Below are 57,671 nucleotides of genomic sequence, written 5' to 3' on the forward strand. Positions count from 1 at the left end.
CGGATGAGTAAGTTTATTTCCTAAAAAAGATGTTTAAAAGGAACTAATTGCTGTCTTCGTAAATCGCAATCTGCCGAGTCCATACCCGCATTTTCTAATATAAGCGTACTTGTTTATTTTTATATTCAATAATGTCTATAATGGATCATTGTGTCACACTATGGGGCATTCTACTATGGACAGTAAAATTGAAAAGCAACCATTCACACTCACAATGCTAGGGACACTCACTGACTTTACTCCTGAGTTAAAACAAATTGCGAAACCCACTCCTTATACCAAGGGAGCTACAGTAAAAGATTACCCTAAAGGAGAAACACTAAGTGTTGTCTCTTTTTTAATTAAAACAAATTCACCTGCTAAAACGACGAAGGTAGACGCAAAAAACCCTTATCCCTTGCAAGCAGATGAAATTACTGTAATTAATGGACCTAAAACAGATGGCTCCAATGTAGGAGAAAAAATTTCCCTGGGGCTGGCAGCAATATTGAAAGCAATAGCCCGAGGACAAACACTAATCAACATCATTGCGCATAGTAGAGGCGCGGTTGAATCGATTTTAATAGCTCATGAATTACAAGCAATACAAACAATGACTTCAGGATGCGCTACCTTTGAAGAAGTATTGAAACAGTTGGCTGAGCAGCAAACCAAACGATACAAGGGTACACCAACAAATAACACGCCAGATATTATAGAGCCTTTAAAATCCCAAATTAATCTCATACCCAAAGAAGAGCAAGAGCAATGGTTTAATAAGTTAAAAACAAATCTTCCACAGACATCACTAAACTTTTTTGGTATAGATCCTGTCCCTGGAGATTGTTTCCCAATTACTTGGTATGACGAACGTTTTTTTATATTACCGGAAATTATAAAAAATGCTGAATTAATTTATTATGCAAACGAGCGTTCTGATTGGGGATTTACCCCAATTTATCCTGAAGTAGTCTCTAAAGAAAAACAAAATCTTGTTTGTTATTCTATGCCAGGGCATCACGGGACAGGCTCAAATGGAAATGATGGTTCCCAACAAGGAATAATTGTCTGCCCTGATGGTTATAAAACCACCCATGTCCAAAAATTAATGATATATAAGATACTTAATTTCTTAAATAAGCACCAAGTAGCGTTTAATGATGGCACCCAGATCTTTCATCAGTATACCGCTTTAGGCAGAAAATATTCGGGAGCCGATGCTGAAGCGAAATCAATTAAGATAGCCGCACTTGATTTTCCAACTATTTTACGGACACTTTATGCTGCAATTGCCAAAAACCAAATTGGGTATGATGCATATAATTCAACCCATTATTCCTACATGGGTCTCACTAAGCAACGCAGAATTTTACATAAAGGACGTATTTACGGCCTCTTCAACGAGGTCTTTACCACCTACTCTGGCTATGTTAATGAAGAACATGCCTTATTAATGCAAACACATTTTTTTAAAATTTTTGGCCTTGATACCAAAAGAAAAAACCTTGCTGAGATGATTAATACCGCAAGCTCAGTCCTGGAAGAAAACATTAAAAAAATTACCAATAAAGAAGCATCCATTCTGGATTCTGAAGTGAATCGTAAAAATGTATTGGAAACATTTGGTATCGTGATTCGTCAGGTAAGTCAGCAATATTTAACTGAGAATTGGTCCTCAATTGAAAAAGAACAAGAAAAAGAAACGCTATATCAAGCAATTATTGATATTTTAACTAAATTTAAAGAGCTGTCTGAATCAGATAATTTAACGATTAAACAGTTTGTTGCCGAACTCCTTGAATTAAGTTTCACGAGTATAAATCATACATTAGTTGTTCGCGCCCATGCTTTGAAAAAAGACTTTAATTACTTTCAAGAATCTATAGATATTCGTTTAATCCACTTTTTTAGTGCCTTATTGATGCAATTAAATCACATCGAAAATAGCCCCTCCGTTCTCGATGAAATTATGAGTTCTGAAGAATATAAAAAATTACCCGACCATCCCTCAGCATGCAAAATAGCCCATATTTATAAAAAATTGTCTGGAAAAGGCCTAGAGAAATACACCATTGAGCAACTTACCCAAAGCTATGAAGAACAATTTGCTGATCCTATTGAAGATTTTGCAAAGCTTTATCAGCAAATTCAAACCTTTATCTATGACCTGGCTGCATTACGCAGTATAGTCCCTAGCAAAAAAATTGAAGTAGACGAACTGTGCTTGCTAAAACAAGCTAATGGATTAGTCACAACGGCTGCAGAGCGATTTTATAAAAACAGACCATCGCACGAACTTCCTCCTATTGCGGGAACAGATTTATTCATGAAGCTGGCAGAACAACATGCTATTGAACATTTTGGTGTAACTGATCGCAGTAAAGAAAAAAATAAGGAGCCAGAAAAAGCTAATGTGGGGACAGGCGGTTACCTTTCAGGAGCGTTCTCTTTCTTCTGGAACCCGATGTCAAGAATGATATATGGCACGTCAGTTACCACTCCTCCTAATGGAGAACTTACCCAGAAAGAAAGCGTCACGCCAACTCCTACATAGTTATTAATTCCAATTCCGTAAGATGATTTAAAAACACCGCAGATATAGGTAGGTTACAACCTGCCTATGGCTTGCTAAAGAACTAAATGCCGTTATTTTGTCCTTTAATTACACTTATAGATTATTTATGTATCAATAAATAAAATTTTAATGCTGTTAATATTAAATTAATACTAAAGTGTTACTATAGACCTGTAGCGATATTAAACTCCTAGATTATAAATCACTCACTCTATCGCTACATCCTTCTAAGGTTTGCACACATAGAACAAGCCAGCGCTCCGGTTCGAAGAATACCTTCATAGCTCCATTCCAGGAAATGGGCCGTCAGTAGAAAGTCCACCACAACACAAAGGGTATTATTTATTGACAGAATTGTTTATATCTGTACAATATAAAAACATCAGCAACCTTAAGCATAGGATAAAATGCTATTTTCTACTCAATTGCTCACTATGGAGACTGCAAGCCAGATCAAATATGCTCAAGAATAAAAATAACCCAATTCAATTTTCAGTAGTCAGAGAAGACCCGGAAATCGAGAAAAAAGTAATCCTTTCCTCGGGTGCAAAGGAAATTCTTCTCATTGCCTCGGGAGGCTGTACTGCGCTTTCCCTACAGGCTTACTTTCCTCATCTTCGGTTCACTTTAGTAGATCCGAATCGAGCACAGATTAAATTAATACAAGAGAAAATAAGGGCCTTAGAGGAATCTTCCATCACAAAAAAGAAAGGGGCTTTTAATGTAGAAAATGATTCTCCATTTGGTCTCAACGAGAGAGGAAATTTCGAGTCACTTTTCCGTTCGTTTAGAAACTTCATTACTGAGTTTATTTTGCCTTCGGAAGAGCTGAAGGAACTTCTGACCCAGCCTTTAGGCAAATCTCATACCTCTCATATCAGAACTGTGTTGTTTGAACACAAATATTGGAAGGTTGCCTTTGATTTGTTTTTCCACCACAATTTTCTTGAAGCCATGTTTGGGCCAGAAGCTGTACAGCACGCTCCTAGAGACTCCTACCCTGAATATTTCAGGAAGGTGATCGAGCAAGGACTGGAAAAGGAAGACATGTCCAGAAATTATTTTATTCATCATCTATTTTTAGGACATTATATCGACCAGGAATCCTGCCTTCCTTATTATCTCTGTGCGCCAACTCCGAAGTATCATTTTGAGTTCTTCAATAATACTATCGACAAAGTCGAAAGTTTTCACTCATTCGATCTTGTGAATCTTTCCAATATTTTTGATTGGATGGATGAAGACAAGATTGAGAATCTGGCCAATCGACTCAATCTTGAGATGAAGCCAGGAGCACGGTTGTTAACACGTCAACTCAATAATCAAAAAGATTTTATGAAGTACTTTTCCAGTCATTTTGAGCTTTTGTGTGATGAAAGTGCAGAGTTACTGACAAGCGATAGAAGTCTATTCTATTCACAAATCAATTATGCCTTGAAGGTAGAATAAGTATGGATCAGTTAATCGAGCAAATTCTCCAAGAAACAAATTACTTAAGTAATTCCTATTTTGTCCATCTACAAGACGGGACTTTTGATAAAAATGATTTCGTAGAAACACAGATTCAATTTTACTCTGCTGTTGATTTTTTCGCCCGCCCCATGGCTGCATTGGTATCCAAGATTCCTTGTCCTGAGCAAAGACTCGGGATTTTGCGAAACGTGTGGGAAGAACACGGAGAAGGTGACCGCGATCGGTTTCATAAATTTACCTTTCTGGTCTTTCTCCAGAGATTGAATGGATGTACTTTTGAAGACGTGAAAGCTCGCGTTTTATGGCCAGAACTTCGAATTTTTAACACGGCTTTGGAAGGCGTATGTAATTCCGATCATTACTTGCTCGGAGTCGGGGCGATGGGAATAATTGAAAGGATGTTTTCCGATATTTCATTTTTTATCGGACGAAGCGTGGTAGCGCGCGGCTGGATCACTCCTGGCCAGCTTATCCATTACGACCTTCATGAGAAATTGGACATCAAGCATGCGGAGGATTTCTTTACGATTCTACGAACTGCTTGGCATGCAGAACCTGAATCGCGAAACTCTATTGAGCAAGGGCTTCGCTTGGGAGCAACCCTTTTTAATGGATTGTATGAGGGACTATTTCGCGCACGAAGCAGACGTTGGATCAACGGCAGTCTAGCAAATCCTAGTATTACAGAAGCTAAATTGACTGAAAAGAAACAAGTATCTGTAGCAACAGCGGTATCTGTTTCATGAAATTAGTGCGTTTGACTCTTGAAAATATGAATCTTTATCTCACCCAGATTCTTGATTTGGAACGAGAAGTCACCTATCCCTATGGAGATAAGTTTTTTAAAATTGATCATGGTAAAGATTATTTTGCCTTTTTTGAACGATTGGGAAAACTCTATTACTACGTATTCGTCGACAAACATCGCGTTGCTGGAGTAGTTGCCGCAGTTTTGAGAACTGTTCCATCTCGCATCGGCCTGAAAAAAATTTGGTACTATTGTGACCTGAAAATTCATCCAGACTATCGAGGCCAGCACTTACCTATCAAAATGGCTTACAAAATATATTTACGGAATTTGCTAACCAGTTGGAATGGTTTTGGCATTTCCATGAATCCTACGACAGGAAGCAGTCAAAATCGAGTGAAACGTCTCACAAGATGGCTCAAATGGATTCCCGTCAGAGATACCCAGCTTAGTCTATTTTCGTTAGACTATGCCTCGATGCAAAAAGCCCAGCCCATTTTGGAACGGTATCGAGGAGATGTTCGGTTTCTGTCGCTGGAAGGAATTAAAGATCTCGTTTTGACCCATGATCAAAGTAGAATCCCGGTTTTGCATGCACAATTTGGAGAAATGGGGAAAGGATCTGAGAAAAAGTACGAGCCGCAGGAGGGTCATATCCACATGTTTTGTGCGACATCCGAAGATCCCCTGATTGAGGAGCTTTCAGGGATGCAGCTTTTTCCTTCTTCTACGATCACATTACTCAATTGCGGTACACAACCACAAAATTGGGATTGGATATTAACCAGCGATCTCTAGAGTCAATTTGATGAGCGGAAAACAAACCTATGGGACAAGCACATTTTAACGGGTTGGTATATACATTAGCTAATGAAGATTCGGTTGTCGAATCGGAGCTTCTTCCTGACCATACAGAGAGAGTCATAGCGATTGCGGGGAGCGGAAGCAGAATCATTCCTCTTTTAACCAAATCACCGCAAGAGCTCATTTGTGTGGATCTCTCTTTAGAGCAACTTTATTTGACGGAATTAAGAATTGAAAGTGTAAGACACTTGAATCACAATGAATTTATTCAATTTCTTGGCTATCCAACTGCAAGCAGCTCTACTCAAAGTCGAGAAGATCTTTTTAAGAAGATAATCACATTACGTCCAGAAACCCAGGAGTATTTTTTAAACGTGTTTGGAAACAGCAATTGGAGCCCGCTTCTTTACTCTGGAAAATGGGAACAAACCGTCCGCAAATTCAGTATGGTTATTCGCAAATTCGTAGGAAAAAAGGGATTAAAAATTTTTGACTGCAAGACCCTGGAGGAGCAAAAAACTTACTACACTCATAAATTTCCCAAAAAAGCATGGCACTTTTTTTTGCGAATTTATGCTGCATTGATGGCAATCACCTGGAAAATAAAACCAGGTATATTTCCCCAGGTAGATCCCAAAATCAGTTTCTATCATACCTACAAGAAGTGTTTCGATCAGATGTTTTTGAATACTTTGGCAAGAGAAAATTACATGCTCCAATTGATCTTCTTTGGAGAGATTATTTTCTCAGAAGCATTGCCAGTAGAATGTGACCCAATCGTATTTTATCAGGCAAAAAAAGCACTACTCCAAACTAAAGTCAGTTACATCCAGGAAGATATCATTTCAACTCTGGAAAAGAGTGAAAATAAGAGCGGATTTATTTCACTTTCAAATGCACCTTCTTATTTTCCGAAGGAAATGGCCCAGAGCTATCTTAGTCGAATTGCCTCACAACTTTCTGAGTCTGCGACACTTGTAGTCCGGAATTTCCTGAATGACCCAACTATTGCTTGTCTCGACGGCTTTACAGATGTTTCAGAGCACTATTCTGATATCCTTGCCAAGGAAATTACAAAAACCTACGAGATACAAATTTTTCGATACTCAGCCAGTGAGTAAAAAGGATACTTTAATATAAAAGAACAAAACATCCCTAGACCATATTGATAGCAAACTGAGAAAAATTTAAATGGGATTAAGTGGAGATTTCCGTGATTCTTTGTTTACCAAAAAAACTTTAAAACAAATCCCTTCCCGCAGTCCATGATGATAAAGCATAGGATTTCTTATGAAACAAGCGGCAAAAATTAGCAAAAAAATGTTTTGCTATTGCCATGGATTGGGGTAAATACAGTTTGGTCTCTGCATGAATCGCATGAATATCTTCATGTTTTAGATAGCGGCGTAGATGCTCTAAATAATCTGGATGCTCAAGCCAGCGTTGAATCAAATTGGCATCGACTTCCAAATGAAATTGGAGTCCTACACTATTATGATGACTAAAAGCTTGCACGCACTGACTGTTTTCTAAAAGAACCTCAATACCTGGGGCTGTCTGATTTGCAAATTGATGCCATTGAAAAACATGTATGGGAAGATCAAACAATCCAAATAAATCATGTTCACCACATTTACCTACTCGTGTCCATCCAAGTTCCGGTTTTTCTAAAGCATAACAGCTGCCACCCAAGGCTATATTCAGTAGTTGGGAGCCTAAACAAATGCCTAATATTGGGACTTCTTTGGCAATTGCCACCTGCAATAATTCTATTTCGTGAATTAGATGTGGGTACAAATCAAGCTCATTAGGATGCATGGCACCACCGAGGACAACAATGCCATGATAACGATTCATATCCACTCGCTGATGGGGATCTCTGGCAAAATTAACATAGCGAATACGCAACTTCATCCTTCTTAAAGTATGAATAATGATACCCAATGGCTCATAAGGAGAATGTTGTAAAACCAGAATTCGTGCCATTATTATTTTATTTGAATGTGTTATTTTTAAGTATAGCCTGATGACTTCGGTAATTTAAATCCAGGGACAGCTCTTTTTTCCTTCATAGCACATGTCTACAGACTCGGTGTTCATAACAAAAAAGCCTGGTTGCAAGAAACTGTCTCTTGATCACCTTTCTGCCTACACCTCGTGACTTGTTCCTGAGAGATCCACGCGAAATTTGAATGTCACTTTATGTTTTTAAATGAACTATACTCGACGTTCTACGTACTGCGCTTTATGCATGAGAACTCCCCAGATAGGAGCAAAGAAAGAAGGAATGAGTAGACGTGCATAAAAATTAATGATCAAATTGTTTTGCCGACAATTTTGATTAAGGAAAATTTATGCACGTGAAGTAATTTTTACATAATTTATTGTTTCGTACCATCCATGGAAAACGATTAAGTCCTCTTTGTTTATTCGTAGAAGCATTAATTAGAGAGAAGAAACTCTCGTTAACCCGGCTGGGACGAGCGTTAAAGAATAAAACGCAAGAAAAACACAATATTAAGCGATGCGATCGTTTTTTAGGTAATAAATTATTACATCAAGAACGACAGAGCATCTACAAAGAGGTAGCGCATCGCTTAATTGGTACTATAGAACGCCCGCTCATTTTGGTTGATTGGAGTCATGTCCCGAATACGACCCATTATTTGCTTAGAGCCTCATTAGTTGCTAAAGGCCGAGCCTTATCGATTTACGAAGAGGTATTTACGAAACAATATGAAAATAGCAATAAAGCCCATCGCCAGTTTTTGCACCATTTAAAAACCTTATTACCTGAAACCTGCCGTCCGATATTAATTACTGATGCGGGTTTTTATAATTCATGGTTTCGTCTTGTACTCAATCAAGGCTGGGATTATATTGGACGAATTCGGGGCATAAAGCCTGTACGATCCCCACAAAATTCAAAGAAAGACTGTAGTGGGGGTCTGTGTTGTGGCATTTAGCTCAGAGAGTAGAGGTAATAAATTTTGAAACTGTTTTACTTTGAGAGAGATTCCTTTTTTGAGAGCTTCGCGCCCTAAATAGACCAGGGATAAAATGTTGGTGAATTTTGAAGAGTGAGCCTGAAAGGAAGATGCATATCCTTTACGCTTGGTAAAAATGCCAGCAAGCCAACAAGCAAAAGTAGAGATAGCAGCAATAAGCAGTAATATGCTCATTCTTTGAGGAGAACGAGAAAGACTTTCTTTCAATCCAAACCCATAACGAGTACATTTTGTATCACGAAAATTTTCTTCTATTTGCATGCGTTGCCGATAAATATTCACAGCGTATTCAGCGGTGTTTGTTGAGGTCAATGAAGTGACCAATAACCAAGGCTCACGATGAGCTCTAGCATATCGTTTACTCATTGCATCACGCCTACCTTTCTTGTATTCACTCTATGACGACCTTTAGAGAGGCCTTTATAGAGTATAAAGTGAGCAGGGATTTGTTCTTTCTCTGTAAGAAGGCCCTGCCCCAAGTAGTTAGGTTTGGCTGTGGCTTGTTCATAATAGATATGACTTAATTGCCAAGTTGCTGTAGCCTCTAAATATATCGCATTCTTATGGCGTAATCGGCCTAAAAAATCCCAATCAAGCGCTCGAACATAGGAAAACCAAGGCGCTCTAAATCCCGCATCGGTAACAATAATAGGTTGTACAGAGCTCGGTAAAATAGCTTTTAGATTATTTAAAAATTCTTTATGAGTTTGATGGTTATTTTGTTTTTTCTGTGGATGACATTCTTCGTAAATCACAATCGAGCGTCCTTGCATCGACAAGGAGGCTCTCAATAAATAGAGTTTAGTCTGCGAACATATACAGCTCCAATCAACATGAATCCAGGGGCGTCTTTGTGCTGCTAGTAGATAATGACTCATTGTCCTATAAAATTCAATCGCTTCTTTTTGTAATCGCGTATTCCCTAATAAGCGGTCTATCCTTTTTATATTGCTGCGAGTCTTAACTTTAGTATGAGGCAAATGACGGCCAAGCGATGTCAGCGTTAATTTATTTACCTTAATTAACGTCGATGAAGCCATGATTAAATTGTGTAAGCGTGATTTATGAATAAAAGGTAATTCTTTTGCTAATGTTTTGTGTAATAATTGCATCAGGTGCATGACGTCGATCTTTTATTGTTGTGGAACTCTATTGGATCATAATCCGTCATGCACTTTCAATACCATTATTCCTATATTTCAATGCCTTAAACCAAATTTTTTTGTCTATCTCTCAGGCATAAAGCGCGGTAGGTAGGGGATTAAATTTCGCGTGGATCTCTCAGGACTTGTTCGCGGGGTCCAGTGTTTTAGGGTAGAGCTCATGGATCCCGCGGACAAGCCGCTGGACGTCGGAATAGGGCATGGCCTGGTTTTTCAGCAATGTGAAGAAGATTCAGTTGCTTGCAACCAGGAATTTTATTCATTATACAACGCAGTTGCCGACAACCACATGACGGTCGTCCGGGCTATTGATATATTGTTGGATCGCTTCAATACGTAATACTTTAATTCTTCTATTGATTTCGTGACCGATGTATTTCGAAGCGAGTTCTTTAGTGTCAATGGATTTGGCGGCTTGAAAGGCATTACGTACTTGTTCTACATAAGACGGTTCTTGTGTACACAGCTCAAAAATATGTAAGCAATTGTCAAAACGTTCTTTATTATGGAACGCGCCAATGTTTGTCAATAAATCCAATAACCCTACTGCATCCAGTTCAGGAACACGTCGAAATTGCGCCATATGTTTACTTGTTAATAACGCTAAATCACGGTATTGATTTGGTATGTTGTATCGTTTGCACAACACGCTTATTTCATCTGGAGGCTGGTTGTGCATCAAAACAGCGAAGCGAACGTATGCTGAATATTTATGATCAGCTGCTCGTTGCAACGCTTTGATGCTGGAGTCTGATATGTCCATATCAGGAAATAAAATATGCTTTGCACCACATTGTTTAAGCACATCGAAGAAATTTTCCAGATATGCTCCCATAAGCGCACGCTCCAGTTCCTTCCAGATTTGCTCAGAGCTCAGTTCACTCACTGTTCCTTCAGCAACCATCTGTTTCATCAGCACCATCGTTTCTGGAGCTACTTTAAAGCCTAAGCAAGCGGCAAAACGTGCTGTACGTAATAATCGAAGAGGATCTTCAACAAATGTTGGTGATACATGCCGTAATATACGACGCTCCAAATCAGCTTTTCCATTATAAGGATCGATCAATTCACCCAGTTTTCCTTCTTCAAGTGGTAAAGCCATGGCATTTATCGTCAAATCTCGCCTGCTTAAATCGTCCATTAAAGTAATCGTAGGAGAGATGTCAAACTCAAAACCAGCATGTCCACTTCCTGTTCGAGTTTCGCATCGGGCAAGGGCATACTCTTCATTAGTGTCAGGATGTAAAAATACAGGAATAGCTTTTGCTTCTCGGCTGCTAGCTACTGGTTTATAGCCCAGCTTTAGCATATCATCCCAGGTTGCACCTACAACAACCCAATCATTATCTTTGGGGCGAAAGCCGCGTAATTTGTCACGGACTGCGCCTCCTACTAAATAAATTTTCATAAGATTTAAAGTATAAAATTTGTAATAAACTGTGTATTTTATACACAACAAGAAAAAACATCAATAATTGTGATTATCTTTTCGTCTATTATTTGGCTGCTGTCATTTTGTGAATTGCTCTCATACTTGAAATCTTAGTCAAATGGAGCGAGGATAATAAAAAATATTACTTATATTAAAAAAAAATGAATTTATTTAGCGCTGCGGTTCAAGTTATTCCGGCTGGAGAAAATGTTGTACAGACAACTCCGCGGCCTTTTACATCAGTATTTTTATATGCACAAATCTTAAGCATTCTAATTGGCGTTATCTTTCTTTTCATAGCGTTTTATATCCTTCGTCCAAAAGAAAAAGAGCAAAGACGCATCCAAGATCAATTTTTATTTTATTTGATCTTGGGGATTTTTTTCATTAGTTGCCCTTTTTTAATTGAATATTTTGGATAATTGATACAGAACCTATTGGCCAGTTTTTAATTCAATATCAAAAATCAACAGACTTTCATTTAACTGCCTTACTTCATCAGGCAAATTGGAGCTGCAAGTCTGAAAATACTCTATTTTTCAACTAAAATTTAAATAATCATTAAAAAATAGGCATCGACACATGTTTTTAAATGAAAAACTAAATACACCCTCTTTGGCTTTTTTTAAATGAAAGAAAAAAACGTTTTAAAAAAAACAGTTTTATATAATCTGGCTGTTGCCTTTTTTTATGTTTCAAGTGGCCTTTTAGGACTCATGCTTGCTGTACCTCCAGGTTATGCCACCACAATTTGGGCACCATCAGGAATTGCACTTGGCTCAGTTCTTGTATGGGGGTTACGAACTTTACCAGGCATCTTCATTGCTTCGTTCCTCCTTAATTCTTATGTAACATTCAATAATGTAGGCAATATATTTGAGTTTTTAAATTTATTCACCGGATTAATAACAGGCACTGGAGCACTACTTCAGGCATTATTTGGCTGGTGGCTTGTCAAACATTTTATTAGCTTAAGTAATCCATTGCATCTCCCTAAAGATATTCTTGTTTTCGCACTGCTTACCGGTCCAGTTTCTTCTGTTATTGCTGCAACCATTAGTAATCTGGGGTTATGCTTGTTAGGAATAATATCCCCTGAAAACTTTTCATTAAGCTGGGTTACCTGGTGGATAGGAGACAGTATTGGAGTACTAATTTTTACTCCGGTTTTTCTGATTTCATTTGCCAAGCCTAGAAAATTATGGCAACGCAGAAGAATACCCATTCTACTTCCTTTATGTTTGACGTTCATTATAGTTGTGATTGCCCATATATTTTATAGTCATGCAGAATCAAAACGAGTGCAATCAAAATTCACTGAATTAACCCATTATAAATTGAGTCAACTCACTGAGAAGCTGAAATTAGTAAATGAAACCGCTCATACAATTTCTCTTTTTCTTGCTACAACTCCCATTATAAATAAAGAAAAATTTCAACATCAAGGCGCTTTATTATTACGGGAATATCCAATGATTCAATCCATACAGTGGGTACCTAAAGTAATCAACCGCGATGATTTTGAAAAAAAATATCACTCTGAAATTTTGGATAGCTCTGGGAATCCTTCTAAGAAGAAATCAGTGTATTACCCTATTCTTTTTACAGTATCAAAAAATAATAATATTTTTCCTAATGGTTATGATCTATTCACAAATCCAGATCTTGTTAATCGTCTTAATACGCCAAATAATACTCCGAACGATTCCCCTGTAATATTAGGCAATGGAGGTAAAATCGATAAGATGTTCATTATTTCTGAGGTATATCGTGGAAATGAACTTGCAGGATTTACTATTTTACAAATTAATTTTACTAAGCTTTTTAATCAAATTTTTGATAATTTTTTAAATTACTCAAACTTCACGATCCAAGTAAATTCACCTGACTTAAATATCAAGTCTACTTTTGAAATTTATAATAAAAAAATACAGCAGGATCAAACTGAGTTATTTAGTCTTTCTTATAGACTATATTTTTCCGACTCAGTATGGAATATCACTGCTACTTTATCTCCGTATTTTATCCATAGTGAATATTCTTGGTATGTATGGTCTGCCTTAACAGCGACTCTATTTTTTTGTGTACTGATGAATATTATTTTATTTATTCTCTATGGACAGCGTTATTTAATACAATATTTTGCCAATGCAAAAACCATGCAACTAAGAACAGAAAAAGCAAAAAACCTCCTCTTATTAAATGCAGCTGGCGAAGGCATACTACGAATAGATTTAAATTATAAAATCACTTTTATTAATCCAGCTGCTGAAAAATTATTGGGGTATTCAAGTAATGAATTAAAAAATGAATTCATAACTAAAATTCTTAATGAACAAATAACAGCCCCTTCTTCTGACTCAATTGAGCATTCATCGATTTATCAAGCCATCCAGGAGAAAGCAATAATCAAGGCAAAAGAAGCGGTATTCTGGAAAAAAGATCATAGTTATTTTGGAGTGGAATATACCTGCATCCCTATTATAATAAATCATAAGCTTACAGGAGCTGCTATTATTTTTAGTGATATTACTGAACGACTTGAAAATGAGAAGAAGCTGATAAAAATGGCTCATTACGACCCTTTAACCAAATTACCTAATCGATTAAGCTTTTTCGACTATCTGGAGCACACCTTAGCCCGATCGTTAAGAAATAATTCTCAATTAGCTGTATGCTTTATTGACGTTGATAATTTTAAAATTATTAACGATACCTTTGGGCATGTTTGTGGCGATAAACTATTAATGGCTTTGCCTGGAATTATAACTCCCCACCTGCGAGAAATGGATTATTTTGCAAGAATCGGTGGAGATGAATTTGGATTGATTATTGAAGAAATACATCACATTGATGAGTTGATTAAAGTATTCGAGCGAATTTTAGCAGATTTTCATAATCCGATTAAAATAGATGACCACTTCATCAAAACATCCATCAGCATTGGAGTTGCAATGTATCCCCAAGATGGTTCAGATACTCAAACACTTTTTATGAACGCTGATACTGCCATGTATCATGCTAAAACAAAGGGCAAATCCACCTTCTCTTTTTTTAAATGATGAACTTTTGACTGAGCATCGAATTAAAGAAAAATAATCTATACTTAAAGATGAAACTCAACTAGCATAAATATGGATAATATGAAACAAACAGGGATGGTGCTACAAGGAGGTGGGGCGCTAGGAGCTTATGAGTTCGGCGCCTTAAAACGTCTTTATGAAAATCCTCAATTTTCACTCGATATTGTTTCAGGGGTTTCTATAGGTGCTATAAATGCTATAACCCTTGTCGGCTCTAAAGATGAGCCCATTGCAACTCTTGAAGCAATGTGGGAAGAGTTTACGATTTTTTCATCTCCTTTATTAAATGATAAATTGAGTTCTTATTTGGCTTTATTTGGCAATCCATCCTTTTTTTATCCACGAATTGACTACTGGAATTTAATGGATTGGACTAGTTTTTATTTCACTAAACCTTTGCACCAGTTATTAGACAAGTATATTGACTTTAAAAAAGTAAATGATAGTGCTACGCGTTTAATTCTTACTGCAACAGATGTTGCAACGGGCAAGGTAAAAACGTTTACAAACCAAGGTAATGATCGAACGGAAATTACCCCCTTGCATGTTTTGGCAAGCGGCAGTTTACCTCCTGGTTTCCCTATGACCATGATAAAAAAAACATATTATTGGGATGGAGGGTTATTTGAAAATACACCGCTCTCCCCTGTTTTAGAATGTCTTGATCCTGATCCTGAGGTAAAAAAGCAAATTATTGTCATCAATCTTTTCCCCAGCCAAGGCAAAATACCTGCTAATATGGCTGACGTTTTTGACCGCATTTTTGAAATTCAGTTTTCCAATAAGATCCGATTTAATAAAGAATTAACGGAAAAAATTAATGAATACATCGAAGTCATCAATGAAATTGACAAAATTATCCCTACTAATAGCCCTATTAAACAGCTACCGGGATATCAACGTCTAATCAATTACAAATACATAGAAAATATCCTTTACATTGAAAATAAAGATCCGGAAAATGTAAGTGCACCCTTTGATTTTTCTTCTAACACAATCAGAAAGAGAATCGCTGCGGGTTATCGAGACGCAAAGAAAATTTTAATAACCCTTAATTCTTGAACGAGTTACTTTAATTCAGCCCTTAATCCAGTTGCTTATAGAAAATACAGCTATGAAACCTGTATAATAATCAATCTATAACTATTTAAGGTTGTTTTTGCACCATAGCACAAGTTCTGGAGCATCAAGCCCCCTTTTAGGAAAATTAAATTTTTTCACCTTCGTGAGGTTTATGTAATGAAAATTTCCAAATTGAGCAGTTTAAGCGTTTTTATGCTCGGGTTGACTGGTTTGTTAACTATGAGTGAGTATGCTTTCTCCAAGAATCAATGTCAGGGTGGTGGGATGTCGGTTAGCTTTGACCTATCAAAAACCAACAACACCCATATTGAAAATAGAACCACATACATTGTAGTGCTCGGTATTGATCCAGCCACCAAAAAACATGCTTATGTAAAGTTTAATGATGGAAATCGTGTTGGTACGCTTGTTGATATTACTGATATCAATATGAATGGAAAAAACTATGGTATTTCCTTGTCCGAATTAATCCCCAATTCAGGAGGAATGGCGCAAGCCTGCATACCTCATCTTACTTCAGGGAGAATTTATATTTCTTTTGGAAATACCCTGGATATGCCTACAGACAAGGACACCCTAACCCCAAAACAACCTGATGTAAACAACCCTCAAACAACTACAAATGGAACACTTTTTGATAAGGTCGAGTTTAATTACAGTACTAGTGGTGAAACTGTGATTAACCCAACTGGCGTTGATTTTATTGCCATCCCTTATACCATTCAACAAGCAGGCCATGAATATGGACATTTTGGCGGACTCGATGCGGTTATTAAAAATATGAAAACAATCATTTGCCGTGCTGCAGGTAAAACAACAGACTCCCCTGAGTGTACTCAACGGTGGAACCATTCAGAATGGTCCAGTCTAGTTGTTTACAATTCAGCAAACTCTTTAATGCGAGTCGATGCTCCTGGCAGATTTGGCAATCGATTTAGTGGATATTTTACCAACTATATCAATGAACTGAGTAGGTACTATTCTTCTTCAGTAAATCGTTCCATTAAAATTGATTTAAACGAATTAAATAAAGGTATTTGGTCAGGAGCTTTTGAGCCCAACAGTCAAACATTAGTTTTTTCACGTGATGGCGAGCCCGGCTCTGAAACCTTATCTTATAATCTGGGTCCACCACAAGCCAGTAATTCAATTTTAATGGGAGCACAAACACCATTTAATAATAAAAACGCGGTGGATGCGACTATTGCACGCGATCTGACTTCTGCTATTGTTTCAGGTATGTTAATGCGTAAAGAATCAGCCTTTATTGGTAAAGATTTTTTTGATTCGCAAGGAAATCCGGTTTTCAGAAACAAACAACAAATGCAAGGGCTGTTAAAATACTACTTCAACAACGTTGATCATTCCGTTGACTACGTTGTAAATCAATGTGGCGCTACTAAAGATGCCCCCTGTGTGAATGTTTATTCCGAGGCTATGCATGCGTTGAGTTTTGATAAAAATATAGATCATCCACAAAATAGCTATTTAAATTCCTACGCTTTTTCCTATGATGATTTTCTAGGTATGGATGGTACAAATACACAGACCGATACAAAACCTGCAACAATAGTGATCGGCGATATGAAGAATCGAAAGATTCCACACATAGATCCCTGACAGTTGGAATAAATCTCATTCATTAATTGTAATTTAATCGAGAGCAACTCAAAGGAAGTAACTTATGTTTCCCAGAGGAAACGATGACCTTTGGGTAGTAACAAAAAAATAATGAGGCAAAAATGCAATACCCACTCCTTGTAATACAGCCATGTAGAACCATAGCTTTCACGAGAGCAGTCAAATCTGACGCCTAAAAACTAGCATTCTGAAGTATCACAGATATAATTAGTAACAATCACCACATAAGCAAAATCACTACTCATTACTTTAATTAAGGGAGATATTTGAATGGCAGATGAGGACAACAAACAAAAATTCACCACAACAGATTCAGGGATACCAGTAGCAAGTGATGAGCATTCTCTAACCATTGGACCAAACGGTCCTATACTTTTACATGATCATTACTTGATCGAACAAATGGCAAACTTCAATCGTGAAAAAATTCCAGAGCGTCAACCACATGCAAAAGGTGGCGGAGCATTCGGGCATTTCGAAGTAACCGAAGATGTAAGCAAATACACCAAAGCTGCTGTTTTCCAGCCAGGAACAAAAACGAATGTAGTTCTCCGCTTCTCAACTGTTGCAGGCGAGCGAGGAAGTCCTGATACCTGGCGCGATCCCCGTGGATTCGCTGTGAAATTTTACACCAGTGAAGGTAACTTCGATATGGTGGGTAACAACACCCCTGTTTTCTTTGTTCGTGATCCAATGAAATTCCAGCATTTTATACGCTCCCAAAAGCGTCGTGCCAATAACAACCTGCGTGACCATGACATGCAGTGGGATTTTTGGACTCTTTCTCCGGAATCTGCCCATCAAGTGACATGGCTGATGGGTGACCGCGGGATCCCCAAAAGCTGGCGCCATATGAATGGCTATTCAAGCCATACTTACATGTGGGTGAATACCCAAGGTGAAAAGTTCTGGGTAAAGTATCACTTCAAGACCGATCAGGGAATTGAGTTTCTAACGCAGCAAGAGGCTGATCGCTTGGCAGGGACAGACGGCGACTACCATACTCGCGATCTGTATGAAGCTATAGAGCGAAGCGAGTTTCCAAGTTGGACACTTCACATGCAGATTATGCCGTTCAAAGAAGCTGAGACTTATCGTTTTAACCCATTTGATCTCACAAAGGTATGGCCACACGCAGACTATCCTCTTGTCAAGGTTGGTAAGTTGACCCTGAACCGAAATCCAACGGATTACCACACTGAAATCGAGCAAGCTGCATTTGAACCTAATAATATGGTGCCAGGAACAGGGATCAGCCCGGATAAAATGCTTCTTGCAAGAGTATTCTCCTATGCTGATGCGCACCGAGCACGATTGGGCGTGAATTACAAGCAAATACCCGTTAATAAACCCCAATGCCCTATTCATTCCTACAGCAAAGATGGTGCAATGCGTGTTGAGAACGTCTCAGATCCTGTTTATGCCCCAAACTCAAAAGGAGGTCCAAAGGCAGATAGCTCAAAAAACCCAGAGGTAGCAACATGGGAAGCACATGGGGAATTCGTACGTGCAGCATATACTCTCCGCAAAGATGACGATGACTTCGGACAAGCAAATACCCTCGTACGCAAAGTATTGGATGATGAAGCACGTAACAGGTTAGTTAACAACGTCGTTGGCCACCTGAAAGATGGAGTCTCCGAACCTGTATTAAAAAGAGCATTTGAATACTGGAAAAACATCGATCAACAGATTGGCGAACGCATTGAAAAAGGTGTAAGGAAAGCTGGCAATTAAAAAATAACCAAGATCGGGTACTGCCTCAAGCAGTACCCGATCCATTTGAAGAGCGGGGGTTAAGCAGCTTATTCCTAAACTAGCTTCAAAAAACAATCAGTGTTACATTAAAAAACAAAGTCTTTACCTATTGGGCTATGCAAAAAATTCCTGGCATCCTCGCGTTTTTGAACCCCTATTTGCGGCAAAATAAACGCTATCTTTGGATTTTTTTTATTACAGTCATTGTTGCTGGATTTGAAAGCAGCTTTCAAGCCTATTTGATGAAGTGGGTAATCGATGTTGTCAGCTATACGCCCAAAGAATCGCTTTTACCTCATATCGTTCTCCCAGCATGTCTTTATGTCAGTATGGATCTTTACCATAATCTCACCATGCGCGCCTATTTATATGCCGCGATGAAAATGTACCCTACTGTTAAAGCAAAAATCATTAATGATCTTTTTCATTACATCAGCAAACACAGCATCCATTTTTTCCAAAGTAATTTGGCTGGAGATATTGCCAGTAAAATACAAGATGTTAGTAATGGTACAGAGCCGTTAGTCCGTAATTTTTTTGAAGGATTTATAGCAAGGCTGGCAACACCAGTTATCGTAACCTTTTTCTTAGCAACTATATCCTGGAGATTTTCCTTAATATTTATTATATGGACTGTCTTATTTGTTTCTATAACATTGAGGCTCTCTCAATCCGTGGGAAAATCCGCCGAACTCTTCGCCCGCAATAAAAATCAGATGAGCGGAAGATTGATTGATGTAATTAGCAATATCATTACTGCAAAAATCTTTGGTCAAACCCAGTTTGAAAAAGAACACTTGGGGCTAAGCCTAAATTCCTTAAAAGTTTCGGAACAACACGTTCAATGGGATTTACTCAAACTTCACTTTTTCCAAGGGTTGATGACATTCATTTTACTGGCAAGTTTTATGAGCCTTTTGATTTATGGACGTATTCATGCAGATGTAACGCCAGGAGATTTTGCTTTTGTGCTTACTTTACTCATCACGAGCCTAAATCATATTTATGTACTAGGACAAACCATAGGCAACAGCATTCAAGGTATTGGCGAATTTCGTCAAGCCATGAATGTACTGATGTTACCCCATGATGTGGTCGACCTTCCTGACGCGAAGCCCTTGGCACTCACAAGAGGGGTAATCGAGCTGCGCCACATAAATTTTGGATACGATCCTGAAATGCTTTTATTTAAAGATTTTAATTTATGCATTGAATCAGAAGAAAAAGTGGGTATTGTTGGAAGCTCAGGAGCTGGGAAGTCAACCTTAATTCATTTACTCCTGCGTCTTTTCGAACCTTTTCGAGGTGAAATAACTATCGATGGACAAAACATAAAAACGATCACCATCAACAGTTTACGACGCGCCATCACACTGGTCCCTCAACAAGTTGATTTATTTCACCGCTCCATCTTGGATAATATCCGCTACGGTTATCTGGAAGCATCTGAAGAAGAGATATATCGTGCAGCTAAGTTAGCTGAATGCGATGCATTTATCCAAAAGCTACCCGAAGGATATCACACTCTGGTGGGTGAACGAGGAATGAAACTCTCTGGCGGACAAAAACAGCGCATCGCTATTGCACGGGCTTATTTAAAACCAGCCAAAATTCTGATCATGGATGAGGCTACATCATCTCTCGACTCGATTACCGAAAGCTATATTCAACATGCTTTGACACACATCATGCAAGGTAAAACAACCATTATTGTAGCTCATCGACTTGCCACATTAAAACAAATGGATAGAATCCTGGTATTAGAGAAAGGACAACTTGTAGAACAAGGCCAATTTCAAGAGTTAATCCAAAGGGATGGACCATTTCATTACATGTGGAAACAACAGGCATTTATATGATTGTAACCACAGCCCTATAATCAATTGCTCGAAGAGTATAAAGAAAGTACCTTAATATTTTTTTGTTTGTCAAATCAATGAACTAGTTTATACTCATTTGCTTAAAGTCCCCTGGCGTAAGTCCAACATAAATAATTATATTTAACTAAATTGGTTTTAAAAATGAGACATTTTTTACTTAAGTTCGGGTTGTTTGGTTCAGGAATAGGCGGTGTTGTAGGATTAGGTTTGGGGGCCTCTTACGGTGGAGCATTAGGTGCAGCAGCAGGCGCTACTGCTGGACTTGTTCTTGGTCCTCCCGCTTTATTGATTACATCTCTGGCGATTGGTTTAGCATGTTTAACTGTCGCCGCTGCTGTAGCAGTGCCTTGCTTTCTTGGGTATTTATTAATGAGAGAAGTGCTTTTAGCATGTGCTGTTGGAACTCGAGATACCCTGGTTTGCTGTCTTGGTTAAACGAATCTGGACGGCATGAAGTGATTAAGCTTTTTTTTCTTGATAATCTCCTAAAATGACACAGACCAACCCTATAATTAACATGGCAAGAGAGATCAAAACACTGGGGGTTGGTTTTTCTCCAAGAAATAATAACGAACAAATAACCCCAATAATTGGTACACCCGTTAAAGATAAAGAGGTGGTAACAGCAGGAAAACGTTTGCTTATTTCAACAGCTCCCCAAAAAGCTAAACCCGTAGCAATCGTGCCAATATAAAGATTCAATAATATCGAGAATGTGGTCCAATGGATCATAGGATGTGGCTCAAAAATAAGAGCGCTGATTGCAAGGGTTATTGTTCCCACTAACAAATGCCACGGCATAAGTTGCAATATAGACGATTGTGAGGGAACAAAACGCACATGAAGAATAGCAATCGCCCATAATAGCGCTGATAAGAATAATGCAGCACTGCCTATTAACGCATTGTGATTTGACCAATTAAAATCAAATGGATTAAAAAGTACTATGATTCCTAAAATACCAATAGCTAAACCAAAAGCTTTAATTAAATTCAAACGCTCATTGAAAAAAATAATCGCTATAGGAGCCACCCAAAGAGGAGTGGAATAAACTAAAATAACTGCATGCCCTACCCCATTGTAGAAAAGGCCGAAATTAACTAATACGGTAAAAAGGCCAACTTGTAATACACCAACAGAAAACAAATGAGGAATATCCCCACGTTTTGGAAAAGTATATTTTTTCTGAATAATCACTAATAAAAAAAGAAATAAGCTGCCTATAAGCATTCGTGTGAAACCAAACCATTGGGGAGGAATAAAGTTCATTGCTAATTTCATTAAGGGCCAATTCATTCCCCAAACTAATAAAACAAAAGCTAATAATAAAATATTCATCATAATGCTCTATGCTAAGGTTTGAAAAAATTAACGTCCTTTAATAAAAATGAAAAGCCCTTTCTTTGGAGTTAATACGCTAAAAATATTGGTTTTGTGATTTCTTCATAGAGAGTGAAATGAGTATAACTCACTTACAATCTAATTAGATGAGAAAAGTGTACTCCTGCAGGGATAAAATTTATAAAATCTTTTCAAATAAATTATTTTACTCAACGATTTCTATGCGTCTTTTTTGATATAATTGACCTCATATGTTGCACATGGGGATTTTATGCCTTCGAATAAAGAAAGCTCAGCAGTTAATCAACGAAATGCGTAAAGCGCACCAGATACCGGAAAGCTCAATTAATGAACCAAAAGATTTACTGATGTAAGAAACCGAGTATCGCAAACCATTTTAGACTATTTAGACGAGTCTCAGAGGAGCGCAATTTGCAGCAATCATTTCAATAATGAGAACCCTGTTTTAAATTTTCCACGACCACTTCATCCCCTTTAAGGTATAAAGTTAAAACTATACCTTTAAAGGTATAAAATTGAAATTATCCATTTCAGGGTATATAATTAAAAATATCCCAAATAAGGTATATCCATTTATTCAGGAACGTTTATGCTAATTCACTCTCCTCTGGAACTGGCGTTGTTGATAAAAAATCAACGAAAAAAACTGAAGCTAAGCCAGGAAGAAGTTGCGGCTTTAGTAGGTCTAAAACAAAAAACGATCTCCGCCATGGAGAATAATCCGGAAAATATGAGATTAAGCACTTTATTTCGGATATTATCCGCGCTTGATTTGGATTTAAAAATAGCAGCAAAAAATGACTCCAATACAACAACCAATCAATGGAACAATGAATGGTAAGGAAAAATCAAATTCTTTATGTCTTAATGAATGGCATTTTGGTAGGGATACTTGAGAAAACATCTCAAGGGGGATTGAAGTTTACTTATCACCAAGACTGGTTAAATCAAGCGGGAGCCCGCCCCATTTCATTATCATTACCACTCGTTGAACAAACCTACGCTGGCGATGTAGTGTATAATTTTTTTGATAACTTGCTCCCTGATAATCAACAAATCCGCGCACGAATACAAGCACGATTTCAAATAGCAACTAGTCAACCTTTTGATCTACTGGCGGGTATTGGCAGGGATTGCGTGGGAGCCATTCAGCTCATCACTGCTCCATTAGCTAAATTCGAGAGAAAAATTAAATATAAACCATTAACAGAACAAAAAATTGCTTCAATTTTACGAAATTATCAAATAAACCCTCTAGGCATGAGCCAGGAAGAAGAAGATTTCCGGATCTCCATTGCGGGAGCCCAAGAAAAAACTGCTTTTTTATATCATGAGAACCAATGGTGCGAGCCACTTCAGGAAACGCCAACCACACATATTTTTAAATTGCCTATTGGTATTATCGCTCACCAACAGATGGATTTACGAGACAGTTGTGAAAATGAATGGCTGTGCTCTCTTCTGGCAAAAAGCTATGGATTACCAGCAGCCGACTGCGATATTCTTCATTTTGAAGAGATAAAGATTTTATCGGTGAAACGTTTTGATCGCCGGCTATCTCGGGATGAAAGTTGGATCATGCGCTTGCCTCAAGAGGACCTATGCCAAGCGTTAGGTGTTTCTTACAATATCAAATATCAATCGGATGGAGGCCCTGGTATTAAAGAGATTATGAAATTACTGCTAGGTTCAGCAAACTCGATTTCAGACCGCGATATGTTTTATCGTGCGCAAGTTTTTTTCTGGCTCATTGCTGGAATTGATGGTCATGCTAAAAATTTCAGTCTTTTTATCGAGCCTGAAGGAAAATTCAGATTGACACCTTTATACGACATCATGTCTGCATATCCACTGATAAAGAAAAAACAACTGCAAATTCAGAAAATTAAAATGGCGATGGCCTTAAAAGGTAAAAATAATCATTACCACTGGCATACCCTGCAACGCCGGCACTTTATAGACACTGCAAAAGAGGCAAGTTACTCTCCAGAAAGAGCAGAAATTATTCTTAATGAGATGCTGGCACAAACAGATTCTGTAATCCAGGAAGTCTCAAAACAACTTCCTTCCTCCTTCCCTAATAATATTTCTGAACCCATATTTGAGGGATTACGAAAAACAAAACAAAAATTAGAACAATAACGGTTTTAGATTTTAAATAAAAAATCAACTATTTTATCATCAAAAATTCTCATAATAAATAAGAAATTACAAAAAATTATACTTTTTTAAAAATTGTCTACTATATTTATTTTAAATAATAAAAATAAATTAGGGGATATCATGTTACTTCGATGGGCCGGTGTAACGTTTTTGTTTTGCATACTTAATTCTCCATGTTTTGCCGAAGAAAAAGAAATTGCGATTACAATTGATGATTTACCCTTTGTTGGTTCTGGTTCCAGCACACCGGCAAGTCTGAAAAGAACTCAAAATCGATTTATGGCTATAGTCAATGCTCTTGTTAACAATCAAGTCCCAGCTACTGGATTTGTCATTGGTGAAGCAGTTGCGAAAAATGAATGGGATCTTTTAGAAACATTTCGTAATCAAGGCTTCGCTCTAGGTAATCACACTTATACTCATAAAAGCTTGAATAATATGAGTGCTGATAAATATATAGCGGATATAGATCGTGCTGATACTGTTTTAGCGCCTGTACTGACAGAGCCAAAATATTTTCGCTATCCTTATCTAGCTGAAGGTACTGGCCAAAAGAAACAAAAAGTGTATGACTACCTGGCTGCACATCAATACACCATTGCCCCAGTAACGATCGACAGTAAAGATTATGAGTTTAACGCACGTTTCTACAGGATACCTTATAGAAAAAGAGCTCAAAATCTACCTGCATTTAAAAAACGTTATTTGGCTTATATTTGGCAACAGACATTAAGGGCCGAGAAAAATGCTAAAGGAAAAAATGTCAAACAAATCTTATTAATCCATGCAAATCTCCTTAACAGTTTATGTTTAGAAGACATTATTGAAATGTATAGAAAAAATGGATACAAATTTATTAGCTTAGCCGATGCCTTAAAAGCCGATACAACCCAATCATTGAATAATAATACAGAAGCATCAAATAGTCTTATACCCTCACTAAAAGGGTCCGCCCAAAAGTCTGAGGTGAATAAAACAGCTGCGCATCAAAGTTAATTAAAAACAGTTTTTCCCTAAACTGGCTCGCTCTGTTAAATAGCTTCTTCTCGTCGAGGAGAAGAGCCATTAAATTAATGCTTCTTGATCTTTTCCTACGTACTGCATAAACCTTTCTACGTACCGCGCTTTATGCACGGTATGTAGGATGAAAGAATTGTTTGAGGCTTTCTCAGAGACAACCCAGAACAAGCCGTGGAACAGGGCGTAGGCATTGAGTTCCTTAATTTGATGGGAGTGGGAGTTAAACTACCCAGAAATCAATTTGTTTTTCTCTAAGCGAGATATTGCATGTTTAGGTAGAAGAATCCAATAATGCCCCTGATTCTTCATATGACCTGCAATTAGAGTGGCTTTTTCACCGCCACCCCAAAAAACATCTCCACGTACTTTGCCACGTATTGCGCCACCGGTATCTTGAGCAATCATTAAACGATGCATGGGTTTATTTTTATCGGGATTTTTGCTGTCAGGACGCGTAGTACTTAACCAAAGAGGAGCCCCCATAGGTACCCATTGCCTATCAATAGCCAGCGAATAACCAGGCGTTAAAGCCACACCTTGCGAACCTAAGGCAACCCCATACGACATTTTACGGAAGAAAACAAAAGATTTATTTTGATTGATCACTTTATCCATTTGTTTGGGGTGAGCTTCCAAATAACGTTTTATTGCCTGCATGGATGCATTATCTTTAGTCATAACTCCTTTTTTAATCAATACTCCAGCAATCGCAGTATAAGGTCTGCCATTTTGCGCATCATAACCGACATAAAGGTTATTACCATCTTCAAGCTCAATGACTCCTGAACCTTGAATTTCCAAAAACAAACGATCTATAGGACTATTAATCCATACTAAAACGCGTGCTTTACCCTTTAGTGCACCATGATTAATTTGTTCACGAGTGTAATAAGGAACCAATTTTTTACCTTCTAATCGCCCTACAATACCACGACTTTTTAAATCATTAAAAAACATACCTAGATCAGTAGTTATAAGATCATCTGGTGTTTCGTAAATAGGAACATGAAACTCTTTGGATTTAGTATAACTTCCTTTAATTGCAGGCACATAATAACCCGTAAATAAACCAGGTTTTTCACCAGTGTCGGTAAACTCTACCGGAATAAACCATTTTTCAAAAAACTGTTTTGCTTCATTTTCAGCTTCGGGAGAAATCTTTAAAGCCGCTTTACACGCCGGTTGCCAATCTTTTACTTGTAAATCGATCTTTTCCGTCCCGACAATCTGCTCCGGATTTTGTTTGATAAAAGCACGGCAGGAAGTCTGAAAAGTCAGTAAAGATTTTTTTAGATCCGCTGATTTCCATCCAGGTAACCGATTAAAATCAGTCTGTCTGAACAGGGTTGATGGTTGCTTTACTGGCCAAAACCACCATACAGAAATACTTAAGGCAATTAAGGCTAAAAAAATTGTAATAGAGATTATTTTCATTTTCATAGGCGGACAATTTTTACACGTTATGGAATTTTTTGCAACAAAAAATGACACCATTTAAACATTAAACTCCTGCCAAAAACTATTAATCAGCAAAAGCTACTCTTAATAATAATCTGATTTTAATTAATTTTTTTGGAACGTACAAATAAAAGAATTATATCAACATGCACTACAAAAAAAATTTAGTGAATATGTAAAACCAATTGATTTAAGGCATTGAGATATGCTAAAAATCCTCTTAAATCGTCATCGGAAATTTGAAATATTATTTTTTTATCCATTTCTGATAACAAATCCTGTAATTGATGGCTTAATTTCAGTCCATGTTCCACATCATGTTTTTCAAAAGCTATCCAAATCTCTTTTTCATAAGAAGATAATTCATATCCCAATAATTGAGCTGTTTTTTCAACTTTTTCTCGATCAATGGCCAATAAAATATGGCTTATCGTTGCCTGTATTATTACCAAAGATTCAAAACGCTTTGTCAGCTCTGTTAACAAGTTCTGTTTTTTGGAGCTTAAGGGTTCATCAGCAAGCGACTCAAGCAATCCCCGGGAGGACCAAAACAAATTTGCCAAATCATGCAGTTTTATTTGGTTTGCTGATGACAAAAGAACTTGTTTTAAATTCTGCCCCATATAAACATAGAGCTTATTAAGATAACGATTTAACATAGTCCAAACATCGGATCGCCAAATAAGATTTGCCACAATAAAACTTGCAATAATTCCAATGACTATTCCGCCTAAACGCTGTAATGGAGGTGCTAAATAAACAGGTGGTCCTCCTTCTTGAGCAAGAGAAATAATCAAAGCAATATTTGCCTGTAACCCAATATACGAATATTTGGGCAACTTAAACATAAAATAAGAAAATCCCCAAATTGAAAAAAAGAATATTAAAATGAAGTCATAAAGTGTCATCTTAATTAGAAACAAAGAAAATAAAGCAATCCCTCCACCCCAAATACAACCAAGTAAACGATGAATACTCACACTTTTCATTTCAAAAAGATGTTTACGAATAGAAAGCACGAGACTACTGATAATTCCATTTAAACCACCAGACCAATTACTTACCAGCCAAAAGCCTAAGGCCAAAATAACCGAGAGCCCTGCTTTAATGCTGCGTTTAATTACATCAATGTCTGTACGAATCCGATCCTGTGTTTTTAAGACGTGATGTTTTGCTGTCATGCCATGAGGAATGCGACCAAATAAAGACTGCATCAAAAGAAGATTGTGATTCACTTGATGCATGAAATGAATCAATGCATAGACAAAATTACTCTTAACAACGAATTGTTGCTTTTCGATGCCGCTACGTACATCAGAGATCAAAAAAGAGGACGTATCTCCATTACTTTGCTTCTGCTTCACATATTTTTCCAGTTCTGCGATTGCAAATCCTGTTTTTAATTCTTTAGGAGTATCCAGGTGATGAGAAAAAGCGATTTGTAGTTGGATCAGATCTGATTGCATCGCATTCAATACAGGCTTTATAGGTAATGATTGCACAATGGTTAAATCGCTATGCTGTGGAGAAATGAGAATCAGATAGTGTAACTGTCGTGATAAATCATAAAAAATATCTAATAAAGCACGCACCTGATCAATCCTGGCTTTAGTAACCCCAAATTCATGAGTCATAGCCCCAATAAGCTCTACTGCTTTACGTAATTTTCTTTTTATTTTTAGAGTGCTTTGTAACAACAAATCAAAATCGGGCTTACCCTCAAACAGCATAGTAAGTAATTGCTCCAATTCGGTTGAAAAATCAGTAAAAATATCATGAAGTTGTACTGTAATATTATCCTTTAAGTAATTGGGAAAAATAAAATAGGCGCTGATTGCTGCTATCAAAACACCAATCCCAATCTCAACAGGTCTCCAAATCGCTACGAAAAATGCATTTTGAGGGTTCATCGCAATTTGCGAAATAATTATAAAAGCACACAGTGCTCCTAATAAATAAGCATAACCATTAGCACTGAAACTGTAATAATAGGAGCCCATGCACACGATTAAAAAACAAGAAAGCAAATAAAGTAAAAAACTGTTGGCGACCAATCCTGCAATATAGAACCCCAAAAACGCTCCCGCAATAGTACCAATAATACGCATTGAGGCTTTATCAATAATATTTCCAGTATATAAATTGGAAACAATCACAACACTCATTCCTGACCAAAAGGGTGTTTCCAGATGAAATTTAAAGGAAATCAAAACAGCAATTAATGCGGCAAATGCTGTTCTTATGGCAGCTCTGTTTTCAACAGTTTGAGGCCAGAAAAACACGAATCACCTGTAGGTAATGGTAGCAGCACTGGCACCAATGCGCATTGGATATTCATCAGATAAATCATCGATATAAATTCGCACAGGAAAACGTTGTGCTATGCGAATCCAATCTTCGGTCGCTTCCAAATACATTAGTGTTGAAGGAGCAACATTGCCGCTTTGTACTCGATTAATCCCCCAACCAATACTGTCTACATGTCCATGGAATACTTTTCCCGGATACATATCAATCATAATTTTTGCCCTGTCTCCAGGTTGAATCAAACGCAGTGCCGTTTCTCTATAACGCGTAACCACCCACCACTGTTTGGTTTCAATAAGAGCAAATAGTCCTTCCCCTTTTTTAATGTACTGACCTACGCGTAAATTAAAATTGGTGATATAACCATCTGCAGGTGCTACAAGGATAGTATGATTTAGACGGTAATTTGCCTTATCTAATTCAAAATGGGCTTGTGCAATCTTAAGTTTGGCTTTAGCAGCATCTACCTTTTCGTTTTCATAATTCAATTGAGCAATTTCTAACTTGGACTTAGCTTGCTGTACTGCATCAACATAGGGAAGAGAATCAATTTCAATAAGTTTATCTCCTTTTTTCACCCTCTGATTGTCCTTAACATAAATTCTTGTAACCGGACCAGAAACCATAGCGGCCATGTTGACTACATGGGCTGAAACATAGGCATCATTTGAGCGTGTGTCATAAAAGGCAAAATAACGATAAGCAACATATCCTACCAACAATAAAGCAAGCACCGCCATTTGCGGCCAATACTTAAATTTAGAAATATTTTGTAAACGCACCTAAAAATCCCTCTATTCATCATAGCTATTACGATACAACTAGGTTTGATATAGCTCAAGATAATATTAGGGTCTGTTTCCATTTGCTAAACTGTTTCTGATTTTATGCGTTCCGATGCTCACATACTGTCCTTAACCAAATTTATTTATAGAGAAGGCAAATATCGCCAGCTGCTCACTCCCAGAGAAATCGCATGTTCCTCTAGCAGACACGGGATTACCCTTCCCGCACTAATAAACCGTATTTGCAATAAAGATACAGGAACACCCTCTTCAAAGGGCACAACAGTGACTCGTTGATGATGCGATGCTGATTTTCGTCCCTTATGGCGAACCACCAAACACGGAAACTCTCCCAAGTCCTCAATATAATATTTGTATTGAGTTAAACCGCTTTTTAAGGAGCATCCTTTGTCTTCGAGTAAATGATGTATGACTTGATTTGCAGCATCTGAACGTACCACACAGTTTGAATTCAATGATGTGTGTTGATACAGCAATCGCAATGCCACATCCTCGAGTTGATAAAAACTCTGGTGCAATACTTCTTGTTTATTAGTTGCCTTGTAATACAGTAAAACGTGCTGCATTGAAGTCAAAACAAGCAAGCTAATCACACCGATAATAAGTAAAGTCACTAATAAAATAAATCCTTGATTTTTTCTAATGGATCTCCTCGGCAACTCGCTCCAAAGAGAACAGTGCGAGGGGACATGGAGCGCAGAAGCGGAGTGCACACGCCAGTACATGAGGATTCGAGCACCGTACCGTCGAAGCAATTCTCCTCTGGAGTAGAGTTTCCTACTTGCTCTCTTCGGAAACTCGCTCCAGAGAAGGAAGTGCGAGGAGACACGGAGCGCAGAACCAGAGTGTACACACCAGTACATGAGGATTCGAGCACCGTACCGACGAAGCAATTCTCCTCTGGAGTAGAGTTTCCGAAGAGAGCTGCTCATGAGCCACGCACCAGAACCTTAAGCTCATGTGTTTTATTATCATCCAACCCCATGCTAATTTCAAGAAACTGCTTCTCTTTTATATATCGATTTCGGGTATGTATAAAATGAATTAAAGGTGTTATTTCTTCGGTCTGGACCAACTGATAATGTAACGTATCCATATTATTCGCGTTTCTCTTAATCAACCATTTCTCCTCAAGATACTCCCCAATATATGCTGAGCGGTCATAAGAAAAAAACAGGGGTTTGTTCAAAGTAATAAGCGAATTGTTATTTTGTTGTTCCATATCAAAAAGTTCTTGTATCTCAGCATGTTCGCAATCAGCGATGAGTATGGGACGATTTTTATGAAGTATCACTGGATCCTGGATCACTATTTTTGTTGCACCTTGAATTTTGATTATTTTTGCAAAATGTTCATTCATACGATTTACTTGAATGAATTGATTCGGTTGATTTTCAGTTTGCAGTGCAAAAATTCTGTTTGGATGATTTCTACGATCAATAACTTGCAATTGATCAATACCCAAACACGGGGTAAAACCTGCACGTCGAATACTATCACTCAGTAAATCACTCACCCATTGTAAATCAAAACGTGCTTCTAAAATTTTTTCTGTTTCAAGGTATTGCCGCTTGCTTCCCAAATAAAGTTGGATTAATGGAATCATAATCAAACTTGTCAGAAAAAGACTTATCAATATTTCTGTCAGACTAATTCCCATTTGTTTTTTCATTCAACACTTCCGATAAAATTATGTTGACGGGTTATAGAACCTACTTGTTCAAACCATACAAGATGGAGAAGTAACTGTTGATTTTTTAGCTGTATATCCAAATGGTATGGAGAGGGAATTGGTGGGAGTTTTGAAACTTTGGCCACAAGTGATTCTTCAATTTGATCAAGAAATTGAGAACCTTGTGTTCTAAAAATTAATTGATTTAATAATTGCTTACTCTGCCATTGTTGTTGTAATAAAACCAGAACCAAGGTTGTTACTAGTGATAAAGATATCAATACTTCAGTCAGGGAAAATCCCTTTTGCCAATTCATATTCCATTTTCCTGTGGTTGGTTTGCCATGCCAAGGTTAACGTCCTGGATATAAAAATTCAAGACCTACACGACGGCATACAACATGAGTAGATCAAATACAACTCAGGGTGATCCATAAACAATCCATTGAATTGTTATTAAACTTTAATGCGTTTAAAATGGCCGCCAAGCACTAGAAAACCCACAAATAATTAGGAAATAAAGGGGAAAAAATGATGTATGCTTATTTCGCTAAAGGTATGACTGTGGGTCATGTATTAACCCGTCTTGTTTTAAGAGAAATTACAAGTATTCCCGGGGTAATCCTCGACCTTATTTTAGCTATTTTTTGGATCCCTGATTACACCTCCTACTGGAATGAAAATAGTACCCACATAGAATATGCAGATGGCACGCGCCACACTGGAGTGATGCGTGGTATTTTTGGTTGGATAGGTGAAGCACTAGGTTTTGTAATTGGTGCCCCAATTGGGGCCATTATTGGCACTGCTTTATTTTTTCCTGATTTATTGCTTCGAGGATTTATTTTCCTTAAAAAGAAATTATATGACTCTGTTGATGAGTTTGCTGTTTTTATTGGCAACACAACTTTTTTCGAATCGCTTGTTTATGAAGCCCCAACAAATTACCTCCAAAAAGCGTGGAATCTAGGAGCTGCTACTGTAGGTATAATGCTTGCTGCCATCCCATATATTGCTGCAAACGCTCTTGAATTTTTCTTACCTTTTTTACCCTTATCAAAACCTGTTGCTGGAGTTTGTTTAAGAATGGGTGGACTGGCTGGCTGGATCCTTGGAGCACTTATCTATCCGCCTCTCTATATTCTGAACAAATGCACCGATTTGGTTGAATTATGTAGGAATGCCATACTCAATGGTGTTGCGCTTGTTTATGCAAAATCAGGACAGATTCCTGTTAGCTCTGCTCAGAACCAGGAGTGTTGTGTACCTGCGCATGCGGTTCACTCAGAGGAATTTCATAAACAAGTAGCTTATTATAGCCGGACTTCATGGGCTCAACTTATCTTTGGTCCATTGAAGGGACAAGCTTCAGATAAGGCCTCGGCATTAGATAAAAATCATCTCATAGACCCAATTACATTGGAACCTTTAGGAGTAAATGGCACACCTACTCTCATTGATTCCCACGGTCACACATTTAATGATGATAAAGGAACTGGTGCAAAAGGCATTCGATTTTGGGTACAAACAAAACATACATGCCCTATTGACTATCAATATTTAACAGAAGCAGATTTAATTCCCAATCGGGCTTTTAATGACTTAGTTGCAGCAACTTTAAAAAAATAATCGCATCCCGGGTGTTTTTGCTATCACCCGGTAACAAAACAAATGATTTTTTAGCTGAATGAGCTCGTGACAGGAAGCTAAAGCTTGGATAATATGAAGAAAATTTTTAGTTAGGGAAAATTATGACAGTTAACTTTCGACAATTACCGCATCAAGGAATACAATCTTTAGTCCCTTATAAACCAGGAAAATCTATAGAAGAACTAGCACGTGAAAAAGGGATAAACGACAATGACATTATTAAAATGGCGAGTAACGAAAATCCTTTAGGTTGCAGCCCATTAGCCCATGCCGCATTAAAAGAAATGTCAGCTCACCTTTTAGCTACTTATCCCTCGCCAATGAATCATCCTTTAATGCCTAAGCTTGCGAATAAACTCGCAATCGATGTGGATCAACTTTTTGTGAGTAATGGTTCGGATTATATATATACTATTCTACTCAACTGCTTTGCGCTGCATCATGACAAACACATCATCACGCACGAATATGCCTTTAGCACCTATGCGATTCAAGCCAATACCTTGAATATCCCGGTTCGCTCCATTGAAATCAATCCGGATTGGCATGTCAATGTGGATAAATTGATTCAAGCATGCAATTCAAAAACCGCTATCATTTTTCTGGCGAACCCGAATAATCCTACCGGTGTTCTGATTAGCCAAAAAGAAATAAAACGTCTGTTAGAAAATATTCCCGAAAGTACTTTATTAGTCCTTGATGAAGCTTATTATGAGTATGCAGCATCTCAATTAAGTTGTAATAGCATTGAATGGATGGCTCAACATCCTAATTTAGTTATTACACGAACTTTTTCAAAAATATACGGGTTAGCAGGAGTTCGTTTAGGTTATGCAATAGCTCATCCCTCGATAATTGATCTCATGCGACGTATCCAATTGCCATTTACAGTCAACCAAGTCGCACTGACCACTGCTCATGCTGCCTTGGATGATGATCAATTTATTCAATTAAGCTTGCAAATCAATACGGAAGGAATGCTGCAAATGAAAGAGGGATTTAACCAATTAAATATCGATTACTTACCCTCTGCATGCAATTTTCTTACTTTTGATTGTAAGGAGGATGGTATGTTGATTTATAACTATTTATTAGATAAAGGCATTATAGTGCGACCGCTACATCCATATAAGATGAATAATTACATACGAGTAACTGTAGGAACCAAGGCACAAAATGCTCGATTTCTTACTACATTGAGTAATTACGAAGGTCTGTTGACAATTCGCTAGATTAAGCCAAAATGGTGTGATTTTAGAGCACTGAAACACTCATAAAAGTGACACCATATTGGCCAAGTAGACGAGTAAGGAAATAAAATGACCAGTGACTTAAGCAGTAAACATTGTGAATCATGTGAAGGCATAGGCGCTGCATTAAATGCAGAACAAATCAAAAATCTGATGCCGCAGTTAAATAAAAATTGGGAGGTAAGTGCAGATAACCGAATCATTAAACGCAGTTTATCTTTTAAAAATTTTTATGAAACAATGGCTTTTGTTAATGCGCTTGCATGGATTGCAAATACCGAAAATCATCATCCTGATTTGGAGGTAGGTTATAACTATTGCCATGTAAGCTTTATGACCCATGCCCTCAACGGTTTGAGTCATAATGATTTTATTTGTGCAGCAAAAATGGATAAATTGCTGGCAGGTTAAAAAATATAAAATGTAGCCTGGGTGCAGGTGGGCCGTAATCCGGGTTTTGCTTCGCTTCATCCAGGCTACTAATATTTCATTACAACGTGCTCATCCCCTAAAAGATTCATCAAGAGCCCAAGTAGTTCATCACTCGGCATTACGTGCCATTGTTGCGCCAGACTCAACTGTGCCCTAGCATAATCATTACGGTATGAAAGTTGCACAGCGCAACGCCCAACATGGGCTTTTAATAACGCCTGAATAGAACCTAAAATCCCCTGATTTCCGGAGTGTAAACGTAACTCCAAACATCGAGCAAATTTAGTTCGAGCTGCTGGTACATCATAGAGATGATTCGCGGTCATTTTCACTCTGTCATTATAATCATCATGAGCCACTTCACCTTCAATAACCAACATATCTCCAGTTGTCAAACCCGGGGCAGAGGATTCAAAAAGTTCACCAAAAACAACAACATCCAGTCGTCCAGTAGAATCATCCATGCCAAGAATTACCAACTTCTTACCTCGTTTCGTCAAGATTTTGCGGATTCCAACGATTTGCGCGCAAATAATGGCTTTTTTATGCATGGATGGGTTTAATTGACTGATTGAAACGATAAAGTCACCAAACTCACGCCGATATTGATCTGCAGGATGCCCGGTTAGATAAAAACCTAAAACTTCTCGTTCACCTTCCAGACGCTGTGCTTCGGACCAAGGTTTGCATTGCACGTAGTCTTGCTTATTCGTATCGTCTTCTAATAATGAAAATAAATCAAATTGGCCACTGGATTGATTTTGATGCTCTTTTTCTGCCACTTTTAGAGCTTTTTCCAAAGACGCAGTCAATATTGCTCGCTCCACATTCCAATCATCAAAAGCACCGCTTTTAATTAGTGCTTCTAATACGCGTCGATTTACCTTACGCAAATCCAGACGTTGGCAGAAACTAAATAAGTCCGTATATTTTCCTCCTGCTTCACGCTCTTCAGTAATGCAATCAATAGCAGACTCTCCCACCCCTTTTATAGCCCCAAGGCCATAAATAATAGTGGCATCATCAACTACAGTAAAAGGATACATCGAGTGATTGATTGATGAGGGTAAAACCTTCAATTTCATATGAGCACATTCATCAATAAAGGTAACTACCTTATCCGTATTATCCATATCTGATGACATGACCGCAGCCATAAATGCCGCCGGATAATGTGCCTTAAGCCAAGCAGTTTGGTAAGCGACTAATGCATATGCAGCCGAATGCGATTTATTAAAACCATAACCTGCAAATTTTTCCATCAAGTCAAAAATATGGGTTGCAACTTTTTCATCAACTCCGCGAGCAGTCGCCCCTTGGGTAAAAATTTCTCGTTGTTTGGCCATTTCTTCAGGCTTTTTCTTTCCCATCGCACGACGTAACAAATCGGCAGCACCCAAAGTATAATTTGCCAATACCTGCGCAATTTGCATCACTTGCTCTTGATATAAGATAACACCATAAGTTGGTTTTAAAATGGGCTCCAAATCCGGATGGGGATAATCAACTGCAGCACGTCCATGCTTACGATCAATAAAATCATCCACCATTCCAGATTGCAAAGGACCTGGTCTGAATAAAGCTACTAAAGCGATAATGTCTTCAAAACAATCAGGCTGTAAACGGCTGATTAACTCCTTCATGCCTCGAGATTCCAGTTGAAACACTGCTGTTGTTTTACATGCCTTTAATAAATCAAAAGTCGCGGCATCATCTGTTGGAATTTGACTGATATCCACCGCGGGCAAACCCCCGGCAGCTCTTTTTTTATTTACCGTAGTCAACGCCCAATCGATAATCGTCAGGGTACGTAATCCCAAAAAGTCAAACTTGACCAAACCTGCCGCTTCGACATCATCTTTATCAAACTGGCTTACAATTTGGGTAGATCCCTCTTCACAATAAATTGCAGTAAAATCTGTAAGCTGGGATGGCGCAATAACTACTCCTCCAGCATGTTTCCCCGCATTACGGGTAATCCCTTCGAGTTTTAATGCTAAATCAATGAGTTCTTTTACTTCTTCTTCTTCTTCATAACGACGCTTTAGTTCTTCTTCCTGTTCTAAAGCCTTACTTAATGTAATACCTATCTCAAAAGGGATTAATTTTGCCAGCTTATCAACGAAGCCATAAGGGTGGCCTAATACACGTCCAACATCGCGTACCACAGCTTTTGCAGCCATGGTACCAAAGGTAATAATTTGTGAAACACTTTGCCTGCCATATTTCTCGGCCACATAATCAATGACCCGATCACGACCCTCCATACAAAAATCGATATCAAAATCAGGCATGGATACCCGTTCTGGGTTCAAGAAACGCTCAAAAAGTAATTCATACTCTAAAGGATCCAAATCGGTAATTTTTAATGCGTAAGCAACTAATGATCCAGCTCCTGAACCGCGTCCTGGACCAACTGGTACACCATTTTTTTTTGCCCACTGGATGAAATCAGCAACAATTAGAAAGTAACCGGCAAAGCCCATGTTATTAATTACATTTAATTCAACCTGCAAACGTTTGTCATACTCTTCTCGAGATGCTTGCAGCTCTTCGGGCGATTTGTTTTTAAATATTTGCAGTAAACGCTCTTCTAAACCGACTTGTGATAAATGGGATAAATATTCTTCAACAGTGGATCCATCCGGTATGGGAAAGTTAGGTAAATAGTTATTTCCTAAATCCAGTTTTACCGTGCATCGTTTACTGATTTCAACTGTATTTTCTATTGCAGATGGCAAATCAGAAAATAAAGCAATCATTTCATCAGCCGATCGCAAGTACTGTTGTGCACTATACTTTTGCACTCTTCTGGGATCAGCTAATGTGTATCCTTCATGAATGCAAACACGCGCTTCATGGGCCTCAAAATCTTCTTGATCAAGAAAACGCACATCATTGGTTGCTACTAATGGCAATTTCAGTTCATCGGCTAAAGCAATCAACTTTTCATTGTAGCGGGTTTCATCGGGCCGCCCTGTCCGCTGAATTTCTAAATAAAAACGATTGGGGAAAAGTGTTTGCCAATGCATTGCCCGACTTTTAGCTAAAACATCATTATTGGCTAATAAAGCTTGTCCAATATCACCGAATTTTCCGCCAGACAATGCGATAAGCCCTGCTGAGTACTCTTGAATCCATTGGTATTGTACTCTGGGTTGTCCTTGATATTGCCCTTCCTGATATGCTTTGGAAACAAGACACGTTAAATTTTTATACCCCTGAGAATTAAGACATAAAAGAACCATAGAAGAAACTCGTTCGGGCTGCTCAGGATCATGGCAAGGTAAATCACTTCCAATAATAGGCTTGATTCCCATATCAACAGCATTTTTATAATGCTTCACCGCTGCAAACAAATTGCAATAATCGGTCACTGCAACAGCACACATCCCTCGGGATGGTAAAACCTTCATTAAAGGCTTGACACGAGTCAAGCCATCAACTAAAGAAAACTCCGTGTGGACACGTAAATGAACAAAACGTTGTTGCATAAAGAAATTAACTCACTAAGCTTAATTGATGAACTTTAACCTAAATCAAAGGTTTTGCATACCGGCATCATCACGATAAACCAAGAACCTAAACACATTTTTTGTACTTTTTATATCACCCTTATGATTGATGGGGATCAAAAGCGTCTCGGACCGCATCTGCAAATAAGTTAATTGCTAAAACCAGCAAAAACATAAAAACAAATGCAGCCAATATAGGCCACCAAATCACAGGATTACGTGCCAACTCAAAACGTGCACTATTAATCATATTTCCCCAGCTAATGGTCATGGGCGAAACCCCTACTCCCACGTATGAAAGCAATGCCTCTGCCATAACCAAAAAACTAAAATCCAAAACCAGGGTGATTACTACAATATGCATCACGTTAGGCAATAAGTGTTTGCGAATAATAGTAAACCAATTCGATCCCAAGGCACGCGCCGCTTGAACGTAATCTACTTCACGCAGCTTCAAAGTCTCAGCTCGTAAAAGCCGACATAAGCTGGTCCAACTTGTTACTCCGAGGATGAAACAAAGTGCCAATAAACGTGCATCCGCACTTTGAGCCAAAGTAGTAAACTGCTCAGGATGATTGGCTATATAAACTTGCAAAGACAAAACTGAAGCAGTAATTAATAAAACTCCAGGTATGGAGCTTAAAGTAGTATAGGCATACTGAATCAAATCATCCGCCAAACCACCAAAATATCCTGCCACTACCCCCAAAAACAAAGCCAAAGGTAACATAAATAAAGTAGTTAAAAGACCAATGACTAAGCCAGTGCGTATGCTCTTAATTGTAAAATAAAAAATATCTTGTCCAATTTGTCCCGTCCCCAACACATGAAACGTTCTTGAAAGCTCATATCCAAGCACCACAAAAAATGTAAGAACACTTACGGTAATTAAGGTGCTTAAACTCGTCGCACTTAAAGCAAAAAAAGGTCTTACCTGTCTGCAAAACCGAACACAAATCAGAACTATTCCTATAAAAAATGCCACGGATATACTGCATTTCAATGCATGCCAAAACGTACTTTTTATGATCTCATTTTTTTCTGCTTCAGTTTTTACCCATTTACCAGGATAAATCAATAACGGAAAAGATTGTTCAACAACACCATTCACCAATGATGTTTCACTAATAAACTGCCTTAACGCCAATGGTGCCGAATAGGTTTTTTCTAAAATTTTATCTATAGGAGCCAAAATTTTATCCAACACAGTAGCTGCAGTTTCTGTTTCTTTATTTACCGATGCAATATGAATCGAATCCAAAACACCAACAGTAATAAAAAACAACAGTATGATGCCTGCGCTTACAGCAATGGGTCTGTGCAATATTATGGAGAAAGAACGCCTTATATGATACTTGCGTAAGCTCAGTAAAATAACTATCCCACTTAAACCTAATAAGGTGAGAAAGCATTTATCAGTCCATAAAAACTCAATCATCATTTTTTCTTATTATTCCATCAACGTAGCTTGAGTGCAGCGCGAGGGAACCCGGGAATCCAATATTACAAGCTCTAGGTTTCGCTGCGCTCTGCACCCATGCTAGATTTTCTACATTGCTAAGATAACCTCACCCGGGGATCGACCAACATATAAGAGATATCCGTTAATACCAATCCCACAATATAAAGAATTGAACCCAAGAACACCATAGCCCTCACAATAGCAAAATCCTGCTGTTGAATTGCATCAATTGTATAGCTGCCTAAGCCTGGCACCCCAAAAAAAGATTCTAATATCAAACTGCCCATAAATAAGGAAGGAATAATCACTACAATTCCGGTTAATATAGGAAGCATTGCATTTTTCAATACGTGTTTGAACATCACTCTTTGTTCCGATAGCCCTTTAGCTCTGGCCGTTTTAACGTAATCTTTATGCATTTCCTCCAGGAATAAAGTGCGATACCAACGGCTCCCCGCCCCCAAGCCACTAAGTACTGCCACAGTAATCGGCAGAATAACGAATTTTAACGCGTCAAAGCCACTGTCATAACCTGAAATAGGTACTAGACGTAATAATTTACCAAAAAGATATTGGCCACCAATAATATAAAATAAGCTGGAAATCGACATTAAAATAATACAAATCACCACACCAGTTAAATCAAGATAAGTTCCTCGAAAAAAAGCCATTGCCATAGCGACAATAATGTTAGCAATAACATCCAACAATAAAACGGGTAACGCAATAGAAAGACTTGGCCACATTCTGTAGGTAATGTCTTCGCTAATATCTCGTCCAGAATCAGACACACCAAAATTAAAAGTAAAGAGCTTCATTGATTTTTGAAAAAACAAAGTCGATTGTATTTTTTCTATTCCAGTTTTTTGGTCGTTATAAAATAAGGGTAAATTATAACCATGTGCCTCTTTCCAATCATCGATCACTTGTTGTTCTACATGTTTCTGTCCTAAATGCATGCGTGCAATATCGTCTGGTGTATTCACCATAAAAAATAAAATAAAAGTAATAAGATTAATTCCAAAAAGAATGGGTATCGAATATGTAACTCGACGCAGTAAATACTTGATCATGGGATAAACGTCCTTTCTGCCGGTTTTCTTTCTTTCTTGTGATAGGCAATAACCAAAGGAAGAATGAGAATTAGAATAAGCAAAAACAATAAACCCAATGGCCAAAAAACTGGTTGATTCCAAGCGAATCTCAATCTGTTTCGTTCGGGCACATTGATTTCGATGTACTTTAAAGTCGAAGAAAACATTGTATTTGGTTTAATGCGAGAGACCCAACTCTGAGATAAAATAAATTCTTCAGGATGTATTCCCCAAATCCATGGTGCATCACTACGAACAATAGAGATCATCTCATCAATAATCTGCTGCCTTTGTGTATCATTTTGTCTATTTTTCATTAAATTAAAAAGACGATCAAATTCAGGATTTTGATAATTGGCAGCATTTTCACCACTAAATTTTACCTTGCCATTGGCTCCATACAGCTGAAACAAAAAATTTTCAGGATCCGGATAATCTGCCACCCAACCCCAACTAAATATTTGCGTATCACCTGTACGCATTTTTTCTTGAAAACGATTATACAAAGTTGCCCGCACATTCAAATCAATGCCTATTTGAGCAAATTGTTTACGCATCCAATCAAATAAGGATTTGTCCTGAGGACCACCTGATGTCGTGACATCATAATTTAAAATTAAGTGATTTCCAGTAGCCGGATCAATTCCATCAGGGTATCCTGCTTCAGCCATTAGTTGTTTGGCATCACTAATGGGACGACGCACAGCTTCATCATTTTTCCATTCATATACATAAGGATTAATTCCCTCTTTACCTTCTTTATAACCAAAAATACCAGGTGGAATCGGTCCTTGAGCGGCAATACCTCGACCATTATGAAAAATGGCTATGTTTTCATCATAATTTACCGCAATTGAAATTGCTCTTCTTAACTTGCGCGCGCGTTCGCTAGTTCCACCAACTACTTTATCAAGCATGTTAAATCCCATATAGTAAGTAGTAGGTTGTAATTCCACAGTGAGGTACATGTGTTTTTTTTGCATCTCTGGTGTTAGTTCAGCCTTGCCATATCGATTCGTATGGATTGCCTGATCAAAACTGTCCGCACCAATTACCGAGCTATCATAATAACCTTGCAAAAATTTATTCCAACGAGGAATAGATTCTTTTTCCAGAGTAAAAATTGCCTTTTCGATAAAGGGTATTCGCTTACCTGCATTATTCAAATATCCTAATTTCTTATCCTCATCAGAACCGATACTTGGATAATATTCTTCGCGAAAATTAGGATTTTTTTGGAGCACCATATTTCTATTGGGATTATTTTTAACCAACATAAAAGGTCCTGTGCCTACAGGAAACCAACTCAAAGTGATGTTATTGTCCAACATTCCTGGTTGAGAATAAAAGTAATCAGTTTCCCAGGGAACTGGCGAAAAAAAACTCATAGCCAACCAAAATAAAAACTGGATGTATTTTCCCTTTAAAGTAATTTCAAAAGAATAATCATCCAGTTTTTTTAGTCCTTTTAAAGGATACTTACGCAGATCAATATATTTATTACCTTTAGGAAGTGTTTTTCCATATTCTGCAAAACCGACGATATAGTCACTCATTAAACCATAAATTGGTGAGCTCAATGCAGGATTAGCCAATCGCTTTATTTGATAAATGTAATCATCAACTATCAGCTCTCGCGTGCCTGTATGCTTAAAATCCGATAATTGGTTAATATCTTCTTCATCTAAATAATCTGATGTGACATGATGATAAAAATATGAACCTTCTGCATCCTTAGCAAAAGCTGGGTGAGGCTGATAATAAACTCCTTTTTTAATGTTTATAGTATAAACACTGTAAGCAGGCGCTTCCTGGCTGTTTTCAGGCAATAAATTACCTTGGGCATCAAGATATCTTAACTGGGGCATTTGCGAGGCGATTAAAGGAGCTAATTGATACGGCCTTTTCAAATAATCATACTGCAGCAAAGGCTCATATATTTGAGCAATAAAAAGAGACTCATTCGACGAATAAGAAAGTGCCGGGTCCAGAGTTTTAGGCTGTTCAGAAAATGATGAGTAATAAATATTTTTTTTTGCTTGTGATTGGGGATATGGATTATTTAAAATCCAAGGCCATGCATAAGCAAAGCAGCTAAAATTTTTAAAAAACAGAGCTACCAGAACTATTCGTTGTATACGATTCAAAAAAAATCCTTATCTAATTAATAGGGTCTTTTTCCATTCGCTCGCTTGAGTCAAAATGGCCTGATTTTCGAGCACCGAAATTCAGCATATACGGAACATGTGGGTATCGGAGCGCAGAAAATCAGCACAGTTTGGCCAAGATCGTAGAAATGAAAACAGACCTTTCATAATACTTTAAGAAACTGTTCTTCATCCAAAACTGGTACACCCAGATCATTTGCTTTATCCAGTTTGGATCCCGCTTCACTTCCAGCAATGACATAATCTGTTTTTGCTGAGACGCTACCAGTCACCTTAGCCCCTACAGCCAATAATTTTGCTTTGGCCTCTTCACGTCCCATAGTACTTAAAGTTCCAGTTAAAACCACTGTTTTGCCAAATAAAGAATGCTCTTTATTGACTTTCTTTTTCTCAACTTTTGGCCAATGGACGCCAAGGGCTAATAAACGTTCAATGATTTGACGATTATGTTCCTGTGCAAAAAAATGCACCACATTAAAAGCCCCTACCGGTCCCATATCTTGCAAGCTCATCAACTCTTCTTCTGTTGCTTTGGAAATAGCATCAATATCTCCGAAATGTTCGGCCAACATTCGGGCGCTGGATTCACCAATTTCACGAATTCCCAGCGCATACAGAAAACGAGTAAATGTTGTATTTTTACTTTGCTCTAAAGCGTGCAATAAATTTTTTGCTGATTTCTCTCCCATACGTGGAAGATTAGCCAAAGTAGTGAAATTAAGCGTATAAAGATCGGGTAAATGGCGCACAATCCCTTCGTTGACGAGCAGCTCAATAAGTCCCGCTCCCAATCCTTCAATATGCATCGCTTTACGTGAAGCAAAATGCCACATCATTCTTTTTAATTGAGCCTTGCAAAATAAACCACCTACACAACGCGCAACTGCCTCCCCTTCCTCACGCACTACATCAGAACCGCAAACAGGACATTTATTAGGTAAACGAATTGCTTTGGTATTTGCGGGACGCCGCTCAAGAACGACGGAAACTACTTCTGGAATAACATCGCCCGCACGACGAATAATAACCATATCACCAATACGAATATCCTTTCTGGTAATTTCATCCATGTTATGCAAAGTCGCATTGCTTACAGTAACTCCTGCAACATTGACCGGCGCCAAACGAGCTACCGGAGTTAAAGCTCCAGTTCTTCCTACCTGAAAATCAACGGCTAACAGCTCCGTTATCTCTTCGGTAGCAGGAAATTTATGGGCACAGGCAAATCGGGGAGCTCGTGAAATAAAACCAAGTTGTTGTTGTAAAGGAATACTGTCTACTTTATAAACAACCCCATCGATCTCAAAAGGAAGTTGATTACGCTTGGCTAACATCTCATGGTAATAATTCAGGCAACCTTTAATACCCACCTCCTGTTTGGTATCTAAAGAAACCCTAAAGCCAAATTCTTTGAGTAATTGTAATTGCTCCCAATGGCTAAAAGGTAAACTATATCCCTCGCAAGCCCCTATACCATAGCAATAAATAGCCAAAGGCCTGCTTGCTGTTACTGCAGGATTCAACTGCCTTAAGCTTCCTGCTGCAGCATTACGGGGATTGGCAAAAACTTTTTCCCCAGACTCTTTAGCCTTTTTATTGTACTCTTCAAAACCTGTTTTGGGCATGTAGACCTCACCACGGACTTCAATAAAACGTGGCGGTTTTGGCACTCTTAAAACTAAAGGAATTGCAGGGATTGTTTTAATATTGGCAGTAATGTTTTCACCTGTAGTTCCATCACCACGTGTTGCTGCAGAAATCAATACGCCATTTTCGTAGCTAAGATTTACCGCAAGCCCATCCAATTTAGGTTCACAGGTAAAAACCAATTGCTGAACTGGTTCATCCAGTTTTTCGGTAACACGCTTAATAAATGCTTGGAGCTCTTCCTCAGTAAACACGTTCGATAAGGACAACATGGGTTGCCGATGGGTTACTGGCATAAAGGCATCTGCAGGAGTACCACCCACACGTTGGGTAGGTGAGTCTGCTGTCAATAATTCCGGATATTTAGCTTCCAAATCCTGTAATGCACGAAAACACCGATCGTATTCCACATCAGGAACTAGTGGCTCATCCAGAACATAATAGTGATAATCATATTGCCTTATTTTATCTTTCAGCTCAGCAATTTGTTCCTTTATTTCATCAATACTCATTCATTTCCATCCATAATCTAAAACATAAGAAGCCATTGCCTTTGAAAAATTCGTAGCCTGGGTAAAGGCTATGCCTTTACCCAGGCTACAATGCACCAGGCTACGAATTCATAACTTTATAGGTGAAAAGCAATTATCCTAAAACATTAGTTTATCATTAAAAAATATGCTATAGATACATATCGATTCAACATGAACCGAGGCGTGATAAAAATGGATTTTAAACGTATCTTAATAACAGGTTTTTTACTTGTATCTTCCACATTAATGTATGCATTTCCCCAGTCTGATGGACACAGAAATTTAGGCATTGCATTTGTTCATGGGACAAATGATCATCGAGAGGATGCCGAGGGCGGCTATTGGAAAACAGATTTTATTCAGGATATTGCTCAAGGACTTCCGAATCCTGAAAATTATTATGTAGTTCATTGTGATTACAGCAAATACATGTGGGATGAAGATGCTGCAGGATGTACTGCAAATCAGCTGTTGGATTTTATAGATCGTAAAAAAATTAACGCTTTGATTCTTTACACTCATTCCAATGGCGCCAACGTAATGCGCTGGATCCTTTCGAATCCAACTTATGATAATCGATATATGCGATTAAAAAGCAAAATCAAACAAGTCGTTGCTTTAGCTCCTTCAAGTGGAGGTACCCCTCTTGCTGATATGCTTTTCAATGGAGGTATTTTCGAAGCCAGCCTGAGCTGGTTGTTAGGTTATACGGGAGATGCCGTTAAACAGCAACGTGTTGGTGACATGTATATTTACAACGAAGAGCTCTTGTTTGGCACTAAGAATCGCCCTTCCTTGCCAGTACCTTTTAATGCAGTCATAGGGACTGATGTTATCGCCTCGCCTCTCTCTTCAGCCAGTTACTGTAATGGTTATTTACTCAATAGCGGCTTGAGGATTGCTAAAATCTATCTGGACTATTGTGCCGATGGTTTTTTAAATTGTACGTCCCAAGCCGCTGCAGGTACAATTTGGTTTTATGACAAGGAACAAACCGATGATAAGACAACACTTAGCCATAATCAAAGTCGTCATTCATGTTTTGGACTGGATAAGATACTAATTTCTATCCTGGATTCAGAAGGAGCTGTAAAATGAGAACCACGCTTACCTTTTTGTCTTTATTTTGTTGCGCGCAAGTCAATGCATTCACCTTACCACAAAATCCAGTCAAATCTTATGATTGTGATATTTGCAATTCTTTATCTCATGAAAGCATGCAAGATCGCTGGAAAATTGGCGAGTTTCCTTTAAATAAAACAGAAAGCAACATTCAAAAAAGTTACAGTTATAATCAGCAAGTAACTGCGGCCCAATTACAGCAAGGGATTAACTTAGCGATTCATACACCAGAAGCAGTAGTACGCATTATCCCTTTACAAAAAAATAAATCCATTCCTGCATTGGAGTTAAAAAGTGCTAAGTCTAACAAATTCATAAGCTTAAAAGATGCCTCATCATTGTACAGTCAGGATGAGGCAATTGATGAATCGCTAAGGATAGGTTCGCACCAGATTATGCTGCAAATCAAACCGGAATTAGGTATGAATAATTTCATAATCAAAAGCAAATCCACAGACTCCTCAAATGCCGATTCATATCTCATTCATGTGTTTGAAAAATACTCTTTAATTTATTTGCAAATTGAACCTTCGGCATTGCAGTATCAATACGGTGATCAATTTAATGCCCTTATTACCCTAAAAGATAATATAACTTCTTATCCTGCAGATGATGTGAATGCCTCATTGGTAGGTCCTGATAATCAAACAATTCCTCTGAAAATAAAAGAAATAAAACGCAACCAATTCCAAGCCAACGCACTTTTATCTTCTGCTGACAACACTCATGGAGGCAATTGGTATATCGAGGTGGATGTATTATGCGCGCTTGGTGAAAATAGCCCCATACATCGTAGTGGACGGGCTGCTTTTTCCTATTCAATACCTTCTGCAAGCCTAATCAGCATCAAAAAGATCTCCTCTAATCCTCTAACGTTTGCCGCCACTGTAGAGGTTGCGACTGCAAGTCGGTATGCATTACAAAGCATCTTATATACAAAAAATTCCAAAGGCGCGGATCTTCCCATTGAAACAGTTCAAAGTGCGCAATGGCTCGAGCCCGGAAAACAAATAATTAAATTTAGCTTTGACAATTCGGCCCGTTTGACAGAGGATCAACTTTCCGTGGGTTATTTGCACCTTACTGATTATGGGCAATTAAAAACGGTATATCAATACGATCCGCCAATTAAACTCAGTCAACTTTTGGACTAATGAATGCAATTTTTATCTTCAATCACGTTACTTGAGGGCATAGCATATGCGTTAGCCCTCCAATTTATGCTCCTAATTTGGCTTTTGATAAAACAAAGCCAGCAAAAAAAATGGAGCAGGCAGTTTAATGAAAAAGTTCTGGAGGCATTTACCACACAATTGCATCAAGTGCGCCTGGATGTAAGTGAGAAAATTGCTCAAGGACAATTGATGACGCAACAACTGATTCATGATACCGTCCAAAAGCAAATGACCGATGTTAGGGAGCAAATGAGTCATAGCTTCAGGCAACATGCCAGTTCATTGACCTCTCATTTACAGTTGCTTACTGAAGAAATTCGCAATCATCTCCACAGCTTAACCCAACAAGTCAATCATAAATTAACCGAAGGTTTTGAAAAAACGTCTTCAACTTTTATTGACGTGGTAAAACGGTTAACAATCATTGATGAAGCACAAAAGAAAATTACCGAGCTTTCCAATCATGTTGTTAGCTTGCAAGATGTATTAGTCGATAAAAAAGCACGCGGGGCTTTTGGTGAAGTACAATTGGCGACACTCATCAGCAATATGATTCCACCCAATCATTTTGCAATGCAACATACACTCAGTAATCAAAAGCGTGCTGATTGCATTTTGTTCTTACCTGAACCTACGGGTAATGTAGTTATTGATGCCAAGTTTCCTCTGGAAACTTATCAGCGACTTATCAGCACTGATGCAAGTTCGGTTGAGAAGAAATCGTTACAGCAACAATTTCGTCAAGACATTCAAAAACATATTAAAGACATTGCTGAAAAATACATCATACCTAATGAAACCACTGATGGTGCTATGATGTTCATTCCCGCGGAATCCATCTTTGCAGAAATTCATGCGAATTATCCAGATTTAATTTCGCTTTCCCAAAGATTAAAAGTATGGCTTGTGTCCCCAAGTACTTTAATGGCTGTTCTTACTACTGCTAAAGCAGTGCTTAAAGATGATGCCACTCGCAAACAAATTCACATTATCCAAAAACACCTGCAAGCTCTTGCCGATGATTTTCAACGCTTTGAAAAAAGAATGGATAAACTTTCTAAGCACATCAATTTGGCTCATCAAGATGTCAGTGAAGTAAACACATCCGCTAAAAAAATTACGTCGCGTTTTCAAAAAATTGAGTCCGTGGATATCGAGTTAGATGAGCTTGAACTCATTGAAACTGATACATCATTAAATGAAACCTAAGTTGTAGCCTAATGTGTAGCCTGGGGTGAAGTGTAGCGGAACCGGGTTTCTGGACAAGAATAAAATTGTTTCATCCCGGGTTATGGCTTCGCCTTTGCCCAGGCTTCAAAGTGATTTTAAATTAGAGAAAAAGTATATGATACATCCTTTTAATGACCATACTTATCTTAATCAAACATTCACGCAATTAACCATTGAAAAAATACGAATCGAGCAGATTAATTTTGAAAGTTGCCGATTTAAACAATGTAAATTTAGTGACATTATTTTCAAGAATACAAAATTCACTGATTGCGATTTTGAAGACTGCGATCTGGCTTTGGCAAAATTTCCAGGTTGTAAATTTTCAGAAGTCTCATTTAAAAATTCAAAAATCATAGGAATAAATTGGACTGAATTGAGTTGGCCCTTAGTTAAGCTTACAAGTCCTCTCTATTTTTACAACAGCAACTTAAGCCACTCCAGTTTTTATGGACTAGAGCTTTCTGGTTTGATCATTGAAGAATGCAAAGCTCATGATGTTGATTTCAGAGAAGCAAATTTAAGTCATGCAAGTTTTGTAGGCTCTGATCTACTAAATAGTCTATTTCTCCATACAAACTTAAATGCTGCAGATTTTACAAACGCCGTTAACTATGCAATTGATCTCAATGAAAATAAAATCAAACACGCACGTTTTTCCTTTCCGGATGTCATCGCTTTATTAAATCATTTCGATATTAAAATTAATGAATAAGTAGCCTGGGTGTAGCGAAGCGAAACCCGGGATAAGATTTTATTTTGTCTAGATCCCAGTTCCGCTTCATTACACACCCAAGCTACAATTTTAAATATGTGCCTTTATATGCCTTTTTTATAAAACTTATCATCCAATTAAAAAATAATCTGCAATTTTAAGATGAACCAAAACCATACATAAGGTATAATCGCTAATTTTTAAATCCGCTTGCTCAAGCTATGTCCATAAAAACTTTACTCTATAAGCCAACCCAAGCCAAACAAATATGGGGGCAACTCCACGGAAGCAGTTTAGCACTCGCATTGGCTGAGTATTGTCAACAAACACCCGGAATCAAGTTATTGATTACACAAGACAATCTCAGTGCAAATCAATTACAAGCAGAATTAAATTTCTTTCTCAATCCTGAGTCTCCTCAAGAATTATTGTTTTTTCCTGATTGGGAAACGCTCCCTTATGACCAGTTCTCACCGCATCAAGACATCATTTCCGAGCGCCTATACACATTAAGCCGAATCCAACAAGTAACCGATGCAATTGTCATTACTGCAGCAAGCACATTAATGCATAGACTGTGCCCACCTGAATTTTTAAATCAATATGCGCTGATGCTTAAAGAAGGACAAAAGCTGGACTTAACTGCTTTCCGTAACCAGTTGCAACACTCTGGATATCATTGTGTTAATAAAGTCCTCGAACATGGAGAGTTTGCTGTACGCGGTTCAATTATTGATGTCTATCCTATGGGTTCAGGTTTGCCATTTCGTATTGAGCTTTTTGATGATGAAATCGAAAGTTTGCGAGAGTTCGATACTGAAACCCAACGTACAATAGAAAAAATTAAAGAAATCAATGTATTACCCGCCCGAGAATTTCCTTTAAATGAACAAAGTCAACTTCTCTTTCGACGTGCATTTAGAGAGCAATTTCCCGGAAACCCAAGCCAATGTCCTATTTATGAAGCGATCAGTGAAGGTCAATTCCCTTCAGGAATTGAATATTATCTACCCTTGTTTTTTGAAAAAACAGTTACTTTTTTTGATTATTTACCTGAAAATGCCAAGGTTTGCTTAGTTGAAAACATTCAAAATAATGCAGAGCAATTCTGGCAAGAATTAAACGAACGCTTCGAACAAAGACGATACGATATCAGTAGACCCATTTTATCGCCGCCGGCATGTTTTATTAATCCGACTGAATTATTAACTAAAGCCAATACTTATGAACAACTTCGCTTGTTCCAAAACCCTTCAGATAAAAAAGGGGCTGTGGTTAATTTTGACATCGTACCAGGCCCACAATTGCCTATAGATAGGAAAACCCAGGAACCGTTAAGCCAACTTCGTAACTATTGTGCAGATTCCTCACGCCGATATTTAATTGTGGTCGAAAGTGCCGGACGTCGTGAGGTATTACTTGATCTGCTTAAACCAAGCGGCATTTCTGCAAAAGTACACGCTTCATGGCACGACTTTATTAATGATACTGCTCCGATCAACATCAGTACTGGGGATCTTATTTATGGTTGCGAATTAAAACAAAGCCATATCGTACTCATCGTTGAATCTCAATTATTTGGGGAGCAAAGCACACCGCAAAGGCGAGGAACACAAAAGACAGTTGATCCCGATTTAATTATCCGTGATATGGCTGAACTACGCGTTGGTGCTCCTGTAGTTCATTTGCAATTTGGTGTAGGACGTTATCAAGGATTACAACATATAGAATCCAATGGAATTGCTGGCGAGTTTTTAGTTCTTACCTATGCCGGTGAAGACAAAATTTATGTGCCTGTTACGTCACTCCACCTTATTAGTCGATACACCGGTGTCGATAGTGAACATGCTCCTTTGCATAAACTGGGTTCTGATCAATGGCAAAAAGAAAAGAAAAAAGCTGCCGAAAAAATTCATGATGTAGCAATTGAACTACTGGATCTTTATGCGAAAAGAGAAGCGCAACCTGGATACCAATATAAAGTAGATCACAATGAGTATGTTAAATTTGCCAGTGCTTTTCCTTTTACAGAAACTCCCGATCAATTACACGCAATTGAACAAATAATAAAAGACATGGAATCCCCAAGACCTATGGATCGTTTAATTTGCGGGGATGTGGGATTTGGTAAAACTGAAGTAGCCATGCGTGCCGCATTTGTTGCAGTGCAAAACAACAAGCAAGTCTGTATCCTGGTGCCTACCACCCTTCTAGCAGGACAACATTTTGAATCATTCCGAGACCGATTTGCCGATTTTCCTATCAACATTGAATTGCTGTCACGTTTTCGTTCCGGTAAAGAAACGGAAACGGTGCTCACTGCTTTAAAATCAGGAACTGTTGACATCGTCATAGGAACACATAAATTATTCCAAAGTAACATTGCCTTTAAAAATCTGGGACTTCTCATTATTGATGAAGAGCATCGTTTTGGAGTCAAACAAAAAGAACACATCAAATCCCTGCGGACTCATGTTGATATTTTATCGATGACAGCGACTCCAATTCCCAGAACACTGAATATGGCTATGGCAGGAATAAGAGATATTTCTCTAATGACTACGCCCCCAGCCAAACGTCTGGCGATTAAGACATTCTGGCAAGAGAAAAAAGACGCCACAGTCCGTGAGGCCACACTGAGGGAAATTCTTAGAGGAGGGCAAGTTTTCTTTTTGCATAATAATGTAGAAACAATTGAGCGCGTGTGCCAGGATTTGCAAACCTTGGTTCCAGAAGCGAAAATCCGCAGTGCGCATGGACAAATGCGTGAGCGCGAGCTGGAACGGGTAATGTCTGACTTTTATCACCACCGTTTCAATGTGTTAGTCTGCACCACGATCATTGAAACCGGTATTGATATTCCTACAGCCAATACAATTATTATTGATCGTGCGGATAAATTTGGTTTAGCACAACTGCATCAGTTACGTGGGCGTGTTGGTCGTTCTCATCATCAAGCCTATGCTTACTTGCTTACCCCTAATGAAAAATTATTAACTGCTGATGCTGTCAAACGGCTGGAAGCAATTATATCATTGGAGGATCTCGGTGCTGGATTCACCCTAGCAACACATGATCTGGAAATTCGCGGAGCAGGTGAACTATTAGGCGCGGAACAAAGTGGAAACATGCAGGCAGTTGGATTCAATTTATTTATGGAAATGCTTGATAAAGCAGTACATGATTTAAAAGCAGGAAAAACACCCGAGTTATCTGCTCCTATGCATCAAGGGCCTGAGATTGATTTACGAATCAGTGCCATTATTCCTGAAGAATACATTCCTGATATTCACAATCGACTGATCATGTACAAACGAATCGCTAATGCAAAAAGTAAAGAACAATTACACGATTTACAAATTGAGTTAATTGACCGGTTTGGTTTGTTACCGCAACAAGTGAAGCACTTATTATTGATTACTGAATTAAAATTAAAAGCAGAAAAAATGGGCATTCAAAAAATCAGTGCCGGTGCACAGCAAGGCAAACTGGAGTTTAGTGAAAATCCTTCTATAGATCCAGGAGTGTTGATTCATTTAATTCAAGTACACGCCAAAAGATATCAAATGGAAGGTCCCCAACGCTTACGTTTTACCTTAGATAATACCGCATCAGAAGAACGTATTTTTGAAATCAGCTCTTTGCTTAATCAATTAAATGGCGAGAAAAAGACGTAGTATAAATCGAGAATAAAAGTAATCCAGGATTTATAGTGCATTATTATCCCAATTCCATAGCGAAGTTTGCTATTTAACGTTCATAGTAGTAGCATGCGTCAATGCAACAAATAACAATGAAATGTATTGTTACAACATTAAATTAGTGCCATGGATTAGGTGTCCCGCGTATTATTGCTTCAGACTCCCTTACTCCAGGGTTTTCTAACTTAATTAGCCCACAAAATAATATTAGAATGGAGACAAAATAATATGAAATTAAAGGCAATTTCTATAGCAGCTCTGTGTGTTGGATTTAATAGTTTAGCCATTGCCGGTGCGATGGGAAATGTTGCTCCTTCCGCACCAAAATTTTATATCGGTGCTGAAGGCGGAGCTTCTATTTCTTTAAGCACGCATTTTGCGCCTGATCTGGGTGGAAGAGAACCTCTTCGCATCATCGCACCAAGTAACACCGATTGGAATCGCGATTTCGGGATTGGCGGTTTTGGAGGCGCATTTATTGGTTATCAATACAATCCCAACGTAGCTGTCCAATTTACTTGGGATTACCGAAGTGGCTATGATTATTTTCTTCATGCAAGCTATGCAGTTATTCCTACTGATCCTAATTTCTACCTGGAAGATCATTTTGAGGCAGATGACATTGACGTCCAAACATTCCTGTTTGATCTGATTTTGAAACCCACTGTAAATTGGGGTGGTTTTGTACCTTATGTTAAAGGCGGAATTGGTTTCGCTTATAACCAAATGGGTAATCTAAGAAACGTCCAGCATACCTTTAGTGGCAATACAATAACTTATGATACGCGTATTCACGGTGATTCAGCGACTAGCTTTGCTTGGGATGCTGGTGTTGGTGCTGATTACTTTTTTAACGAAAAAATCAGCATTGGGCTTGGCTATCGCTTTGTTGATGCAGGTACGTTGCGCACTGAAAATTCATTCTTCGATGTCGTTAGTGGTGATGCAGGCTTAATTACACCTTTCGAAACAAAGCATCTTTTCTTAAACGAATTCGTTGCTTCAGTTGCTTACCATTTTGATTTCGCATAAATCATATAGCGTTACCCACTAAGGCTTTAGACAAAACGCAAGTGAATGAGGCGACAGAGTATATATAGCCGAGTAAGCTTGCAATGTAGTATGAAGTTAGTGGGGAACCAAATCATAGTGATTATGTAACATCAAATGTAGCCTCGATAAAGCAAAGTAAAACTCAGGCTACATTTTAATTTTTAACTTGTGCCACCTACTGTCAACGCATCTATTTTCAAAGTAGGCTGTCCCACTCCAACCGGAACTGATTGCCCCTCTTTACCACAAACACCAATTCCTCGATCCAATCCAAGGTCATTTCCAATCATACTGATTTTTTTCATTACATCAGGCCCATTACCAATAAGTGTTGCGCCTTTAACTGGTGCAGTAATTTTTCCATTTTCAATAAGATATGCTTCACTGGCTGAGAATACAAATTGACCAGAGGTGATATCAACCTGTCCACCACCAAAATTGACCGCATATAAACCGCGTTGTACTGAACGAATAATTTCTTCAGGATCATGTTGCCCAGCCAACATATACGTATTAGTCATTCTGGGCATAGGCACATGCGCATAAGATTCACGTCGACAATTACCTGTAGATTGCATGCCCATCAATTTGGCATTCAGTTTATCTTGCATGTAATTCACTAAAACACCGTTATCTATCAACGTGGTACATTGTGAAGGGGTCCCTTCATCATCAATGGTTAAGGAGCCGCGCCTGTCTTTCAAAGTACCATCATCAACTACTGTAACACCGGGTGCTGCGACTTGTTGGCCAATACGTCCAGAAAAAGCAGATAAGCCCTTACGATTAAAATCCCCTTCCAAACCATGTCCAACTGCTTCATGCAATAAAACACCTGGCCAGCCTGGCCCAAGAACAACGGGCATTGTTCCTGCTGGAGCAGGTTGTGCTTCCAGATTAATTAGCGCTTCGCGTACTGCCTCACGAGCATAACTTAACGCATTTTCCTTTTCGTAAAAATAAGAATAAGGCACCCGACCACCGCCGCCAGAACGAGCAGACTCCCTCCTTCCATGCTTATCTTCTACAATCACACTGACATTGATACTCACTAAAGGTCTAACATCAGCAATCATCTGCCCATGCATTCCAGCTACCATTACCACCTCATAACAACCACTTAAGGATGCATTAACTTGAGTCACTCGAGGATCGATACTGCGCGCTTCTTTATCAATTGCTTCTAATAAAGCAATTTTTTCTTGTTTACTCATTCCTTCGATAGGATTTAAACCTTGATAACGACTTACTGCTGCACCTTTCACCTGGATGGATTGAATTGGTTTAGATCCAGTAAGTGCAATAGAACGAGCTGCGTCAGCTGCCCGCAACATTGAAGGCAGTAAAATATCATCACAATAGGCAAAACCTGTTTTATCACCACTGACAGCTCGAATACCTACACCTCTATCCAAAGAATAGCTACCGCTTTTCACTACGGAATCTTCCAAATACCATGATTCATAGCTACAACTTTGAAAATAGAGATCTGCATCGTCAATATGACGATTCATAATGGTTTTAAATAATTTTTCTATACCCGTTTCGTCCAGCGCTGCAGGAGCTAATAAAATTTTTTTTGCTGTAGTAAGAGCTTCTGTCATTTAATTACCTTTTAAATAAATAATAATATGTATTTTCTTGTATCAAGAAAGTAGCATCTACTTATAAGTTTAATACATGATGTTCCAAACAGGGGAAACTTCGGCGTAATTCCTGCTGATATTGTAAATCAATATCTGCTATTATTACTCCAGCACCCGTTTCTTTTTGTGTAAGGACTTTTCCCCAAGGATCAACAATCATGCTATGACCAAAAGTAGCACGTCCATTTTCATGCTGACCACCCTGATTTGCTGCCAAAACATAACATAGATTTTCAATAGCTCTGGCTCGCAATAATACTTCCCAATGAGCAAGGCCCGTTACAGCTGTAAATGCAGAAGGAACTGTAAACAACCGCGCCCCTTGCAACATGAGTTGTTGATAAAGTTCTGGAAACCTTAAATCATAACAAACTGTTAATCCTATTTTCCCAACTGGAGTATCAACAAGCGCCAGATCATGTCCACGCTCAATGGACATCGATTCTTGGTATACTTCTTTTGACGAAACATTCACATCAAATAAATGAATCTTATCATAACGTGCCGCACACTTACCTTGAGCATCATACACAAGGCAACTGGCACGCACCTTGGAGCCTGTACTTTTAACAGGAATAGTTCCGGCGATTACCCATAAGCCTAATTTTTTTGCCAACTGACTGATTTTTTGTTGTATTAGCCCTGCCCCATAAACTTCCCCAATCTGTAATTTATCTGTTTCCTTAAGTCCCATGAATGCAAAATTTTCAGGCAAAAGCACAAGTTCCGCTTGCTCTTCACAGGCTTGAATCATTAATTTTTCTACTTGGCACAAGTTATCAGCAACTTCTGCTGAAGAAACCATTTGTATCAAAGCTGCTCGTGCCATAATAAATCCTACAAGTTATGACATCAGAAAATGTCAAAATTTTTTGCATTACCCTGAGTGCCAGCATAGCTACGGGCTGCTCTATCCAAAAATTATTTATAATACTACTATAGTACTATAGAACCTCAAAACAAAAATACTTCGTTTTAAACTTGAAATATAGGAAACTGTCCCACAGATATGCTAGACTAAATTATAAATATAGAGGAGCTCTAAACAATGAACCGAAACGATGTCACCATACTTACGAGACGTAATGAATCAGTGCTCTCAAGCAATAAGGTATTACGTAATACTTATTTATTACTGAGCATGACATTTTTGTTCAGTGCATTTATGGCAGTTTTATCTCTTACAAGCGGCGCACGCCCCATGAACCCTCTTCTCATGATAGTTGGTGTTTATGGCTTAATGTTTTTAACGCAAGCGCTACGAAACAGTGCCTGGGGATTAGTAAGTGTTTTTGCCTTCACCGGATTCCTGGGTTATACCTTAGGTCCAGTGCTTAACTTTTATATCAGTCACTTTACTAACGGCCCGCAATTAATTGCAACTGCTTTAGGCGGTACTGGAATTATTTTCTTTGCTTTATCAGGTTATGCATTAACAACTAAAAAAGACTTCAGCTTCCTGGGCGGATTTCTTTTTGTTGGTATAATGGTCGTTTTATTAGCGATGATAGCAGGAATTTTCATTCATATACCTGCACTGCAATTAGCTATTTCAGCGGCGTTTATACTTATTTCTTCAGGACTAATTCTCATGCAAACAAGTGCAATTATTCATGAAGGTGAAACGAATTATATCTCAGCTACCGTAGGTCTTTTTGTATCAATTTATAACTTGTTCGTCAGCTTGCTTAACATATTAAGTGCGTTTTCAGGCCGAGACTAGTATCATTCTCCTCTACCTAAATCCCGGTTAGTTATTGCCGGGATTTTTTTAAGCGTTCACGCTGCATTACCGGAAAGCCATCAAGATTCAATTAAGATTAGCAAAAATGGTCAAAGCATTCTTCCATAAATACGATAATA

The 57,671-nt window shown here is 38.2% G+C and carries 45 protein-coding genes (1 of these 45 running past the window's edge); 27 read left to right on the forward strand and 18 right to left on the reverse strand.

Annotated features, from left to right (window positions below):
• From DY223_RS10355 to DY223_RS10380, 6 genes are all read left to right on the forward strand, one after another.
• Window positions 1-24, forward strand: the 3' end of a protein-coding gene (locus DY223_RS10355; protein ID WP_160116284.1) for a transporter substrate-binding domain-containing protein. The gene continues 732 nt to the left of window position 1, outside the view; only the last 24 of its 756 coding nucleotides appear in the window; the start codon falls outside the window, past its left edge; its stop codon occupies window positions 22-24.
• A 151-nt stretch (window positions 25-175) separates the two neighbouring features.
• Window positions 176-2,533 carry a hypothetical protein gene (locus DY223_RS10360; RefSeq protein ID WP_058460026.1) on the forward strand — a complete coding sequence of 786 codons (2,358 nt, stop codon included), beginning with the start codon at window positions 176-178 and terminating at the stop codon, window positions 2,531-2,533.
• 480 nt (window positions 2,534-3,013) lie between these two features.
• A complete protein-coding gene (locus tag DY223_RS10365; RefSeq protein ID WP_058460027.1) occupies window positions 3,014-4,003 on the forward strand; it encodes a DUF3419 family protein in 990 nt (329 codons plus the stop codon).
• A 2-nt stretch (window positions 4,004-4,005) separates the two neighbouring features.
• Window positions 4,006-4,773: an iron-containing redox enzyme family protein gene (locus DY223_RS10370; protein WP_064115148.1), complete on the forward strand. Its 768-nt coding sequence runs from the start codon at window positions 4,006-4,008 to the stop codon at window positions 4,771-4,773.
• Window positions 4,770-5,573: a hypothetical protein gene (locus tag DY223_RS10375; protein WP_058460028.1), complete on the forward strand. Its 804-nt coding sequence runs from the start codon at window positions 4,770-4,772 to the stop codon at window positions 5,571-5,573. Before DY223_RS10370 ends, DY223_RS10375 begins: the two co-directional genes overlap by 4 nt.
• 29 nt (window positions 5,574-5,602) lie before the next feature.
• Window positions 5,603-6,700 (forward strand): DUF3419 family protein, encoded by a 1,098-nt coding sequence (locus DY223_RS10380; RefSeq protein ID WP_058460029.1) that lies wholly within the window; start codon window positions 5,603-5,605, stop codon window positions 6,698-6,700.
• 118 nt (window positions 6,701-6,818) lie between these two features.
• Here the strand turns inward: DY223_RS10380 and DY223_RS10385 are convergent, their stop codons facing one another.
• Entirely contained in the window at window positions 6,819-7,565 is a 747-nt protein-coding gene (locus DY223_RS10385; protein WP_174223909.1) for a type 1 glutamine amidotransferase, read from the reverse strand.
• A gap of 398 nt (window positions 7,566-7,963) precedes the next feature.
• Between DY223_RS10385 and DY223_RS10390 the strand changes: the two genes are divergently transcribed.
• A complete protein-coding gene (locus DY223_RS10390; RefSeq protein WP_058460031.1) occupies window positions 7,964-8,545 on the forward strand; it encodes an IS4 family transposase in 582 nt (193 codons plus the stop codon).
• On the opposite strand, the gene DY223_RS10395 is transcribed toward DY223_RS10390, so the two are convergent.
• The 3 genes from DY223_RS10395 to DY223_RS10405 form a co-directional block, all read right to left on the reverse strand.
• Window positions 8,504-8,953 carry a hypothetical protein gene (locus DY223_RS10395; RefSeq protein WP_058460248.1) on the reverse strand — a complete coding sequence of 150 codons (450 nt, stop codon included), beginning with the start codon at window positions 8,951-8,953 and terminating at the stop codon, window positions 8,504-8,506. The genes DY223_RS10390 and DY223_RS10395 overlap by 42 nt on opposite strands.
• The gene (locus DY223_RS10400; RefSeq protein ID WP_160116276.1) at window positions 8,950-9,699 is read right to left on the reverse strand and encodes an IS4 family transposase; all 750 of its coding nucleotides are present in this window, start codon (window positions 9,697-9,699) and stop codon (window positions 8,950-8,952) included. Before DY223_RS10400 ends, DY223_RS10395 begins: the two co-directional genes overlap by 4 nt.
• A 313-nt stretch (window positions 9,700-10,012) precedes the next feature.
• Complete coding sequence (locus DY223_RS10405; protein WP_058458180.1) at window positions 10,013-11,158, reverse strand: tRNA nucleotidyltransferase/poly(A) polymerase-related protein; 1,146 nt, start codon at window positions 11,156-11,158, stop codon at window positions 10,013-10,015.
• A 185-nt stretch (window positions 11,159-11,343) separates the two neighbouring features.
• On the opposite strand from DY223_RS10405, the gene DY223_RS10410 reads away from it, so the two are divergent.
• From DY223_RS10410 to DY223_RS10440, 7 genes are all read left to right on the forward strand, one after another.
• Window positions 11,344-11,604 carry a hypothetical protein gene (locus DY223_RS10410; RefSeq protein ID WP_058458099.1) on the forward strand — a complete coding sequence of 87 codons (261 nt, stop codon included), beginning with the start codon at window positions 11,344-11,346 and terminating at the stop codon, window positions 11,602-11,604.
• A 207-nt stretch (window positions 11,605-11,811) separates the two neighbouring features.
• A complete protein-coding gene (locus DY223_RS10415; protein ID WP_058458100.1) occupies window positions 11,812-14,244 on the forward strand; it encodes a diguanylate cyclase domain-containing protein in 2,433 nt (810 codons plus the stop codon).
• Window positions 14,245-14,325: 81 nt separating this feature from the next.
• The gene (locus DY223_RS10420) at window positions 14,326-15,327 is read left to right on the forward strand and encodes a patatin-like phospholipase family protein (RefSeq protein ID WP_058458101.1); all 1,002 of its coding nucleotides are present in this window, start codon (window positions 14,326-14,328) and stop codon (window positions 15,325-15,327) included.
• A gap of 177 nt (window positions 15,328-15,504) precedes the next feature.
• The gene (locus tag DY223_RS10425) at window positions 15,505-16,968 is read left to right on the forward strand and encodes a beta-1,3-glucanase family protein (RefSeq protein ID WP_082642391.1); all 1,464 of its coding nucleotides are present in this window, start codon (window positions 15,505-15,507) and stop codon (window positions 16,966-16,968) included.
• 291 nt (window positions 16,969-17,259) lie between these two features.
• Entirely contained in the window at window positions 17,260-18,726 is a 1,467-nt protein-coding gene (locus DY223_RS10430) for a catalase (RefSeq protein WP_058458102.1), read from the forward strand.
• Window positions 18,727-18,863: 137 nt separating this feature from the next.
• The gene (locus DY223_RS10435; protein WP_058458103.1) at window positions 18,864-20,606 is read left to right on the forward strand and encodes an ABC transporter ATP-binding protein; all 1,743 of its coding nucleotides are present in this window, start codon (window positions 18,864-18,866) and stop codon (window positions 20,604-20,606) included.
• 162 nt (window positions 20,607-20,768) lie between these two features.
• Entirely contained in the window at window positions 20,769-21,062 is a 294-nt protein-coding gene (locus tag DY223_RS10440; protein WP_058458104.1) for a hypothetical protein, read from the forward strand.
• A 24-nt stretch (window positions 21,063-21,086) separates the two neighbouring features.
• Here DY223_RS10440 and DY223_RS10445 read toward each other — a convergent pair whose 3' ends face one another.
• On the reverse strand, window positions 21,087-21,968 hold the full coding sequence (locus DY223_RS10445) for a DMT family transporter (RefSeq protein ID WP_058458105.1): 882 nt from the start codon (window positions 21,966-21,968) through the stop codon (window positions 21,087-21,089).
• Window positions 21,969-22,578: 610 nt separating this feature from the next.
• Between DY223_RS10445 and DY223_RS10450 the strand changes: the two genes are divergently transcribed.
• The 3 genes from DY223_RS10450 to DY223_RS10460 all read left to right on the forward strand — a co-directional run bounded on the left by DY223_RS10450 (window position 22,579) and on the right by DY223_RS10460 (window position 25,148).
• Window positions 22,579-22,830, forward strand: coding sequence for a helix-turn-helix domain-containing protein (locus DY223_RS10450; RefSeq protein ID WP_058458106.1), 252 nt, complete (start codon window positions 22,579-22,581; stop codon window positions 22,828-22,830).
• Window positions 22,824-24,131 carry a type II toxin-antitoxin system HipA family toxin gene (locus DY223_RS10455; RefSeq protein WP_058458107.1) on the forward strand — a complete coding sequence of 436 codons (1,308 nt, stop codon included), beginning with the start codon at window positions 22,824-22,826 and terminating at the stop codon, window positions 24,129-24,131. Before DY223_RS10450 ends, DY223_RS10455 begins: the two co-directional genes overlap by 7 nt.
• Before the next feature lie 141 nt (window positions 24,132-24,272).
• Complete coding sequence (locus DY223_RS10460; RefSeq protein WP_058458108.1) at window positions 24,273-25,148, forward strand: polysaccharide deacetylase family protein; 876 nt, start codon at window positions 24,273-24,275, stop codon at window positions 25,146-25,148.
• A gap of 249 nt (window positions 25,149-25,397) precedes the next feature.
• Here the strand turns inward: DY223_RS10460 and mltA are convergent, their stop codons facing one another.
• The 6 genes from mltA to DY223_RS10490 all read right to left on the reverse strand — a co-directional run bounded on the left by mltA (window position 25,398) and on the right by DY223_RS10490 (window position 31,732).
• Entirely contained in the window at window positions 25,398-26,612 is a 1,215-nt protein-coding gene (mltA, locus tag DY223_RS10465) for a murein transglycosylase A (RefSeq protein ID WP_058458182.1), read from the reverse strand.
• A gap of 182 nt (window positions 26,613-26,794) precedes the next feature.
• Window positions 26,795-28,912: an FUSC family protein gene (locus DY223_RS10470; protein ID WP_058458109.1), complete on the reverse strand. Its 2,118-nt coding sequence runs from the start codon at window positions 28,910-28,912 to the stop codon at window positions 26,795-26,797.
• A gap of 3 nt (window positions 28,913-28,915) precedes the next feature.
• On the reverse strand, window positions 28,916-29,719 hold the full coding sequence (locus DY223_RS10475; RefSeq protein WP_235810457.1) for an efflux RND transporter periplasmic adaptor subunit: 804 nt from the start codon (window positions 29,717-29,719) through the stop codon (window positions 28,916-28,918).
• Between the two features lie 146 nt (window positions 29,720-29,865).
• Entirely contained in the window at window positions 29,866-30,357 is a 492-nt protein-coding gene (locus tag DY223_RS10480; protein ID WP_235810458.1) for a type II secretion system protein, read from the reverse strand.
• 314 nt (window positions 30,358-30,671) lie between these two features.
• Window positions 30,672-31,415 (reverse strand): PilW family protein, encoded by a 744-nt coding sequence (locus tag DY223_RS10485; protein WP_058458110.1) that lies wholly within the window; start codon window positions 31,413-31,415, stop codon window positions 30,672-30,674.
• Window positions 31,412-31,732: a prepilin-type N-terminal cleavage/methylation domain-containing protein gene (locus DY223_RS10490; RefSeq protein ID WP_058458111.1), complete on the reverse strand. Its 321-nt coding sequence runs from the start codon at window positions 31,730-31,732 to the stop codon at window positions 31,412-31,414. Before DY223_RS10490 ends, DY223_RS10485 begins: the two co-directional genes overlap by 4 nt.
• Window positions 31,733-31,946: 214 nt before the next feature.
• On the opposite strand from DY223_RS10490, the gene DY223_RS10495 reads away from it, so the two are divergent.
• The 3 genes from DY223_RS10495 to DY223_RS10505 all read left to right on the forward strand — a co-directional run bounded on the left by DY223_RS10495 (window position 31,947) and on the right by DY223_RS10505 (window position 34,726).
• Window positions 31,947-33,044, forward strand: coding sequence for an RING finger protein (locus tag DY223_RS10495; RefSeq protein WP_235810459.1), 1,098 nt, complete (start codon window positions 31,947-31,949; stop codon window positions 33,042-33,044).
• 122 nt (window positions 33,045-33,166) lie between these two features.
• Complete coding sequence (hisC, locus tag DY223_RS10500; protein ID WP_058458113.1) at window positions 33,167-34,297, forward strand: histidinol-phosphate transaminase; 1,131 nt, start codon at window positions 33,167-33,169, stop codon at window positions 34,295-34,297.
• A gap of 87 nt (window positions 34,298-34,384) precedes the next feature.
• Complete coding sequence (locus DY223_RS10505; protein WP_058458114.1) at window positions 34,385-34,726, forward strand: 4a-hydroxytetrahydrobiopterin dehydratase; 342 nt, start codon at window positions 34,385-34,387, stop codon at window positions 34,724-34,726.
• A gap of 68 nt (window positions 34,727-34,794) precedes the next feature.
• On the opposite strand, the gene dnaE is transcribed toward DY223_RS10505, so the two are convergent.
• The 5 genes from dnaE to ligA all read right to left on the reverse strand — a co-directional run bounded on the left by dnaE (window position 34,795) and on the right by ligA (window position 45,145).
• Window positions 34,795-38,241, reverse strand: a complete 3,447-nt coding sequence (gene dnaE / locus DY223_RS10510; RefSeq protein ID WP_058458115.1) for a DNA polymerase III subunit alpha — start codon at window positions 38,239-38,241, stop codon at window positions 34,795-34,797.
• Window positions 38,242-38,362: 121 nt separating this feature from the next.
• Window positions 38,363-39,703, reverse strand: a complete 1,341-nt coding sequence (locus tag DY223_RS10515) for an ABC transporter permease (protein WP_058458116.1) — start codon at window positions 39,701-39,703, stop codon at window positions 38,363-38,365.
• Between the two features lie 116 nt (window positions 39,704-39,819).
• Window positions 39,820-40,797 carry an ABC transporter permease gene (locus tag DY223_RS10520; protein WP_058458117.1) on the reverse strand — a complete coding sequence of 326 codons (978 nt, stop codon included), beginning with the start codon at window positions 40,795-40,797 and terminating at the stop codon, window positions 39,820-39,822.
• Window positions 40,794-42,965: an ABC transporter substrate-binding protein gene (locus tag DY223_RS10525; RefSeq protein ID WP_058458118.1), complete on the reverse strand. Its 2,172-nt coding sequence runs from the start codon at window positions 42,963-42,965 to the stop codon at window positions 40,794-40,796. Before DY223_RS10525 ends, DY223_RS10520 begins: the two co-directional genes overlap by 4 nt.
• A 164-nt stretch (window positions 42,966-43,129) precedes the next feature.
• Window positions 43,130-45,145 (reverse strand): NAD-dependent DNA ligase LigA, encoded by a 2,016-nt coding sequence (gene ligA / locus DY223_RS10530; protein WP_058458119.1) that lies wholly within the window; start codon window positions 45,143-45,145, stop codon window positions 43,130-43,132.
• 213 nt (window positions 45,146-45,358) lie between these two features.
• Between ligA and DY223_RS10535 the strand changes: the two genes are divergently transcribed.
• The 6 genes from DY223_RS10535 to DY223_RS10560 all read left to right on the forward strand — a co-directional run bounded on the left by DY223_RS10535 (window position 45,359) and on the right by DY223_RS10560 (window position 54,141).
• Window positions 45,359-46,264, forward strand: coding sequence for a hypothetical protein (locus DY223_RS10535; RefSeq protein WP_058458120.1), 906 nt, complete (start codon window positions 45,359-45,361; stop codon window positions 46,262-46,264).
• A complete protein-coding gene (locus DY223_RS10540) occupies window positions 46,261-47,442 on the forward strand; it encodes a DUF4785 domain-containing protein (protein WP_058458121.1) in 1,182 nt (393 codons plus the stop codon). The genes DY223_RS10535 and DY223_RS10540 overlap by 4 nt, the downstream gene beginning before the upstream one ends.
• 3 nt (window positions 47,443-47,445) lie before the next feature.
• Window positions 47,446-48,672: a DNA recombination protein RmuC gene (locus DY223_RS10545; protein ID WP_058458122.1), complete on the forward strand. Its 1,227-nt coding sequence runs from the start codon at window positions 47,446-47,448 to the stop codon at window positions 48,670-48,672.
• Between the two features lie 82 nt (window positions 48,673-48,754).
• Entirely contained in the window at window positions 48,755-49,408 is a 654-nt protein-coding gene (locus DY223_RS10550; protein WP_420812516.1) for a pentapeptide repeat-containing protein, read from the forward strand.
• A 221-nt stretch (window positions 49,409-49,629) separates the two neighbouring features.
• Window positions 49,630-53,085: a transcription-repair coupling factor gene (gene mfd / locus DY223_RS10555; RefSeq protein WP_058458123.1), complete on the forward strand. Its 3,456-nt coding sequence runs from the start codon at window positions 49,630-49,632 to the stop codon at window positions 53,083-53,085.
• A gap of 252 nt (window positions 53,086-53,337) precedes the next feature.
• Complete coding sequence (locus tag DY223_RS10560; protein ID WP_058458124.1) at window positions 53,338-54,141, forward strand: outer membrane protein; 804 nt, start codon at window positions 53,338-53,340, stop codon at window positions 54,139-54,141.
• A gap of 182 nt (window positions 54,142-54,323) precedes the next feature.
• Here the strand turns inward: DY223_RS10560 and tldD are convergent, their stop codons facing one another.
• Both tldD and DY223_RS10570 read right to left on the reverse strand, forming a co-directional pair.
• Window positions 54,324-55,766 carry a metalloprotease TldD gene (gene tldD, locus DY223_RS10565; protein ID WP_058458125.1) on the reverse strand — a complete coding sequence of 481 codons (1,443 nt, stop codon included), beginning with the start codon at window positions 55,764-55,766 and terminating at the stop codon, window positions 54,324-54,326.
• A gap of 61 nt (window positions 55,767-55,827) precedes the next feature.
• A complete protein-coding gene (locus tag DY223_RS10570) occupies window positions 55,828-56,637 on the reverse strand; it encodes a carbon-nitrogen hydrolase family protein (protein WP_058458126.1) in 810 nt (269 codons plus the stop codon).
• Window positions 56,638-56,856: 219 nt separating this feature from the next.
• Between DY223_RS10570 and DY223_RS10575 the strand changes: the two genes are divergently transcribed.
• Window positions 56,857-57,531 (forward strand): Bax inhibitor-1/YccA family protein, encoded by a 675-nt coding sequence (locus tag DY223_RS10575; protein ID WP_058458127.1) that lies wholly within the window; start codon window positions 56,857-56,859, stop codon window positions 57,529-57,531.
• Window positions 57,532-57,671 lie beyond the last annotated feature (140 nt).

This window comes from Legionella bozemanae (assembly GCF_900450575.1).
GTDB classification, from domain to species: domain Bacteria; phylum Pseudomonadota; class Gammaproteobacteria; order Legionellales; family Legionellaceae; genus Legionella; species Legionella bozemanae.

Coding starts and splice junctions, on each gene's coding strand:
- DY223_RS10360 (WP_058460026.1), top strand. CDS start 176: ATGGACAGTAAAATTGAAAAGCAACCATTCACACTCACAATGCTAGGG.
- DY223_RS10365 (WP_058460027.1), top strand. CDS start 3,014: ATGCTCAAGAATAAAAATAACCCAATTCAATTTTCAGTAGTCAGAGAA.
- DY223_RS10370 (WP_064115148.1), top strand. CDS start 4,006: ATGGATCAGTTAATCGAGCAAATTCTCCAAGAAACAAATTACTTAAGT.
- DY223_RS10375 (WP_058460028.1), top strand. CDS start 4,770: ATGAAATTAGTGCGTTTGACTCTTGAAAATATGAATCTTTATCTCACC.
- DY223_RS10380 (WP_058460029.1), top strand. CDS start 5,603: ATGGGACAAGCACATTTTAACGGGTTGGTATATACATTAGCTAATGAA.
- DY223_RS10385 (WP_174223909.1), bottom strand. CDS start 7,565: ATGGCACGAATTCTGGTTTTACAACATTCTCCTTATGAGCCATTGGGT.
- DY223_RS10395 (WP_058460248.1), bottom strand. CDS start 8,953: ATGAGTAAACGATATGCTAGAGCTCATCGTGAGCCTTGGTTATTGGTC.
- DY223_RS10400 (WP_160116276.1), bottom strand. CDS start 9,699: ATGCAATTATTACACAAAACATTAGCAAAAGAATTACCTTTTATTCAT.
- DY223_RS10405 (WP_058458180.1), bottom strand. CDS start 11,158: ATGAAAATTTATTTAGTAGGAGGCGCAGTCCGTGACAAATTACGCGGC.
- DY223_RS10410 (WP_058458099.1), top strand. CDS start 11,344: ATGAATTTATTTAGCGCTGCGGTTCAAGTTATTCCGGCTGGAGAAAAT.
- DY223_RS10415 (WP_058458100.1), top strand. CDS start 11,812: ATGAAAGAAAAAAACGTTTTAAAAAAAACAGTTTTATATAATCTGGCT.
- DY223_RS10420 (WP_058458101.1), top strand. CDS start 14,326: ATGAAACAAACAGGGATGGTGCTACAAGGAGGTGGGGCGCTAGGAGCT.
- DY223_RS10425 (WP_082642391.1), top strand. CDS start 15,505: ATGAAAATTTCCAAATTGAGCAGTTTAAGCGTTTTTATGCTCGGGTTG.
- DY223_RS10430 (WP_058458102.1), top strand. CDS start 17,260: ATGGCAGATGAGGACAACAAACAAAAATTCACCACAACAGATTCAGGG.
- DY223_RS10435 (WP_058458103.1), top strand. CDS start 18,864: ATGCAAAAAATTCCTGGCATCCTCGCGTTTTTGAACCCCTATTTGCGG.
- DY223_RS10440 (WP_058458104.1), top strand. CDS start 20,769: ATGAGACATTTTTTACTTAAGTTCGGGTTGTTTGGTTCAGGAATAGGC.
- DY223_RS10445 (WP_058458105.1), bottom strand. CDS start 21,968: ATGATGAATATTTTATTATTAGCTTTTGTTTTATTAGTTTGGGGAATG.
- DY223_RS10450 (WP_058458106.1), top strand. CDS start 22,579: ATGCTAATTCACTCTCCTCTGGAACTGGCGTTGTTGATAAAAAATCAA.
- DY223_RS10455 (WP_058458107.1), top strand. CDS start 22,824: ATGGTAAGGAAAAATCAAATTCTTTATGTCTTAATGAATGGCATTTTG.
- DY223_RS10460 (WP_058458108.1), top strand. CDS start 24,273: ATGTTACTTCGATGGGCCGGTGTAACGTTTTTGTTTTGCATACTTAAT.
- mltA (WP_058458182.1), bottom strand. CDS start 26,612: ATGAAAATGAAAATAATCTCTATTACAATTTTTTTAGCCTTAATTGCC.
- DY223_RS10485 (WP_058458110.1), bottom strand. CDS start 31,415: ATGAAAAAACAAATGGGAATTAGTCTGACAGAAATATTGATAAGTCTT.
- DY223_RS10490 (WP_058458111.1), bottom strand. CDS start 31,732: ATGAATTGGCAAAAGGGATTTTCCCTGACTGAAGTATTGATATCTTTA.
- DY223_RS10495 (WP_235810459.1), top strand. CDS start 31,947: ATGATGTATGCTTATTTCGCTAAAGGTATGACTGTGGGTCATGTATTA.
- hisC (WP_058458113.1), top strand. CDS start 33,167: ATGACAGTTAACTTTCGACAATTACCGCATCAAGGAATACAATCTTTA.
- DY223_RS10505 (WP_058458114.1), top strand. CDS start 34,385: ATGACCAGTGACTTAAGCAGTAAACATTGTGAATCATGTGAAGGCATA.
- dnaE (WP_058458115.1), bottom strand. CDS start 38,241: ATGCAACAACGTTTTGTTCATTTACGTGTCCACACGGAGTTTTCTTTA.
- DY223_RS10515 (WP_058458116.1), bottom strand. CDS start 39,703: ATGATGATTGAGTTTTTATGGACTGATAAATGCTTTCTCACCTTATTA.
- DY223_RS10520 (WP_058458117.1), bottom strand. CDS start 40,797: ATGATCAAGTATTTACTGCGTCGAGTTACATATTCGATACCCATTCTT.
- ligA (WP_058458119.1), bottom strand. CDS start 45,145: ATGAGTATTGATGAAATAAAGGAACAAATTGCTGAGCTGAAAGATAAA.
- DY223_RS10535 (WP_058458120.1), top strand. CDS start 45,359: ATGGATTTTAAACGTATCTTAATAACAGGTTTTTTACTTGTATCTTCC.
- DY223_RS10540 (WP_058458121.1), top strand. CDS start 46,261: ATGAGAACCACGCTTACCTTTTTGTCTTTATTTTGTTGCGCGCAAGTC.
- DY223_RS10545 (WP_058458122.1), top strand. CDS start 47,446: ATGCAATTTTTATCTTCAATCACGTTACTTGAGGGCATAGCATATGCG.
- DY223_RS10550 (WP_420812516.1), top strand. CDS start 48,755: ATGGCTTCGCCTTTGCCCAGGCTTCAAAGTGATTTTAAATTAGAGAAA.
- mfd (WP_058458123.1), top strand. CDS start 49,630: ATGTCCATAAAAACTTTACTCTATAAGCCAACCCAAGCCAAACAAATA.
- DY223_RS10560 (WP_058458124.1), top strand. CDS start 53,338: ATGAAATTAAAGGCAATTTCTATAGCAGCTCTGTGTGTTGGATTTAAT.
- tldD (WP_058458125.1), bottom strand. CDS start 55,766: ATGACAGAAGCTCTTACTACAGCAAAAAAAATTTTATTAGCTCCTGCA.
- DY223_RS10570 (WP_058458126.1), bottom strand. CDS start 56,637: ATGGCACGAGCAGCTTTGATACAAATGGTTTCTTCAGCAGAAGTTGCT.
- DY223_RS10575 (WP_058458127.1), top strand. CDS start 56,857: ATGAACCGAAACGATGTCACCATACTTACGAGACGTAATGAATCAGTG.